The organism is Richelia sinica FACHB-800 (assembly GCF_014698825.1).
Classification (GTDB): domain Bacteria; phylum Cyanobacteriota; class Cyanobacteriia; order Cyanobacteriales; family Nostocaceae; genus FACHB-800.
The window spans coordinates 1-53,017 of the sequence record NZ_JACJTT010000038.1 but is presented as its reverse complement, the minus strand read 5'-3'; the positions used below and the strand labels follow the sequence as shown (position 1 = coordinate 53,017).

The window sequence follows — 53,017 nt, the reverse complement described above, 5'->3', positions numbered from 1 at the left end:
TGTTTTAAGCTTTCACTGTCTAGTTTTGGTGGCAGGTCTTTTTCCATAATTGCTATATTCTGCTTCCCATACCACACTTGTCAATACCCCACCACCTGAATCCTTACGTTTATCTGTGACAATCTGATAGCTAATAGAAAGTCCCAAACCTGTACCTTTACCAACTACTTTAGTGGTAAAAAATGGATCGAATAGTCGAGAAAGAACTGTTTCATCCATGCCAAGTCCGTTGTCAGCAATGCGAATAGCAATCCATTCTTGATTGAGTTGGTGAGTAGAAATATGGATGTCACTGGGGTTAGCCGCAATCACTTCGGGGGATAGATGATTATTTCGCTCTTCTATTGCATCAATGGCATTGGAGAGCAAATTCATAAATACCTGATTCAACTGACCGGGATAGCATTCGATTAAAGGTAATGCTTCATAATTTTTGTTGACAACAATAGTGGGACTGTCTGCTGAAGGCTTCAAGCGGTGTTGCAAAATCATTAATGTGCTATCTATGCCTTCGTGAATATTTGCAGCTTTAAATTCTGCTTCATCTAAACGTGAGAAGTTACGCAAAGATGTAACTATTTCCCGAATGCGCTCAGTGCCAACTTTCATGGACTGAAATAATTTAGGCAAGTCATCAAATAAAAACTCTATATCGGCTTTTTGCCAAAACTCTTGTACCTCTTGTACTACATAGGGATGGTGTTGGCGACATAGCTCTATGTAACACATCAATTCTTGGGTGTATTGCTGGGCATGTTCTAAGTTGCCGTAAATAAAATTAATTGGGTTATTAATTTCGTGGGCTACTCCTGCGACCAATTGCCCCAAACTGGCCATTTTTTCCGCCTGGATAATTTGCATTTGGGCAGTTCGCAGTTCATTGAGTGTTTGGGCCAGTTGGTTTGCTTCTGCACGGGTTTGACCCAATAAGCTGGATTGTTGGAATAAATTTGCTTGAAGTAAAGCTACACTGAGTTGAGCCGCTACTTGGGTGACAAATGTTAATTCTTCTTCTTCCCAATGACGGGGATGGGTGCATTGATGGATGCACATTAACCCCCACAATTTATCTCCTTCCATCAGTGGTACAACTATCTGGGCTTTGACTTGAAACCGCTCAATTATGTCCAGATGTGGAACTTTGGAGCCTAAGCAGTTCAAATCAGATACAACTTGCACTTCCCCTTGCTGATATTTTGGTGCGTAATGCTCGCTCAAGTAATAGTCTTGAACTTTGACTCCTAGGGCAGAATCAAATTTGGGTACTACATCTTCAGCGATAAATTCGCCACTGCAAAGACCAATGTCAGGGTCGAAGCGGAAGATACCGACTCGATCAGCCTTGAGCGATCGCCTGACTTCCTGTACTGTTGTATTAAAAATTATCTCTAAATCTAAGGATTCACGAATTTTCACCACCAAATCAAATAAAATCCGTCTTTGTTCAGCTGCTTGCTGCATGTCATCAGCACGGGTTTGGATTTGGGTCATCATGTGTGAACTTTGCAGGGCTACTCCCAGTTGGCTGGCTACCTGTCCTAAAAATTCTACTTCTACCTCTTCCCATTGACGAGGTGCTGAATGCTGATAGGCTGCTAATAATCCCCACAGATTCCGTCCTACAAAAATGGGAGTCAAGGCATAGGCACGAATTCTAAATTGCTCCAAAATATCTAGGTGACAGCGTGTATGTCCGGCTTGGTGAATATCGTTGACTGCAAAACTTTCATTGTTGCGGTAGCGTCCACCTTTGGTTTCTTGCAGGTAGGTATCTTCCCAAACGAGATGTTTGCCAAAGGGGTGGATGCTGTCCCACTGTGGTTCTACTATGCCAAAATGATTGACAAATTCGCCACTCCAATCTTGATTGAAGCGATAAACCGCAACTCGCTCAACTCGCAGGAGTTTACATACTTCCTGACAAGTGGTTTTCAGAATCAAGTCAATATCTAGGGAGGAGCGAATTTTTCCTACTACTTCAGTGAGCGCTCTTTGTCTGGCGATCGCATCTTGGAGAGCAGTAGCCTGTTGTTTGCTTTGGGCCAAGTTCTCGGCTTGCTGAAGTGCTACACCTAATTGCGCTCCTACTTGTCCAAGAAATTCTACTTCATAATCTATCCATTGGCGTGACCCGGAATGTTGATAGGCTGCTATTAGCCCCCAAAGTTTTGTACCGATGAAAATGGGTGCTAAGGCATAAGCTCGAATCTTGAATTGCTCTAAAATATCTAGATGACAGCGTGAGTGTCCAGCTTGGTAAATATCGTTGACTGCAAAACTTTCATTGTTGCGGTATCTTCCACCTTTAGTTTCTTGCAGGTAACTATCTTCCCAAACTAAATTTCTCCCAAAAGGATTAATTCTGTCCCACTGAGCTTCCACCATACCAAATTGGCTGACAAATTCACCACTCCAGTCTTCATTGAAGCGATAAACTGCACTCCGTTCTAGCTTCAAGAGTTTGCACAGTTCCTGACAAGCGGTGTCTAAAATTAATTTTGGCTCTAGAGATGAGCGAATATTCCCCACCACTTCAGCTAAAGCTCGTTGGCGTATAATCGCATCTTGCAGTTCCTCAGTCCGTTTTTTAGTTTGTTCGAGGATTTCTGCTTGCTGCATTGCTATGCCAATATGGCTGGCAGCTTGGGCTAAAAATTCAACTTCGCTAGGATGCCATTGTCGGGGTGCGGAGTGTTGATAACCTGCTAGTAAACCCCAAAGTTTTGGGCCGATGAAGATAGGAGCAATCGCATAGGCATGAATTTGAAACTGTTCTAATACCTCAATATGGCAACGTGCATGTCCGGCATTATAAATATCAGCCACAGCAAAAGGTTCATTTTTGCGATACCGTCCTCCTTGGGTTTCTTGCAAATGAGAATCTCCCCACACCAAATCCTGTCCAAAGGCACTCAGTCCATTCCAAGGAGGTTCTGCAAAACCCAAATTATTGATAAAACTACCACTCCAGTCCTCATTAAAACGATAAATAGCAACTCGCTCAATTTTTAGCTGCCGACAAATATCTTGACAAGAACTAGAACACAAAGATTCTAACTTTACAAAGGAGCGAACTTTAGCCAAAATTCTAGCTAATATTTTTTGATATTGTAATGTCAAATTTAACTCTTTTTGACATTCCTGTACAGGAACGAGATTAGACGTTTCATAGCCTGTTGTTGTCATAAAATCTAGGGAAAACAGAAATACTTAAGTTTTAGTCTTCCCTTTTTTGTCTGATGATGATCATAAATCTAAATAAATTCTAAAAATTTGTATTTTCTTATCCATAACTTTAGAAATACATCATTGACAATCAAGAATAAATATGCGTTTATTCAGCAATAAAATCAATGACTGTGTTAGAAAGGGCACTATATATTTCCTAAATTGCTACTGTTTATGTAAATATTTATAACTTATTTTTCGCTTTGAGTTGTAAATAGCTTTCAACTAACTGGTCAGAAATTTGATTAGCTGGTGCATCAAGAACTAATACACCTTTTTGTTTTAGTTGAGCAAAAGCCACTTGTCTTTGTGCTAGTAAATCCAAGGCAACAGCACGGGTATAAGCTTGGGAAATATCTTCAGTGAAACTGTTAGCTAATTGGTCTACCAACGGGTCGCGAAGAGTCACGCAAAAAGGTAAATAACGAGGTGCTAATCGGGAAAGAGCAGCCAGCAATTCTGAAGAGGCAGTTATATCTACAATATCGGTAATGACGACAACCAATGCTCTGCGGGTTTGCTGTTGAACTAAATAAGTAACAGCACCTAAATAATCGGATTCTAGTAATTCTGGTTCTATGGGGGTGAGGTAGTCAATGAGTTTATGTAAATGCTTTTGTCCACGTTCTGGTGGTATCCAAGTATGAATTTGTCGGTCAAATACACCTACACCCACGCGATCGCCTCTGTGTAATGCGGCTAATGCTAAGGATAACGTAGTATTTAAGCCCCAGTCAAATCGCTGCAAACCCTGGACTCTCGCTGTCATCAACCGACCCCGGTCTAACAGAATCAATAAAGTTTGTTCCTGTTCCGGTTCCAGAACCCGCACTAAGGGTCCGGTGTTACCATAAGTACCTAATCTTTTCGCTGTGGCTTTCCAGTCAATAAACCGCAAATCATCACCAGTACGATAGTTTCGCAGTTCTGCAAATTCTGTTCCCATTCCCATTTGCTTGACCTTGCGGATGGAACCAGAGGACTGGAGGGTGAGACGGACGGAGAGCGATCGCAACCCTACTAAATCAGGATAAACTTTCACTGTATGATTATGGGGAATTTGCCAATCATCCCATGCTAAACCCCAACTTCCCAATTGACGCACTTGAATTTTTCCCCAGTTATATTCTCCTCTTTGTTTGGGGTAAACCATGTATGTTAAATCTTCCCTACTTTGAGCAGGAATTACCGTTTCTAATATAGTTTGAGATGGGACAAATTCTGAAGGATAGTAATCCCGAATTTTTAATACAGCATCGCTATTTCTTGATTCCACCTTCAGCACCACTGGATTATCACGACTAATGGATAAACGTGTCGGTAATTCACGAATAATTTGTACTCGATTGGCTTTAACTCGGATTCCATCAACCGCCATTAAGACTAAAATTAAAATATCAAGTAATAAAGTAATAGTGATAGCAGCATAAATATTAATCAATATTGCCAGAATAACAGCTATTAATATTCCTAAAGTCAGTAAAATATAGACTCTTTTCGCTGGAACCATATATTTGTGAGCAAATTACATCAAAAATTTTTACAATAAACTGGCATTTGTCTGTAAGTGAGGTTGGAGTAATGTCCGCCAAGACTTAACTTTTTTATTGTAATCTACCTGGCAAGAATTTTGTCTTTCTTTGGGAATACCAATCTTTGCCACTAAATCAGCATATTTCTCTGGGTTTTTCCCATATACCAAACAAATAATGCTATAAAATCGCTGATAATTTAAAGAATGTTCTGCCCAAAATGGTAGATTTTGGGGATGCTGATTGATTTCTCCTTTGCCTGATAAACCAAATTGTACAGCCGCAGCTAATGCTGCCTGTTCTTCTCCTAATTCCGATAAGAAAATAGTGGAAAATTCGTCCACAGTGTCTTCTTCTTTGCCAGTGACAGGTAAATCTAACTCTTCAATCAAAGTATGTCCCAATTCATGAAACAAGGTGAATATAACTGTACCAGCGACCCTTTGTGCAACTTTTGTCTCTATTGGCAGAGCATTGTTATCTAATTGATGATTTTGCTCATCTTTTCTAAATACATTCGTAAACCTATCTATCAACTCATGGCAAATGAAGATACTATGTTCTGAGGGTTTGTAATAAGCATTAACAGTGCCACATTCATCCAGCACAATCTTAATATCCTCAGGCATCACCAAAGTTTGGTTGAGTTTTTGTGCTAATTTATCAAAGGATTGTAATTGTTGAAATTTACGCTGTCTTTCCCTATAAACTTCTTGTCTAATATCAGCATATTCTATTGTGAATTTACCCGCACTTTCTAATTGGTGCGCCTGGTTTGTAGGTGTTTGTGTAATATAAATTAACCCAATAAATAAAGTTAAAGTACAGAGTAACAATAAATTTTTCAGATTGAAGCTAGCAAACTGCATTATTGAACTAGGATTATTGTTAAATAGCATGAATTAATGGAAAAGCTGAAATGTGTCAGATTAAGATTTAACTTTGATTATTTGTGACTTGGCGTGAGACATATTCATATTTCCATCAGCAACGCCGAAAATTAGCATGAACTACGAATATTAATGTGTAAAAATAAGCTCTGTATGATGACGACAACAGCACTCTTCATTGCATATATTTTCAATAATGTTTAGCCAAGCATAATTTACATATTTTATAAATAGTAAACATAAGGTGGTAACAGGAATTGTTCCACTCATGACTATGAGAAAGATATTAAGTGAATATTATTTTGGGAAAACTATCAAGATGAAACCAAAGTAAACGTAATTAACTATTTTGTCAACTTTGAATCTGAAAAAATTATTCTTCGTCTTGTGTCTATAGCAAGAGAGAAAAACAGGGGATAAATAATTCCTGGTTATCACCTGGGATTGACTAATGTATAAACTCAATAGTTGAGTAGAGCGATCGCCCTCCCAAATAACCATGTAAAATGGGAGACTCCGCTGCTTGTAGCTTTTCTTAACTTCGTTGTAATTTTGATTACCAATGACCAATGACTATCGCTATATCATTTTCCACAAACCCTATGGAGTTTTAAGCCAATTTACCCAGGAAAGTCCTAAACATAGAACACTCAAAGAATTTATTGACATTCCCGATATCTATCCTGTGGGTAGATTGGACTGGGATAGTGAAGGGTTACTGTTATTAACAAACGATGGTAGATTACAACATCGTCTTTCCCATCCCAAATTTGGCCATGAACGCACTTATTGGATACAGGTAGAACGTATACCTGATGACCAAGCTATTAATAAATTATGTACAGGAGTAGACATTCAAGATTACCGGACACGTCCAGCCCAAGTTAAACTGTTACCAGAGGGGCTAGAGGTGAGCGATCGCATTCCCCCAATCAGATTTCGTAAAAACGTGCCCACAGCTTGGTTAGAAATGACCTTGAGGGAAGGTAAAAATCGCCAAGTACGAAGAATGACTGCGGCTGTAGGTTTCCCTACTTTGCGATTAATCCGGGTCAGTATTACCCAGATTAAACTAGATGGACTACAAACTGGTCAATGGCGTGACCTGACCCCCTTAGAAATCAAAAATCTGAAAAAAACAGCAATATCCTCTTAGCTAGCCCACAACTTTTTCATTCCCATTGCCAAAATTATGGTATCAGATAGCATTTCAACATCCTTTGACAGATTGAAATTATCAATTTCCCAGAGTAGAACTTGTAGTTACCTAGAGGTATAGTTGATTTACTGACACTGAATATTTACTAAAAAGCCTTTGTAAACAAAATCTACATCTCAAATTAGCTATTCCTATAAATCGAATAGTATAAGATGCAAAATGATTTAATCCTCTTGGCTAAATCATTACATAGGGTCAGCGATACCCTGGACGAAACTTAATGTATTTCGCTAAGATGCGTCACAATTAATACTGCTATCCAGAAACTTCTGGTAAATGCACAATGTCTTGTAGATATACTCTAGGCAGAGTCAGCTAATTGTGGCACTTTTGATCTTAGTGGCTAGAAGCACCTTAGAAAACAATCAAGGAACTTCCACTATGCTGATTTGCCCTCAGTGTAAATTTGAAAACCCTAATCAAAATAAATTTTGTCAAAGTTGTGGGACATCTCTGGTTCACAAAATTTGTCCTGACTGTGGCACTCCAGTAGAGCTAAATTTGCTCAACTGCCATAACTGCGGTGCAGAATGTGGGCCGATTTGGTGGGCAATCATTACTCAGGAAAAGCCTGTAAAAGTTGCTTCAGCATCAACAACACAATTATTACCAGCCTCAAAAGCCAAAAGTAGTGACACAATTGTTTCTACTTTACCCCCACAATTTTTCATCGGTTCCTATTTAGACCCTGAAGAACGCTATCAATTATTAGAGCAGTTACCAACCCCAGAAGTTATCGCTGCCAATACGGAAGTGAAAGTTAGAGTTTTAGACTGCCAACCCTATCAAATATCCCCCATTGAAGCCATACTAGAGCATGAACCAAAGGGGCTGCCCATTCCATCATTAGGTGAAAATAAAATTCCACCTTTAGCCAAAGCCTATATTGAATTACAGTCAAAAACTCAAGCGGAAATACCCCAAATACATGATGCTTGGGAACATAATAATATGCAGGTTATCCTCATTGAAGACCGTTCTCAATGGGATTTATTACTTGATGTTTGGCAGGAAGACACCACCAGTCCACTGCAAATTTTACACTGGTTTTATCAGATGACTCAATTGTGGTCGGTGTTGGAATCAGTTGGTTGTCGCCAAAGTTTACTCGATTTATCGAATCTGCGACTAGATGAAGACCAAACAATTGCGCTGCAAAGGTTATATCTAGATACACAAAATTATCAAAATGATGCCGACCCAGAATCTCAGGAATTAACTATCAAGACTTTGGGGAGAGTTTGGCAGACCTTATTTAGACAGTCCCAACGGACTCAAATTGGGGCAGTTGTGCAGATGTTAGAGCATTTAGAAAATGGTACTATTCAAACACTAGGGGAATTGCGATCGCGCCTCGAAGAAATAGCCGCAGACCTAGAAACCATAGCCGCAAGGCATGTCAGCCCTCCCACGCCACAATATAATTCACCACCCACAGTTTTACAATTAGACGAAGAAACCACAGACAGTATTGCCAAAAACGATGATGTCCCCACCGTCGTCCTTTCCATGCAGTTAAACAGTTTAGAAGATGTGGGTATGACTGATGTAGGTCGTCAACGTCGTCATAACGAAGATTATTTTGGCATAGAAACCAAAATTGAAAAATTGGAATTTCCCAAAAGCCGCTTAGTCCAAGCCAAATGCTTATATGTTCTCTGTGATGGGATGGGAGGACATGCCGGTGGAGAAATAGCTAGCCAATTAGCAGTTAATGCTATGCGTCAATATTTTCAAGAAAATTGGCTAGACCATGAACTACCATCGGAACAAACCATTCGTGAAGCAGTCTATTTAGCTAATCAGACCATTTACAACCTCAATCAACAGGATGCTCGGTCTGGTGTTGCCAGAATGGGTACGACCCTGGTCATGTTATTAATCCAGGACACAGAAGCAGCAGTTGCCCATGTTGGAGATAGTCGTCTCTACCGCATCACTCGCAAGCGAGGACTAGAATTACTAACTGTAGATCACGAAGTTGGTCAACAAGAAATAGCCAAAGGCATAGACCCCAGCATTGCTTATTCCCGTCCAGATGCCTATCAACTAACCCAAGCTTTAGGCCCACGTCATGAAAAATCAATCCATCCAGATGTGGAGTTTTTTAGTATAAATGAAGATACTCTGCTACTGTTAGCATCGGATGGTTTATCAGATAATGACTTATTAGAAATCAATTGGCAAACTCATCTAGCCCCTTTGCTTAGTAGTAACACTAATCTAGAAACAGGCATTTTCAATTTAATTGAGTTGGCAAACCAACATAACGGTCATGACAACATTACTGCCGTTTTGGTACGGGTAAAAGTTCGTCCCAGCCAAGAAACTATTCATTAAAACGCCTATGTTCATCTAGCAATAGGAATTTTGCTCTACCTGCCCAAGTTTGCCAGCTACTCTACATCTATATTGCATCTACAGACCAACCTGAAGGTCAATCAGAAGTTAGTAAATACTAAATGGGAATGAGCGGTTGAGCTAGAAATTTTAGATATGAGGTGGGATTAGAACACATCTCATCCCCAATCTCAAATGAAAATCTAAAATTCTGTCACCTGTTTAACAATTTCTCAATTTAAATTTTTTCCACTTATTTTTTAGGTTTTATTGTGGTTATTTTGACGCTGTTAGAAGCGCAACGCAAAACACTACTAAAGCAGTGGTGCTTTGATGACTCCACCCTCATTCGCATTGGTCGAGCGGTGGATAATGACGTTGTTTTAAATGATAGTTTAGTTTCTCGTTATCATCTAGAGATTAGAAAAATTTTTGGTGAAAATAAAGGTGATTATTGGCAAGTCGTTAGTCAAGGTACGAATGGGACTTTTCTCAATGGAACTTTGATTAATAAGAGTCAATTACCAGATAATGCCATCTTACAATTGGCTCAGGGTGGGCCTTTACTCAAATTCCAACTTCAAGAGTTACCGATAGCAAATAGTTGGTTAAACCAACCCACCTACAAAGTATCACTGACCTCTCCTCCAACTGGGTTGTCAAATTTTCACTGTACTCATGAAGGTAATTCCCCTGGCAATCTTTTTTGTGTCCATTGTGGACAACCCATAGTTGTTAAACAAACTATTCGTCATTACCAAGTACTACGAACTTTAGGACAAGGAGGAATGGGTACTACTTTCCTTGCATGGGATGCTACTGGGGTGACAACGGGAGTACCGCAATTGCTAGTGCTAAAGCAAATGAATGCGGACATGGCCAGAATTGCCAAAGCCCAAGAGTTATTTCAAAGGGAAGCTAATATTTTAAAGTACCTAAATCATCCAGGAGTGCCTAAGTATTTTGACTTTTTTGTCGAAGGGGGCAAGAAATACTTAGCGATGGAATTAATTCATGGCCAGGATTTAGAGAAACGTATCTGCACTACTGGACCTGTAACATCAAATCAAGCGATCGCTTGGATGATCCAAACTTGTGATATTCTTACCTATCTCCATAACCAAAGCCCACCACTAATTCACCGTGATATTAAACCGGCTAACCTAATGGTGCGAAATGCCAATAATTGCATAGTGGTACTAGATTTTGGCGCTGTCAAGGAAACGGGTACAGCACCAGGTACAAGGATTGGTGCAGAAGGTTATTGTGCTCCTGAACAGGAACGGGGACAACCTTTGACTCAATCAGACTTGTATGCTATTGGGCCGACTTTAATTTTCCTGTTGACAGGCGAAAATCCCTTTAAGTTCTATCGTCAGCAGGGCAGATTTTTTCGCTTTGATGTCAAAAGTATTCCTACTATTAATCACCAAATTCGAGATGTGATCGAGCGCGTCACAGAACCTCTGCCACGCGATCGCTATCAAAGTGCACAAGAATTGGCACAGGCATTAGCTGCCTGCCAATACTAGTACCTCATCCTTGCGGTGAGCAACTACAAATGTCAAAAATCCTGGATTAGTAGGTTGTGTATAGCCCTGCGGGCATGGCTGCGTTTTGGCGCTAGCGTAACACACCATTGAAAATTAGCCGTTCACGATGTGTTAATACCGCATCCTACAAAATTGGCTGTTTTTTGACCTGGAGTTCCGTCATTAATTTGTTATTCTTCATCCCAAGCTTCTACTGCTAGCAGTTCGCTGATTGGATCTTGCATACTAAATCCAAAATCCAGCAGTTCCTGCTTCCAGTGCTGCCAGTCATTGCCATAGAGCAAGGCAATTTTCCAAATGCTATCAGTAGGCTTGATAATTTTTGATTCTACGAGTGATTGCACGTTACGCTGCAATTTCACCATAGGGTGAATTACTTGCTGAGTCATAACCTCGATTGAGTTCAGATTTCCTTTGGTAAATGCTTAATCAAAACTGCTTTCCGTTTTGCAATTGTTATCAGTGCGTAGAGCGTTGTGGTTGGGCAAAGCTAGTCTTAGCTTTATAACTATACCATAACTTACTCTAGTCTATTACTGGAAGATTCAGTTTTGTACGGTAATCACCACCACAATACTTTGATTCTGCCTAGAGGCAATGGTCAAGGCTGAGTCTAAGAATGAGTCATGTTATTGCAATAATAACGCTGGTGAAGATGATTTGTAAAAGCTTATTCATTTTGTTCATAAAAAAATGTGTCATTTTTGACAATTCTTGATGCCAAAATAGAATTTTAGCTGTTTTGCTCACGTAACCCTATGCTTGACAAGCAATTGCAAATCTCTGCCACTTATTCAATTTTATACTCTAATTTTTTGATTCTGGCTATAGGAGCATAAGAACAATAAGGCAAGCAGGGGACATAGAGAGGCAGGAGGAGAAAAGATAGTTTTGCCATCTGAATCTCAAATCTAAAATTGCACTGGGTTGTTAAAATCTACTTCAGAGAGTGCCTCAGATTCTGAATGGATGGTACAAAATATAAACTGGTAAAATCAAACACTTGGATAACCAAAAACGATGAAAGCGTCTGCTAAGTTTGACTTTGAGGACGAAAAATTTAATGCTCCACCATCTCAAATCCTACCCTGGTGCCAGATGATTAATCCTCGGTATGGAGCAGATGGAATGCAAAGCTATGGTTTGGCGATTAAGCGAGACAATGCTCAGGCAGTTGGGTTCCAACCAGATGACAATTGGCAACAGGTAGAGCACGAATTTAGCTCTGGTGTAGAACAAGTTTTTATCACCACTACCCCCAGATTGGTAATTGTCCGTCGGGGGCCATTGTCAGTAAAGGACAGAGAAACAGGAATTAAATTAGGCACACTCAAGGAAAATTATGATGCCTTTTTGGCAGATAAACTGAAGTTTAAAACTTTTACACGCTATTTAATTTTTATAGTTGGAGAAAATAAAACTTTTTTACATCAATATCCGTTGCAATTAACATTAAATGGTGCAGCAGGGGCAAGTTTTAGCAAAACCTATTGTGAATATCAGCAAGGTCGCATTAGTGGCGGTTTTGTGGCTGAATTAGAAAAGGCTTACGCAGGTTTTCGTAAGCAACCTGTATCGCCAAAAGGCCCGCTATTTCACGCTCATGGAATTTTCTGCCCAATCATTGATTGTGAAGAAAGAGGGATTGAACCTAATGTGGTATTGGTAGCTTCGACTGTAGATTACAAGCATCCGACGGCAGCAACTTTAACAGAATATATGATTGCTTCTGATGCTCCCGAATCAACGGTCATTTGTAAAACCTTTGAGGAATACAAAGATTTTGGTCGGGAAACTTTGAAAGTGGAACCAGCTAAAGAGGTGGCTGGTGTCACTGGTTCCTATATTTATGCTGATGAAGATGATTTCGGTTATCCGCCATATTAGGTGACAGGTGACAGGGAACAGGGAACAGGGAACAGGGAACAGGGAACAGTATTTATTTTTGTCTCCTGCTTCCCTATATCTCCTGTTTTTGTAACTATTCCTTGAGTAATAGATAGTATAGTGCTCCGTTACCACCAGTTACGCCGGCGCGATCGCCTGCCAGTTGACCAGTACCCATAAAGTAATCTACTCGGCCTGGCCCTTTAATCGCACTGCCAGTGTCTTGATCCATAACAAAGCGATTGACTCGACGGTATTCTAACCTGCCACGACCTGCGGGGTAAGGAATAGAGGCATTAATTAGGGCTAATGCACCGGGAGGCATCAAAGATTTGTCGGTGGCAATAGAACGTTCTGGTGTAATGGGAACGTTAATACTCCCGGTGGCAGGTCTATCACCAGTTTCTTTAAAGAAGACAAACCTTTCCCAACGGGGCAAATAGTTATTTAACTCCTTGGGATTTTGGCGGAAGAAGCTAAGTATCCGGGGCATAGTTAAGCCTTGAGGTGGCAGTTTTCCATCTTTTGCTAGTTCCCTACCAATGCTTGTCCAAGGATAATCTGTGCCACCAGCAAAACCGATGGCAGTTCTTTTGCCATTTGTTAACTGGATTTGGGCAGAACCTTGAATATGGATCATGTAAGCATCGAGGCGATCGCGGAACCACAGCAATTCTAAACCTCGTAATCGGCTTTTATCCCCAAGTAAACCATCTTTTCCTTCTAACTCCACTCGTTTGGGATGAGGTTTAGCCCAGGTGGGAAAATCTTGTGGTAGTTGATAAACAGGATATCTATAAACTGAAGTTCTGACCCGACTGGCTGTATATACAGGTTCGTAATAGGATGTAAACTTCACTGTACCCTTGCCATCGTTGCCTGTGGACTGGTAAAAGGTAAACTCCCGTCGCACGGCTGCTTGTAACTCTGTTGCTGATCTAGATGTTACTATTAGTTGCCGAAACCGCTGTAAACTACGGCGTACACGATCTAGGGTAATTCCCTGGATGGGGTAATTTTCGTAGGCTTTAGCTGCTGCGTTGGTGGAAAGATAACGCAAACTGTTATCTATAGATACTAGCAGCGCCGAGCGATCGCCCCTTCTACCTCTACTACCCCAAATTTGTTCATCCCAACCCAAGCAATTACTGGGTGAAGGACAAGCCGTTTCTAACGGTACTGGCACCAAAGCTGGCAATGCTTCAGGAGTGGTAATTGCTGGTGATGGTTCTGGACTGGGAGATTGAGCAACCACTGACCAAATTGGATGAACAAGGGTCATTCCCAGACTTAAGGACAGCAAAGCAAGGGTTTTTTTCATCATTTAGTTGAATCTTTCCACACTAGAACTAAAAACTGGTTCCACTCTGATAGCCACGATGCGAGAAGGGCGTACCACCATATATTCCCCTTGAATATTTTTAATCGGCACGCTAATAAAATCATTGGAACTAGATTTTGGTACAAGTTCCCCGCTATACCACTTTTGAAAATCCTGAATAGTGGGAAAACGTACTTCTTCTCTGTGACCACTTTCCAGGAGTATGAAGACTGCGTATTCGTTCGGCGTTCTAGGCATAAATTCACGTCATTAGAAACACATCCAACTCATTGTTAACCACGTCACGCCACAATGAAAAGAGTAAGCATACGGTCAATCTGATTGTGGAATGGGAGACATAGAATAGTCGTAGGTTCTGCTATCTATGGGCAGCAATGATGTCTTCATGGGGGTAAGCAGGAAGATGTAACCAAATCAAGGGATAGTTCATCAACTTTGTTTCCACCTATGACGGTAGTTCACAGGAAAACAGTTCCCATTTTGTGATTTATGCTTTAACGCTTACTCATAGTTATATGAGTAACTTGATTTTGTCAAACTTCACAGGAGTTGATTTTCTGATATCAACTATTGAAAATTAGAAAAATAATTTGAATCTTGCTAATTGGTTCATTAATGATGGGGTGAGGACTTGACTTAGTTCTGAACTATCGTGAAACTGTAAAATTTGTTGAATAGGTAAATCGAAGGGCAATTGTCCTGATATTTCTGGACGTTGCATTTGCGCTAACAAAATCTGTTCGGAGCGTTTACTTTGAAGAGCATAGCCAATTTCTAGACAAACATGAGGGCTAGGAATTAGTAGGGGTGTTTCTTGACTAGTAATGCTAGTCAGGGCGGTAGTGTCCGCAATAAACAACAAACTTCTACGGATTTTTCGCAGCATAGTACGACTCAGCCGTAGTGGTGCAGAACTAGGACGGGATGATTCTACCAATGTCAGAGGTAGACGCGATCGCTTGTTTAAAGTTACCACACTTTTTTGTAATTCTTCTCTGAGCAATTCACTAGCTGTGGAAAATTCGGTTTGATATGAGAAAAAAATAGTTGGTTCTAACTGGGCTAATAAAGACTGCTTCGTAAAATAAATTTCATGACTAATTAAGTCAATATTCGCGACACAATAACCACCACTACCTTCAATATAAAATTCTATATTTTCTCCCTCCAGATACAACCCAAACCAAGCAGCAGCTTTGACTTGATCAATATCTTCAAGGAAGTCAGCCCTTAAACCTGATTTTAGTAAGCTTTTTTTACTAAGCCGAATATCTGGAGGACGTTTTTCCAATTCGGAAATTGGCTCATAATCTTGTATGTACCATGCTCTCAGCGCAATAATGGACATAAGGCGCTATATCAAATGTCTTTAGTTCAAATATCTTTTGCTATTTTACTGTGGGATTGCCAATTTCTAAATTTGACTAGTCTGCTGCTGGTCAAGAGCAAGGATCTCAAAAACAACAACACCCAATCATCTACTAGCTTGGTTCTTCCCTACCCTTGTTTATTCTATCCAGGGATGTACTTAGCCAAACTACCTTGCTTAACAAGGACTCAACCAAGTAATATAGCCCCCGATTTCACTTCATCTTAGGGAATATAAGCGTTCGCGTTGGGTGTTGCGTTTTGTTGACGAGACAGATTTGAATCTAACAGCGCTTTTACCTCTTACTACACTTCAACTCTAGCTGTTTTATCTGCCAGGGAAGCTTTCTCTATCAGCTTCAATTATTAGAATAACAGGTTTATCAGCCAGTGATTAGCCTTGACATTAAACTTTACTTCTAGGTAAACAAAGGTTTAGTAATTACTGGTAATTTGCGGGCGAATTGTTTAATTTAACTGGAATATTTATTGAAGCAATACGTGAGTAAATACTTGCTAATATTTTAAGTTATGAAAACAATCAACCCACTATTAACTGGTCAATTCCTCAATTCTGGCTTTATTGATTGGTATTACCTTGATATTTCAGAGGAATTTCAATCCAAAACTCTGTTCCCTGTCCAGGTTCGGAAATACATTCCATTAGTCCACCGTGTTTTTCTACCACAATCTGATAACTAATGGCTAAACCTAACCCTGTACCCTTACCCACAGGCTTGGTGGTGAAAAATGGTTCAAAAATTCGATTTTTTAATTCCTTGCTCATACCTGGGCCATTGTCGGCAATATTTACCAGGACTTGGGAATTATCAGCGGAAATTCTCGTGGAAATGCGAATTATTGGTGAAAAGTTGTTAGTATGTGTGGCGTTAGGCTCTTCAAACTGATCACTCAACACATCAATGGCATTATTGATGACATTCATAAACACCTGATTGATTTGCCCAGCGTAGCATTCTACTTTTGGTAAATCACAATAGTCTTTAATCACCTCAATGCCAGGAAAGATCCCATGGGGTTTCAGTCGATGCTGCAAAATCATTAAGGTATTATCTATTCCTTCATGGAGGTTAACGGCTTTATATTCCGCTTCATCCAAACGAGAAAAATTACGTAATGATAGAACAATTGAGCGAATGCGGTCAGCACCCACTTGCATGGAAGACATAATTCTTGGTAAATCCTCAACCACAAATTCAAAATCTATGGCTTCCAAGGCAGAATTAATCATTGTGTTAGGTTGGGGATACTGGGATTGATAGAGTTGTAAAATTTCTAAGAGCCTTTCTGTATAGTCTTTGGCATGGCACAGGTTGCCATAGATAAAATTGACAGGGTTGTTGATTTCATGGGCAATACCAGCCACTAACTGCCCTAAACCAGACATTTTTTCTGTGTGAATTAATTTAGTCTGGGTTTCTCGGAGTTGCAGGAGTGTATTTTCTAGTTGTTCAGCTTTTGCAGTGGCTTTAGCTTGAGCTAAACAGCTTTGTTCATAAAGTTGGCCCTGCTGAATGGCAATGGATGCTTGGTCAGCTAGCTGTTGGAGTAACTCGATTTCTGTATCTTGCCAATTTCTAGGAGCCTTACACTGGTGAGCAATTAGTAATCCCCATAGTTGTGACCCCATTTTAATGGGGACAATTAAGTTGGCTTTGACTTGTATGCTGTCTAAAAATTCTTGATGGCAAGGTGTCAATTGGGCTGTGGCTACATTATTAATAGCTCTGGTTTTGCCTTCTAGGTAAACGTTTGCCAAATCTTGAGGAAAACATCCTGGTGGGGTTTTGATCCCTAATACTGATGGCCAGTCCCCTTTGACTTCTTCTACAGTGACTTCTCCATCACACTCAGAATGGATTTGATAAATCAACAGTCGGTCAGAGTTGAGAAGAATCCGCACTTCTCTAACTATGGTCTGTAAAATGGTGCTTAAATCTAATGTGCTCCGAATCTGATCTGTGACGTGTTTAATGACTTGTGTGAGGAGTAAGGATCTTTCTAATTCGTAGGTTTTTGCTTGAACTCTGGTTTCTAGGTTGGTATTCAGGGTTTGTAGCTGTTGATAAGTTTGCTGTTGCTGAATGGCCATGGAGAAGTTGTGGCACAAAGCTTGTGCAAGTAATATGTCTCCTGATGTCCATTCTGGTGCTTGGCCTTTACGTTCTTCTCGCCAAACATCAAAGGAAAGGCTGGGTAAATATTGGCGGCGATTTTGTTCACATCTTCCGGCCCAGAGGATTTCTGTATTGACTTGGGGGCGAAAAATGCTGATAACTCCTAGAAAGGTTTCACGGTAATGGAGGGGAATTACCATCAGCCCAAAAATGGGCGTTGATTTAAAGGCTAGGGCTAAAACTCTTAAGTTGGTTTGGGTGTAGAGGTTTGGGGTGGTGAAAATTTCCCCTGGTTTATACTCAGCCATCCATCTTTGCCAAACAGGATGCTGTTCAATGTTGGTATTTTCTAGTTCATAGGGTAATTTTGGCTGTTCTCCCCAGGTGTATATTTCTCCATTTTTTTCTATATAAAGTCTGCCACCTATGCCGTCGAAAGCTGTAATTGTTTCTTCTAGGGCTTGGGGGATTTGAATGGTGGGGAGTTGGTGGAGGAGGTTGGTGACTTTATTGATGATGAATTCACGGTGCTGTTGGGCGCGAGTTTCTGCAAACAGGTTACTTTGGGAAATAGCGATCGCTACTTGATCTGCTATTTGTTGCACTACTTTGAGATCCCGTTTGACAATGGTTTTTTGTTGGCTGTGATGGGATACCAACAAACCCCATAGGTTGGGTTTTTTTGTGGCTTCGTGTGGTTCGTAATTTAAGATGGGCACTACGAGGGAGGATTCTACACCCATTGCCTGTAAATACTGAATATGGCAGGGATCTACTGCTCGATAGTAGATATTATCTGCTAGTAAACTTTTCCCAGTATCTTTTGACCGTAACGGTGATAAACCAATAGTACCTTGTTTAACATTAACTATTGAGCGTTGCCGTGACAATAAAAACATTTCCTTAGCTTCTGGAGGAATATCTCCTGCCGGAAAATGCAATCCTAATAAGGATGGTAGGCTGTGTTGGTCTCTAGATTCGGCAATGACTTCGCCACTACCATCAGTATCAAATCGATATATTTTCACTCGATCTGTACCTAGAAATTTTCGCACTTCGTTGACAGTAGTTGTTAATATTTCGTTGAGATCCAGCGATCGCCTGATCTGTTTGATCATCCGATGCAATAAATTCTCTTGCGCTAAGTCATCCTGCCAGCGATTTGCGTTATCTACTAATGTCATTGCCTCTAACTACCTACACAATGGGATTGTTTTTACTCTACGGTTAGTATTTATGTCATCAAATTTTGATTCTGTGTATTTTCGTGAAGAACTCTAAAATTAAATCAGATGATGTAATCAGATTTTATATCTATATATAGAAGAATGTTTCCGTTTGATTACTTAAATTCTTTTTATCGCCCTAATTTATCAGGAAAAACCCTAAGGTTATAAATTTTTGTATCGCTTTCCGGTCAATATTAATTAATATTTATGAAGACAAGTATAAGTATTTATAACTAAACTAATTATAGTCAGTCAGAATATAAATCATCAGATTTTCTTACTCTCACCTTCCATCATCCTGAATTAATCGCTGAAAATTTTGATAGAGAGGGGAAGCAACAAAGTGATCACAACTAAAACCTCTCTATCTGTACATTAAGTACAAATGCTAAGGCGATAATTCTTTACGAGAAATCACTGAGTAAGATATCATCTGACGAATTTCCGTTCTTACACTCATGAGGATTTTACCTAAGTTATTTTCACCAGACTTATCCAAACCACAACCCCAGAAATAATCTCTGGGTGAATCCTCAACTAACATTTCATCACCTGTCACCAATAGGATCTGCCTAATTTCTGGATGAGTCATAAATTTTTTGAACACAGCAGCCCGCATCACAGTAATTTTGACTAAATCCCAATCAGGACGGATCTGATAATTGCTACATCGCCCTAAAGCAGCAGCTTCCTCTGGTGTAGAGGCTGCATGGATGAAGGGAATAATTACTGCATCTGGACTGCCTACAAATTTTTGAGCTTGATAATAATGCTCAACGGTTGGCCAGTGAGTACCATCAATTTCGATACAGTGGGGCGAAAAATTTGAAAAACAGCCATAGGGCTGCCAAACCTTGTAAAAGTAAATGGTCATCTGAAAAATTGCTCTTTTTTATATATCAAAATTTTATGATGTCTGTGCATACTAACAGGAAACAATAGTTCAGTGATGGTGAACTAGCACTTACCTCTAGATAGAAGCTGTTAGTCAAACGACCATTTTATTGTGGTAGAAAAGAAGGTGTTTGAGGCTGATAATGAAAGATCAGAGCGCAGCAAATCCAGCAATAGGGCCAATCATTGTGGCTGGAGTTTTTCTAGGGCTAGGTTTAGGAGGTTTTGTTGATGGTATCCTCCTCCATCAGATTCTCCAATGGCATCACATGATTAGTAATCTTCAACCACTCACTACGATTTCTAATATAGATTTAAACATGTTGTGAGATGGCTTATTTCACGCTTTTGATTGGTTACTGACATTGATAGGAGTGATTTTACTCTGGTGCGCTGGTGGACGTGAAGATGTTTATTGGTCATCACAGACATTCATCGGTTCTATATTGGTTGGTGCTGGTTTATTTAACGTATTAGAAGGTCTGATAGATCATCAACTTTTGGGAATACATCATGTTAAACCAGGGCAGGATCAATGGCTATGGGATTGGGGATTTTTGGCTTTGGGTGCTTTACTTGCGTTGGTGGGGTGGATAATGATTCAAAGAAGTATATTAGTTCTTAATACCACAAAAAAGAATTAAAAATTAAAAATTAAAGCTTAAAAAAGCGATTGCTAAAGTTTAGATGAGTTGGTTGCAGATTAATCTACTGCCTCCAATGATAAAAATTCATGTCAGAGAAGTTTTGCATCTAGATGGACTGTACTTTTTCTGATAGAGACGTTTCAAAAGGCTGCTCAAAAATTTATTCCCAGCCACCTCACATAGAATGGGAATGAGAATTTAAAATGCAAGAGATATTGATTATGGCTAATGACTGAATATGTCTACAGAAAGTTTTGAAAAGAGTAGTTGGGGTTGGCAGCTTTCTTTAGTCCAGCAACAAGTGAGCGAATGGCTGGAATATCAATCTTCTCGATGGCAAAGGAATCTACCACAATTACCTGATGGCTGGTCTATGAGTCCTTGGTTACAGGACTTACTGACAATTACTTTTTGGCTGTTATTGGGCTTATTCTTAGCTTGGATAGTTTGGCGATTATGGCAAGAGTTTAGCCCATACATCTATCCTTGGTTAGCTGCTGTGGGTAATTCTGGGATGATTACGCCAAAAGCGGCTGAAACCAAGATATCTACTGATGATTTATTGCTTCGAGCACAGGAGTTGGCACAATTAGGCAATTATGGTGAAGCTTGCAGATGTTTGTATTTAGCGATGTTGCAGCAGTTGGATCAGGGAAAAGTCATTTTAGCACAAGCAAGTCGGACTGACGGAGAATATCTGCAATTGCTACGTTCAACAGTGACGACGATGCAGGCTTATGAAACTATAATTATCACTCACGAACAATTATGTTTTGGTCAAACAAAGATTGGTGCAGAGAATTATCAACAATGTCGTCAAGCTTATGGGGAAATTTTTCCTTAAACTAGACTAGACTTGTAAAAAGTCTATAGTATTATTAATATCTTAATTCATAAGTATTAATCCTGAGGAAAATGAAACCCCTAAACCGCTTTGCTTGGTGGGGAGCGATCGCCATTGCTGCAATCATATTATTGACTCTCTTAGCTGCTCCTCAAACGCTGATTAATCATGGATCTACTTATAATCGCTCTCCCAGTGGCTATGGTGCTTGGTACACTTTTATGCAAGCAAAGGGTGTGAATATCCAGCGTTGGCAAAAGCCCTTTGATGATATAGTTAGCCAAAAAACTCCTGTGACTCTCATCCAGGTAAATAGTGCTCTCAAAGCACCGTTTATCTCCAGTGAGAAGAAAGAATGGCTAGAAAAAGGCAATACTCTGGTGGAACTAGGTATTAAGGAACCAGTGAGCGGGGCTGAATTTAGTAGTAACCTAGCAACATCTGTGGGAGATGTTAAGATTGATACTACTCGTCGCCATATTATAATGAATCAGCAACAAGAAAATCTGGTTTTAGGCGATCGCTTTGGTGCTATTCTCTGGCAAGAAAACCATGGTAAAGGTAAAGTAATTTTTGCCACTACATCCAATTTAGCTGCCAATGCCTATCAAGATAACGCCAACTTTGAATATTTAGCTAATTTAGTCACCAAAAATCACCAGCAAATATTCGTAGATGAATATATTCATGGTTACAAAGACCAAAGCACAAGAGCCAAAGAAGGCAAAGATAGTCTATTAAGTTATTTTACAAAAACTCCTTTATTTCCAGCACTCATACAGGTTGGTGTATTGTTGTTGGTGTTAATTTGGGCAGAAAATCAGCGATTTGGTCAGCCCGTAACTTTACAAACACCAGTTATAGACAACAGTCAAGCATATATCCAAGCATTAGCAGGAGTCTTACAAAAAGCCGAAGCTAGCGACTTTGTAATTGAAATGTTAGGAAAACAAGAACAAATTCAACTGCAAAAAGCCTTGGGCTTAGGTAACACACCTGTAGAACCTTCTATATTACTTACAGTTTGGGCAGAAAAAACTGGTTTAAGTGCAGACGAACTCAATTCTTTACTTGCATCTCAAAACAAAAAACATCGTATCAATGAACAACAACTTTTAACATGGTTACAAAAATGGCAAAACATCCGGAAAGTTAATCATTAAAAACAATTGCCGATAATTTAACAAACTGGATATTTTGACTAAACATATCCCATATGATATTTAAATAGTAGAAATTTTGTATTTTTAACATTACAGTAATTAATTTATTATCTCATGAGTGAAGCACATTCTATATTAATTGACTTAGAACAAGAAATTGGTCAAACAGTAGTTGGACAATCGCAAGTCATCAAACAATTGTTAGTTGCCTTATTAGCTGGCGGACACATTATTCTAGAAGGAGTACCTGGCACAGGTAAAACACTTTTAGTTAAAGTTTTAGCTCAATTAATTCAATCAGATTTTCGCCGCATCCAACTGACACCAGATGTTTTACCATCAGATATTATTGGCACAAATATTTTTGACTTAAATAGTCGTGACTTTATTCTAAAAAAAGGCCCTGTTTTTACAGAAGTCCTACTAGCAGATGAAATTAACCGCACTCCTCCCAAAACTCAAGCAGCATTATTAGAAGCTATGGAGGAAATGCAAATTACTTTAGATGGTGAAAGTTTACCATTACCAGACTTATTCTGGGTTATTGCTACCCAAAACCCCCTAGAATTTGAAGGAACTTACCCCTTACCGGAAGCACAATTAGACCGATTTTTATTCAAGCTGTTAGTTGATTACCCCGACCAAGCAGCCGAAAAACAAATGTTACTAAATCGTCAAGCAGGTTTTGCTGCTAAACGTCTCGATATTAGCAAATTAAAACCTATCGCTACAGTTGCAGATATTTTGCAAGCCAGACGAGCAGTACATAACATTCAAGTATCAGATGCCATCATTGATTATCTATTAGCACTAGCCCAGAAATCTCGCTCACATCCTGATTTAGCTTTAGGTGTTTCTCCCCGTGCCACAGGTGCTTGGTTACAAACATCTCAAGCTACAGCATGGTTAGCTGGTCGTGATTTTGTCACCCCAGATGATGTCAAAACCGTAGCCGCACCTTTGCTACGTCATCGTTTACTTTTGAAGCCAGAAGCAACATTAGATGGGTTAAAAATTGATGCAGTAATTACATCCATACTTAATCAAGTACCTGTACCTAGATAAGGCTTGTAATGAATAACTGATCAACCTCTGACCAGTCAATAAATAAAGTTTTTGGACAAATAAAAAGATAACTAAAATCTAGTATTTGGTAGAAAAACTAACTAAACTCAAACTATTAGTTTTTCAGCCGATCCCCCTATTTTTAAAAAAGTGCTACAATCGACGTTAGACTTCAAGAAAAGCCGTTGATTTTGGCGCTTTTCTTTGCGTATGGAAGTGAAGCAAAAACTATCAATGCAAGAAGTCAATTGACGCTAGGGGTGTCTGTTAATCAGGCTGAGATCAAACCCTTAACACCTGACTCTGGGTAATACCAGCGAAGGGAAGCTGTATATTGAGGAATTAAATATGCGAACAGAATGGGTAGCCAAGCGGCGTGGACAAGCTAATGTGACTCAAATGCACTATGCTCGTCAAGGTGTGATTACGGAAGAAATGCACTACGTCGCCCAGCGAGAAAGCCTGCCACCGGAACTTATCCGTGAAGAAGTGGCACGGGGAAGGATGATTATTCCTGCTAATATTAATCACACAAATTTAGAGCCGATGGCTATTGGTATCGCCTCTAAATGTAAAGTCAATGCCAATATTGGCGCATCTCCTAACTCTTCCAACGTAGAAGAAGAATTAGCCAAACTCAGATTATCTATTAAATATGGTGCTGATACCGTCATGGACTTGTCCACAGGTGGCGGTAACTTAGACGAAATTCGCACCGCTATTATTAACGCTTCACCAGTTCCCATCGGCACAGTACCAGTTTATCAAGCCCTAGAAAGCGTTCACGGCAGAATGGAAAATCTGACGGCTGATGACTTTCTCCATGTCATTGAGAAGCACGCCCAACAAGGTGTAGACTATCAAACCATCCACGCAGGAATATTAATTGAGCATTTACCTTTAGTCAGAAGCCGCATTACAGGTATTGTATCCCGTGGTGGCGGTATTTTAGCTAAGTGGATGCTGCATCACCATAAACAAAACCCCCTGTACACCCATTTCAACGACATCATTGAGATTTTCAAAAAATATGATGTTTCCTTCAGTTTGGGGGACTCACTCCGTCCTGGCTGTACCCATGATGCGACCGATGCAGCCCAGTTAGCAGAACTTAAAACCTTGGGACAACTCACTCGTAGGGCTTGGGAACATAATGTTCAGGTCATGGTAGAAGGGCCTGGTCACGTTCCCATGGATCAAATTGAGTTTAACGTCCGCAAGCAAATGGAAGAATGCTCAGAAGCACCTTTCTATGTTCTCGGGCCTTTGGTGACAGATATTGCTCCTGGTTACGACCATATTACCTCAGCCATTGGAGCAGCTATGGCAGGATGGTATGGGACAGCAATGTTGTGTTATGTGACTCCTAAAGAACATTTAGGTTTACCTAATGCTGAAGATGTCCGTAATGGCTTAATTGCTTATAAAATAGCTGCCCATGCGGCAGATATTGCTAGACATCGCCCTGGTGCAAGAGACAGAGACGATGAACTGTCGAAAGCCAGATACAATTTCGACTGGAACCGTCAATTTGAGTTATCTTTAGACCCAGACCGGGCAAAAGAATATCACGATGAAACTTTACCAGCAGATATTTATAAAACTGCTGAGTTTTGTTCTATGTGTGGGCCTAAATTCTGTCCAATGCAGACTAAGGTTGATGCTGATGCATTGACTGAATTGGAGAAGTTTTTGGCTAAAGAAAAAATCGTTCAGGTTTAAACGATAAATAGATGCTAATAGATCCCTGACTTCTTAAGGAAGTCGGGGATTTTAAATATTTATTGTAACAATTGTTTATTTGCCAAAAAATACTGAGATTGTGTATATTTAATTAATCACATCTAAATGCAAGAATGTGAGTTTTTAAAAGTATGCAATTGCTCAAATATGTAATCCCAATCTCTTGTTTATCTATAATTACAACACCTGTTTTAGCTCAATCTCAACAAAAAAAGTGGGTAGATTTTGGTCAAACTAATAGCGGTGAAATCATAAAACTAAATGAGAATAGCGTTAAATTTGAAATCATGTTAGCTGATGATACGCTTAACAATGAAGATGGATTTTATAGCGATAATGATAAATATCCAAAAGTAAAAGTTGTTGTCTTTGAATACAATATTGGTGGCAGAAAAAGAAATGCGTATACCAAATCATGTGATTATGGTAAATTAACTACTAATCCTAGCTGGAAAACCTACACTACTTTTATAGATTATTGGCCTCAATATTTTCTAATTTCTGCTGATAGTGTTGCTAGTCAGAATATGTTGCAACGGGTTTGCACTTTAAGTCTATCTAGTCAATAATCTTTTTTAATCACTTTGAATACAAGTGAAATTTATAATTTATATTTAACCATTTTTGCGATTTATAATATTGGTTGTTAAATATTATTTGATAATTTTCTTCATATTTATTGAGTGTATTTTTTTCTATAATCACATGAATAGATAATATAACGATCCCTTAACTAAAGAATATTTAGATCAATTATTAAATCCTCCAATAACAATAAACAAAGAGAAAAAGAGAAATTAGAGTTGAGAGATAATTTAAGTAGGTAAGGAAAGCAGGTAATTATGAACTTATCACCATCTTATTTACAAAAACGTTAAGAGTAGAAGCAAGAAGGATAACTTTCTTAGATAGCTTCTCGCCAGGAAGAGTGTTTTGGTACTTTGGATGCTCAGTTATCTGGTGTGACTGAAAAAATTGCTAACATTCCTATTTTTGAACCCACTCAATTACTTCTTTCTTTTTGGGTAATTTATGGTATAAGAAATTGTTACAAAAATTGTGGAATAAAAAAGTTTAGTGTAGTATATTTTTGGGCAGTTTGAGGAGATTTATCAAACTACTAATTTTTGTTTGATAATAACCAAGGTTAGCACTACGGAGATAAGGTTATGAGCTATCAGAAGATGACAATTAAGGAAGTGCTTGATAAAATTGGCAATAATGAAATGTATCTACCGGCAATACAAAGAAAATTTGTTTGGAAGCAAGACCAAATAGAGAAGTTATTTGATTCTATTCAACAGGGTTATCCTATTGGAACATTTCTTTTTTGGTTTTTAAATAAACCTCATATTAATGAATATGTCTTTTATAAATTTCTTCAAAACTACCACGAAAGAGATAAGTATCTTAATGATAAAGCACCCTATCCTGAATTAAAAGATCAAATTATTGGAGTGCTAGATGGTCAACAGCGATTAAGTTCAATTTATCTAGCTTTACAAGGCACATATTCTGTTAGAAAAAGACGAGCTAAATGGAGTAGTGACAGTAGTTTTCCCGAAAAGACACTGTTTTTAAATCTTTTAAGTGATGTACATACTGATGAAGATAATGAATTGAATTATTCTTTTCAGTTTATTACCAAAGATGAAGCAAGCAACAGTGGTCAAGATAAACTTTGGTTTCCTGTTAGAGAGGTTCTCACATGGGAAAAAGATAGTCCTCCAATTGATGAAAAATATGATGAACTTCTTACTCATAATATGGAAAACGTAGATGTTACATCTGCACTAAAAGAAAGTTCTGTTAGAAATAGAATTAAAAGGACACTCAGAGACCTTCATTCAAGAATTGTTAGGGATGAATTAATAAATTATTTCAAGATAGAAGAGCAGGATTTAGACAATATTTTAAAAATATTTGTTAGAGTTAATAGTGGTGGAACTACTTTGTCAAAAACTGATCTTTTATTCTCTACCATTGTTGCAAATTGGGAAGATGGAAGAGATGAAATTGAAAAATTTATTACTAGTATAAATAAAAAGGGTGATGACTTTAGTTTCAATAATGACTTTGTAATGAGAAGTTGTTTAATGTTAACAGATTGCTCTGTAATTTTTAAAGTCGGTAGTTTTAAAACTGAGAATGTTACAAAAATAAAAACTGAGTGGCAAAAAATAAAAAATGCGATATCTACAACAATTGATTTGCTTGTTGAATATGGATTAAGTGGTTCTAATCTTACATCTCAAAATGCAATAATACCAATTGCTTATTACATAATAAAGGGTGGTGTTCTAAATCCGCAAACGAAGAATGATATCAAAAAATTCCTATTCCATTCTTTACTTAAAAATGTCTTTGGTGGTCAAGGAGATACTGTATTGACAAATTTTAGAAATTCATTAGCACAAAAAGATGAGTCAACAAATGATTATATTCTGAAAAGTCATGAGTTTTCATTTGCAGAAATTTCAGAAACAAAACTACCATCAAATAGGTCGTTAAAAGTGACTGATGAAGATATAGACGAATTTCTTGATTATAAAAAAGGTAATTATGCGTTTCTTATTTTATCTTTTTTATATCCAAATTTAAAATATGGTCATGTAAAGTTTCATCAAGACCATATACACCCGGTATCGCAATTTACCGATGCTCAATTAAATGCAAATAATATTAATGTTGATAAACATAGAGTGTTTCAAGAGCTTAAAGATAAATTACCTAATTTGCAGCTTATGGAAGGTTTAGAAAATATTACAAAAAACGATACACCTTTTCAAGATTGGCTTTCAGATCAACCAGATAAAGATAAATTTTTGACAGATAACTATATTGACATAAATCAAAGTCTTGAATTTAAAGACTTTGAAGACTTTTTTGAAAAAAGAAGGAATAAATTAAAAACTGCATTGCAAAATCTACTGAAATAGCAATTTGAAGATTTTACAGTGCGATCGCTTGTGGCTTGATTTGGGATATGAGGGGAGGGCTGAATGCTCTCCCTGGTTCTCTAAATTTTTAAGTACTTAATCAGATTTTTTCATTTTGTCAATTTCTTTTTGCAATTCTTCAATTTGTCGCCGGAGTTTTTCCGCTTCAGATTCTGGTGTTTCTGGTTTAACATTAACAGCACCAGTGGCAGGCGATCGCTGATAATTACCATTCTTGATTTGCTGATACTCCTCAGACACCACCCAAGTCTGTAAATAGTGCACACGTTCTACAGGAAAGGGATGAGTCAGCATCATTCCTTGTGCGCCACTATACATCAAGAATTTGTATACTTGATTCAATCCATTTTCATCTAATGCTTGATAATTCTCTGATTGTTTGATGAATTCCTGTAAACTACATTCGTGGGCATATTTGTTACTGCCACCCGATATTTTCATCATCGTTGACATAACTGTATTTAAGTCATCAAGCACCAACATAGCTGCACGATCTGCCGATAACTCTGCTTTGCGCCGCCATTCAAAAAAGGCGTAAATTAAAGCTTGACCAACAAAATTACCTATACCAAAGGTTAATTCACTGATGATGGAAGCAGCATTCATAGCCCACATCGCCATTTGAATTAAAATAGTATGACCACACTTAATATGCCCCAGTTCATGGGCTAACACTGCCCGAATTTCGGCTTCGTCCAGTAAGTCGAGTATTCCTGAATTAATAACTATGTAAGGATGGTCTTGCCCCATTGCATAGCTATTTGCTTGGGGATTTTGTGAGACAAACAGTGCAGGTTCTGGGTAAATATCCAAATCCCGCACACATTCCCGAAACATCTGGTAAATCGTGGAATATTGGCGTGGCCCAACTTGGATGGAGTTACCCATGAGATAGACTAACTGAGGGCGTTCGTAGACAAATTCCACAAATTTACGAGCGATTAAATCAAATCCCGGTAAACTGCGTAAAGCTTGCTCGGCTTGGCGATCCAGTGGATGCCTAAAGGCTTCGCTGGAAATTCCTGTGTAAGTTGGCATAATGCGGGGAAATTTGTGAATAATCAGTGGTTGGGGAAGAATTCAGGAGTTGCAGAAGTTGCAGGAGTTACAGAATGATCAAGTTCTACTCTTCTTTATCTCTAAATGTCTATGCTGCTAGTTTTCTCCTAAATAGCGTAGCGTAAGGCATACTCCTAAACTCAGTTAACTAATGACAACATAATAGAAGTGGGGCAATTCGGAAAAAGTCACTGTTATGGGATTAAAAGCGCGTGATTGAAGCAGAAGTTCATTTGTCATTACATAACTTCCTCCGATCGCAGGCGGGTTTCCCTTCCTGGCCCCATCATTTAACGATGGCACGGTTGGTAGCACGCGCTCTGCGGTTGGGACGTAGTGCCTTAATTCAAGTTGGGGCCGTTTGTGGCTATCAAGGACTGTATCGCACTAGTTTTGTGGCCTCGGCACTGATGTGGCCTGGTGCTGTGACTATAGTGGCTCCAGAGACAGTACAACAGCGATTGTTGAAAGTAGAAATTCCCCGGTTGCAACAATGGCTGCCTGCGAATAAGCCAATTAGAACAGGTGACTCCTGGCCTAGTTCTGATTTTCAAGGTTTGCTATTAACTTCCCCAGAAGCTTGGTTTAAAGCTCAATTGACGGGCAGTAATCAGTTTCCTGCCAATATTCCCACTATTATCGATGGTGTGGATGACTTAGAAGCTTGGGTCAGTTCTCAGTTGACGGAGGTGATTCAACCCCATGATTGGGATCAACTGATGCTGGCTTGTCCTGGCCAAGCGGATGTCATTCGGGAAGCACGGGTACAACTGACCCATGAATTATTTCAGCATCCTGCTAATCCCTATGATTGTTATGTGATTTCCCAGCCAGAGACGGAAATTTTACAAAGTTTGTATGAATCTCTACAACTAGAGGAAATGCCAGAAATTTGGGCTAGTTTTTGGCATAAGTTCCAAAATTGGCAAACTTCCTCTTTATCTCCCCATCTGTTTTGGGCGACTATTGCCCGTCGTCAAGGTTTATTTTCGCTCCACAATACACCTTTGGAATTAAGCGATATCCTCTCACCTATTTGGCAGCGTCAGCCTGTGGTGTTGGTGGGTAGTGCTTTGGAACCAGAGACGGAAGCGCCTTTGTTCCGCAAACACTTTGGTTTAGGCGATTTAACTTGTTTAAAGTTTTCGACGGAGAATCAAGGGGAAGCAATTCAGTTGTATGTCCCCTACCAATTGCCTTTACCCAATACTCCAGAATTCCAAGGGGCATTGATTCACAAAGTGAGGACTTTGGTGTGTTTGAGTGCTACTGCACCAGGTCTGACGGTGGTATTGGTGGGAGATGTCCCCCTTAAGTCCAGGGTTGGGGCAATTTTGGCTTCGGAGTTTGGTTCGCGGGTGCAGGTGGAGAAAACCTGTCTTGATGAAAATGGGATTTTGGTGACTGGTTGGGAATTTTGGCGAGAACATCAAACTGTGTTACCTGCACCTCAATTGTTAATTATTGCAACATTGCCTTTGCCATCCTTGGAAAATCCTTTGGTAGCGGGGAGGGTGGCTTATTACAAGCGATCGCACCAGGATTGGTTTCGGTTATACTTATTGCCCACTGCATTGAATGAATTGCAACGAGCGATCGCACCTGTGCGCGAAAATCAAGGTATTGTTGCCCTACTTGATAGTCGTGTCGTCAACCGTAGCTATGGAGCGCAAATCCTTTCTGCCCTCAGCCCCCTAGCACGTCTGAACTATCTTGATCCCAATATGTTTTCTGCCTCTAATGAAGAGAATTCAGCTTAGTTTCTAGGCTAAGGACTAATTAAAATCTAAAATTGTACTTTGAATTTGGGAAGCACTAACTATGGGTGAAGCAAAACGCCGTCAATCTACCTTAGGTGACAAATACGGCCAAGACACAACTCGCATCTTGCCTTGGGTTCCTATCACCAAAACTCAAGCCGAACTTTTTGTGACTTGGACTACTCGCGGTGCTTGGGCAGGAATTATCCTCATGGTAGTTGCATGGGTGACAATTCGTTTTATCGGCCCAGCCTTCGGTTGGTGGACTGTAGTTTAATTAGTGACAGGGAACAGGTGAAAGTGAAGTAGGAACAGAACAAGGGCAAAATTACTCTCCCCTATACCTCATCCTCAACTTCTGCTTTCACCTCCCCTGAACCCTGTCGTTAAAAATATTTATCTAAATTTTTGTGATCTAACTTGAGGCAGATTGACAAAATTTTTAATCCCAGTAACATAAATTTTGTTAACTTTACTACTGAAAATGCCATTAACGGTGAGTTAGCTGCCAGGAAAAATTTGCAGCTTTAAGACCCTCAAACCCCTGACAGGCATACAACATACATCTCCTTCCCCTATGCCATTAGCAACGAAAATCAACGGTAGGGGGCAAGAGATTAAGGGTATCATTCCCATCTGTGCTTTAGAACATGTACAGCTTAACTTAAAGCAAGTACCAACAAATTGAAGAAAAAGCAGGTCTGATTGAAATAATAGTATAAATTCAGCCTTATATTACTGAGGAAAATCCAATATCTAACTTTTTGCGATTTGACTAGTGCAGTATTTGAGTTACGCTGAAAGCGGATGACTTAGAGAAATTACCAGTTGAGATTGACCTAGTTGGAGATGGTGTTAACTTTAGTAACTCTGTCGGATCTTGGTAACTAGCAAATTGAATAGTTTGATACTGTATCCAGAGTCGTTATCTACTACCCTTAGCAAGGTAATCAATTAACGAATCAACTACTAGCTGGAAATTGTAATGAATAGTTTACAATGCTAGTTAATGAGAAAATCTAAAGAAAATATAAAAGAAATTCAAATGACTGTGGTGTCTGGAGGACAAAAGTGTTTTTGAGATTGGCATATCAACACAGACAATTTGTACAAGACTTGGTGATGAACCTGCAAGCCTTGGCAATTGTACTAGAAAGACGTGGTTATCCTGCTTCCTGCTATACTTGCGGCGACCAAATGAATAGTGCATCATTTATGGTGAGTCTAGGAGATAACCACCTAATTCGGTTTTTAGTATCCGATTATGGTATTACCTGGACAGAAATGCGTGATGACCGCGAACTGATGAAGCTAGAAGGTGCAGAGGCAATTAACCAGCTACAAGAACTAGCTAATCTTGCCAAGCATTCTATCCAGGCTTCTTCGGGTGGTAATAAAACCCTGGTTAAGAAGTGCTAATTTATCAAAATCAATGTTCATGAGGGAATTACTCTCGGTAATTGGTAATTGGTGATTGTAGTCTGATTCTTTCAGTCTGATTGCCTCTTCACCATTACCGTGTCGGAATGGTATATCCCCTAGTTGATATATAATGTGTTGACCACCTCAAAATCCTGAGCAGAAACTCTGTCAATCAAACAGATTGACTGGTAAGATCAAGGGTGACTGCAAAATGCAGAAGTTTTACAAACAGTTACATTGTCAGAACTACTGCCACACATCTACTAAAAATGCCAGATCAACAAGTAAACCAACCCCAATTACCACCAATCACTGCCATTGATAAGGCTACGAGGACTGTATTTGAGAATTGGTTTCAATATCCGGTTAGAGTCCAACCCCACCACACAGATTATGGTGGTATCGCTTGGCATGGTAGTTATATCACCTGGATGGAAGAAGCGCGGGTAGAGTGTTTGCGATCTATAGGTATTGACTTTGCTGAGTTAGTTGCCTTGGGTTGCGATTTACCAGTAGTAGAATTATCAATCCGCTATCATCGCTCATTGCAACTTGGTATGAGTGCGATCGTCAGAACTAGAATGACGGAAGTGAGCGGAGTTCGCATCAATTGGGATTACACTATTGTCTCCAATGATGGGCAGGAGTTGTATGTTACTGCCCAAGTTACCCTAGTAGCTTTAGACCGTGAACGGGGTAAAATTATGCGTCAGCTACCCCCGACTGTGAAAGATGCCTTAGCTAGAATTGCCTCAGCGAAGAAGTAAAGTGATCAGAGCGAACAGGAGTATGGCTACGGCACGCTGCGCGAACAATAGCAAATTGCTTTTATCGGCTTGGTGATGATTGTAAATAGGTTTGGGCCACTTTAGTAATTTGATTCCATATATCTTGTGGAGTCACACCAAACCCGAAATACAATAAGACGACGATAGTTGCAAAGGTTAAGGCAGTTTTGATGGTTGTTTTAACTAATTTCCAAAGGATGATAAATATAATCCAAGCTACCATCAAAGTAACAATCATGCTATAAAAATCCTTGAGAGTCAGTCTTGTTTTTAAATAAACAATTAATTGTACCTCACAACGGGAATATAGCTAATTTTATTAATTTTTCTTAAATATGCTTAGCCCGAATAGGCTTCCCGTAGGATATTTCCAGGTTCTAAAATTAAGAAATATTTCCAATTGAGGTGGTTATGGCTGCTAAGGTAGAAATTTACACTTGGGCTACTTGCCCATTTTGTATCCGTGCAAAAACTCTACTCAAGAATAAAGGTGTAGATTTTATCGAATACGGTATTGATGGAGATGAAATTGCCAGAAGTCAGATGCAAGAAAGGGCTAATGGCAGACGGTCTTTACCACAAATTTTTATCAACGATGAGCATATTGGCGGTTGTGATGATATCCATGCTTTAGATCGTCAAGGAAAGTTAGATAATTTACTAGCTGTGGAAAGTGCTAATTAGATTAATTTTTGATCAAAATAGCTGTAGATAAGGCAGTGAGGAAATTAACTCACACTAAAGCCTAGATATCCAAAGGCTTTTAGCACTGGTGACGTTGGGCTGACGCGGTAGTTAAGTTTCGACTATGCTCAACTACCGTGTAGTCGAAACTGACAGCGAAGCCTGTTTCCTGTTTTCCGTCACTTGGTATAACAGCATACTCCAATTATTTTATCGTGCTATCTCTCCTATTTAGTAAGGGATTTATGCACGTTTTATTTTCCGATGCTCAGTCATTACATTCTCTGGTAATTGAGGTAAAAAGGGTGAAACTGGCTTTTATCATTGATCCTATCCATCAGCTTGACCCTGGTCATGATACCAGCGTTGCCCTTATGGAAGCAGCACAATTGTTAGGTCACGAGGTGTACGCTACTCAAACTAACTGGTTGAGTGTGGTAGATAATCAAGCATGGGCAATCTTACAAGGGGTAAAACTGGTGCCAGTAGAATTAGGTGAGGGCCGATGGTTGGCTGCGAATCCTTGGTATCAGTTAAGCGATCGCTCTTTTGCACCTCTGGAAACCATGGATGCTGTATTTATGCGAACAGATCCACCAGTGAACGATGCCTATCTATTTGCGACTTATGTTCTAGATTACATTGACCAAAGCAAAACATTGGTGATTAATAATCCCAATGGCATCCGGGCGGCTAATGAAAAAATGTATGCACTACAATTTGTGCAATGTATTCCTGAAACTATTGTCAGTGCTGATAAGCAGGTAATTCGACAATTTGTGGAAGCCAAGGGAGAAACGGTACTCAAACCCTTAGGAAATAAAGCTGGAGAGGGGATTTTATTTTTGCAAGCAGGCGATCGCAATTTTAACTCTATTGTGGAACTCAGCACCCAGCAAGGCAAAATTCCCGTCATGGTGCAAACTTATCTCCCAGCAGCAAAAGCGGGGGACAAGCGGATTATTCTCTTGAATGGTGAACCTATAGGTGCTTTGAATCGTTTGTCTAGTGGTAGCGACTTCCGTAATAATATGGCGACAGGTGGGACTGTTGCTCAAACTAGCATCACTGCCAGAGAACAGGAAATTTGTACTCACCTAGCTGATAAATTACGTCAGGACGGTTTAATTTTTGTGGGTATTGATGTGATTGGTGGGTTTTTAACAGAAGTTAATGTCACCAGTCCAACGGGAGTTCGGGAAATAGACCGTTTAGATGGCACTCGTCTAGGCAAACAGGTAATTGAATGGGTGGAAAAAGCTGTCACCCCAAAGTGATTTGATATCCTGTTCATAGCCACCCCACACCGTCACCATTAGGGATAGTGTGGGGAGTTTAATATCAAGTTTTAACTGTTTAATGCCTTGATAAACCGTTGCAAACTCTTAAACACACTGGGTTTTTTCCCTGGAACAGCTTCTGTGTTAGTGGTAGTTGGTGCTTGTCCTCTGGCGATAATTAAGTCTAAGTCATCACCACTAGGTTTATTAGGTAGTTCAGCAATTTTTTGATATTCTTCGTTGGTTTCTACCCAAACTTCCCACAGTCCAGGATAACAGCGAAAAACTGCGGTTTGGTCGTCAACGGGACGGAGGTAATAACAAGATTCAATGGTGCTGATGAACCGCTTGCGGGTTTGTCTAGCAGCGTAACCAATGCCAACAACACCAGAATCTTCTAAACGTGGGTTTAATAAAACGAGGGGGCGATCGCCTATTGTTTCACAGAGTTTTTCTAATTGGGGTACTTCCACAGAAGTGGGGGCAATAAATAGGAAAATTTCGTCCTCTGGCTGAATTTTAGTTTGCAGAGAAGCAGCCCTACCTGTACCTATATCAAAAATTTGGAAGGGAACATCTGTCCAATCACGACGGGCTAAAGCGGCAGAACCAGCATCAGCAAAGAACACCTTCAGACGGGATTCATATTCAGCGAACAAGGGCAGAAATTGTTCGGCCACAGGCATCGGTTTGAGTTCTGGAAAGAGTAACTCTACTTGAACACGAGTACAACCATCGGCTAAAGCGGCTTTGGCAGCTTCACGAGATTGGGCGATCGCATCTTCTAGGGTTGTGGGCAGTTCGGCCATAATGGAAATCATTCAACGCTCAGGGTCAATATTCAATTCTCGCAGCTTGGCCGCTAACTGAGCATTACCAAAATCCCGATTTCTAGTTTCGGTTGGTGTTGGCACCAGAAGTTAAGCACAGTGCACAAATTTCTCTTTGAATGTTCAACCTAGCTAACTCTTCAGCAGATTCCCTCATCACAGATGTATAGTAAATAAAGGGACGCTGTAAAAATCCTTCTAATACCAGTTTTCTCCCTGTAATATATTCCGTCTCCCCAACCCAAGCGTATTCTTCACGAATGGCGTGGGCATACTCTTGATATGTGGTGGAATTAGTCCCTAATATTGCTAAATCTGCATCAAGTAATATTTGACTATCTATATCTTCTCCTTGGTGATATTTAGTATTGAGAATTAAATTGGTAATTTTGATAATATGAACAGCAGGAACACCTAAATCTGAAGGAACACCTAAATCTGATAGGACATCCTGGGCATATCTAGCACTTTTCTCTTCATTATCTTTTAGCTGAGTATGATATACAGAATCATGAAACCAAGCTGCTAATTGAATAGCTGGTAAGTCTTGGGTATAACTTTTTAAAATATCAATTGTGCTGAGGACTTGAGAAATATGTTGGATGTTGTGATAGTGACGACTGGACTCAGAATAAATCTCAACTAAATTCCAAAATACTCTATTTGCAGCACCAGGGTCAACCTGAAAATTTTGAAGAGTTGTTTGCCAAGACGATAACAAAATATCTATCATTGTTGGCGAATTTATGATCTAGTAACATCAATTTACATCAAAATTTATCATTTTATAGATATCTATTAGTAAAGACTCTAGAAACTTGGCATGTAAAGTTTCTACAAGGGTGATGGGAAACGCATATTTATTTTTACCAGATGTCTAATGAGCGAATCATAAATCTTGGTGATTCATTCAATTACACAATTTTATTGCTGATATTTTATTGATTATTGACAATAAAATATCCAGATGGGAAAGTGCCAATTTTAACCAGTCCATATTTCCCTATCCCAAACCTAAAATTTCATATGGGCAGAATCTATCAGTAAAAATTCTGATTCATTCTGATGCAGTTACTTCAGTAATTATGCTTTTTTATTGCGGAAAATTAAATATAAATTTAGATGAATGTCAACAGTAGATATACTCTAATAAATTGGGAATTAAAAAAGTTATACTAAATTTTAGGCGAGAAAACGCAAGATACCTAACCGAATTTATTAAGGGAATTAGCTGTTGGTATAGTAGGTAATGTGAGGAATAAATTTTTTGTTAAACCTTAAACACAGTTTAACCCTGGGAATGCTAGGGGTATTTAATGTCTGTTTTTGAACTGAAAAAAATTTTATCTTAGTTGAATGATATGAAGGTAGAACCAAAATTGCCTAGTATTGATAACTATACATTATCTTTTGCCGGAGAAGTGACTATTCCTCAAGCTCCTCCTGGGTTTAAATCAGGTTTTATTGGTCTGATTGGTCGCCCTAATGTTGGTAAATCTACTTTGATGAATCAATTGGTGGGGCAGAAAATTGCTATTACTTCACCAGTAGCCCAAACTACTCGTAATCGCCTACGTGGGATTCTGACTACAGATGCGGCCCAGCTAATTTTTGTAGATACACCGGGAATTCATAAACCCCATCATCAATTGGGAGAAGTGTTGGTAGAAAATGCCAAAATTGCGATTGAGTCGGTAGATGTAGTGTTATTTGTAGTTGATGGTACCGTACCTTGTGGCACGGGCGATCGCTATATTGCCGATTTACTCACTCGTAGCCACACACCAGTCATTGTCGGTATTAACAAAATCGACCAACAAACAGCAGATTCTCAACGGATAGATGAGAGTTATCTGGATTTGGCAAATGCTCACCAATGGCCATCCGTCAAGTTTTCTGCCAAGGATGGTACAGGGCTGTTGCAACTGCAAGATTTATTAATTAATAACTTAGAAACTGGCCCCCTATATTATCCCGCTGATTTGGTCACAGACCAACCGGAACGGTTCATCATGGGTGAATTGATTCGGGAGCAGATTTTGTTGTTGACTAGGGAAGAAGTACCCCACTCAGTAGCGATCGCTATTGATAAAGTGGAAGAAACCCCAACAATTACCCGTGTCATGGCTACCATTCACGTTGAGCGAGATTCCCAAAAAGGCATCTTAATTGGTAAAGGTGGATCTATGCTCAAATCTGTGGGTAGTGCTGCTCGTGAACAAATTCAAAAATTGATTTCCGGTAAAGTCTATCTAGAACTATTTGTCAAAGTTCAACCCAAATGGCGACATTCACGGCTGCACTTGGCAGAACTAGGCTATCGTATTGAAGAATAATGTTTCCTAGCTCCCCTCTCCATCTTTCCCCTGATGCTTCCCGATTGCGTGTGTTAATTGTCGAAGATGATCCGATGATGCAATTGGGTCTAGAACAATCATTAATGGCACATCCCCAATTAGAGATTGTCGGACAAGCAGAAGATGGATATTTAGGTGTGCAATTAGCACTGGAGTTAAAACCCCAATTGGTGGTGATGGATATTGGCTTACCGCGACTAGATGGTATTGCTGCTACACAACAAATTAAAACAGCAATGCCAGATATTCGGGTAGTCATGCTGACATCTCACCAAACAGAGACGGAAATTATCGCCGCTTTATCTAGTGGTGCAGATGCCTATTGTATCAAAGGTGCGAGTATTGAACGGTTATTAAATGCGATCGCTGCGGCTGTTGATGGTGCCACTTACCTCGACCCGCAAATTGCTCGTCGTGTGGTGGATAATCTCAAACCACCTAGCCATAGCAACAACAGTGCTAACCTCTCAAATCGTGAATTAGAAGTTTTAAAACTGATGGTGGAAGGTTTAAGTAATCCAGAAATTGCTGCTAGACTTTATCTGAGTCCTAACACGGTAAAAACCCATGTGCGGGGAATTATGAATAAATTGGCAGTAGATGACAGAGTACAAGCGGTGGTAGTAGCTTTACGTTCTGGTTTAGTTTAATGCGGAATGTCATCAAACTGCCCGCAAAAGTCCAAATTCTTGACTTCTTCCTTGCTCCTTTGCGCCTTTGCGACTTTGCGCGAAACAACAAATATTTATCCCATAAGTCTACTTTTTCTTCCTGCCAACACATCTCATAAATTAAGTTTTGTCTACAATTGATTTGGCTTACTCTCCAGCCATTAAAGTATTGCAAACATAGGTGTCAAAAAATTTCGTAACTTCTCAATATATTGAAAAAATGAGCGATCGCATCAGATGAGTATTACATTATAGACATGGCAGTAAAAGCCAATCAAAAAGGAGTCAAAGATATGACTGTTTCCAAGATAATTGCTAGTATAACTCAGTATATTTCTGAAGCTGCTATGCGGATTTTCGCTCCTAGCGATGATGCCTATCCTGTGATTGGTGTCCAACCCTTTACAGGCGTTCCCTATAAGAAAAGTCGAGCGATATCGTGGTAGATGATAATTCAGTAATACTTCACAACTGGAGAAGTGAAGTAGTAATAATAAAGGCGTGGGTTTAGTCTCACGCCTTTTTATGTGTAATGGTCAATTATCGATTGACATTACCTTCCAGTAGGCTCTTATGTTGCCACCAATCTCTACCTAGCTGAATACTAATATCAGAAGCAATATTCCCAGTGCTTTCTACACGCACTTCTCCAAAACCTAAAGTGCTACGAATCAATTCTGCACTATCTCCATCTCCTTGTTGAGCGACAATATGAGTCACTTCTAAAGGCTCACCCCAAGGCTTGGAAATAAAGATATTGCGGTATCCTGCGGCTTCCAAATAGCGAATTAACGGACGGATTTGAGAGCGATCGCTGCCTGTACTATCTTGAATAGCTATCCGGACATTGCTAGGGTCATTAACCTGTAACTCTTGAGAAGTTGATTCTAAGCCAAAATGTTGGCTCATTAATTTAGCAATGCCATCTTTATTTGGTAACCAATAGCTAGCATCAAACTCTCCGGTTTCACTAAAGCGACCAGGAAGCATCAACATTTGCATATTCGAGCGATTAGTACGTACTCCAAAACCTAATAGAGCAACGAGTTCCTCAATACTTAAATTAGTGTCTATATGCTCCTTAACTGTCTCCAGAATTTGCGGTAGTTGAGTAACAGTAGTAGGGTTGATAGTTTGATCAATCAATGCTCTAATGACCATTTGCTGTCGCTGAATACGTCCAATATCGCCTAATTCATCATGACGATAACGTAGTAATTGTAACGCTTGGTCTCCGTTCAGATGTTGCTTGCCAGCTTTTAAATTAATATATAAATGTTGAGAGTCATCTCGATATTTCATATCCTTAGGCACATAAACATTCACCCCACCCAAGGCATCTATCAGTTTAGCGACTCCTAACACGTTAATGCGAATATAGCGGTCAATTCCCACTCCATTGAGGAGATTACTGACAGTTTTTGCTGTTAAAGCTGGCCCACCTTCCACATTTGCAGCATTAATTTTTCTCATTCCATACCCTTCAATCTCCGCACGGGTATCTCTAGGAATAGAGAGCATAGTAATTTTCTTCTGATCAGGGTCAAACTTAAGCAACAGCATGACATCGGAAAGTCCGTCAAAAGAATTCAGCTGTGGTAAATAACCTAAGTTTTTAGTGTGATCTGGTGGTTGTTTGACATCAGGAGGCAAAACACTCATACCCATCAATAAAATATTGACAGGACGGTTTAATTGAGAAAATTGCAGTCCACTCCCAGCAATACTTTCAGCGTCAAATACCTGTGCCTCCTGGGGACTAAGTTCTGCCTGTTGTAAAGGTTTGCTGTCCCAGGATACTGCTAGCAATGCCCCTGCCATTCCTGATACTAAAGCAATCCCACCCATACCAACCCCAAACCATAGCAAGCGTCCTGATTTTGACTTGCGCGGCACTCTACCTCGGTACTGGGACTTTGCTGATGGATTTCCTTCTGCTGATGTTCTTTGACCGGTCACAGACTTCCTCACACTTACTGTTCAAATAGCTTAAGTTGGCCGAATAACTCAATATAAGTAGACAAATCAGACTATGATAGCGAACTCTTAATTAACATTGCTAACTATAGACCCCAGGAAAAATAAATACTGATTTATTGTCTTTCTCCTTTGTGATTACCCTACCGCGATATGTTTATTGAAGTATGGCAGTAATAATCCAGATTTGACCATATCCGGTGGACGATGAAATGTAAAGTCTTTGTGTGGCAGTAAAAATACTCCTGACCTCAGAGCCGACAAAAATACTTTAATCACTGCTGACGTAACCATCTCTCAGCCAAGTTGCTAAAACCAGGCAACCGATGTGATTTACCTTGAATGATGCGAAATATTAACCAAATATTAACTAAAAAATAACCCGATGTGAAAAGGCTATTTAAAATTAACAGCCGTAATGCTAAAAATTCTGAAGTTGCTGCTCCAGTAGCTAATAAACTATATCCTAACATCCAAGTTAAAGCCAAAGTGATTGATAATCGACTCACGATCATTTGTGACCGATTACCTTGACGACGATAGAGAGTCCATAAAGAGGGGAAAAAACCCAGGACGGGAATGAGATATAAAATTAGCTGCGCTCTAGAGCCGGAAATATCTTCATGGTTAGGAAATTGGTCAAAAGGGGGTAGATTATCCATGGTCTTGACTCTGATCAGAAACGAGAAGGATGAATGACAGTCCTGTAGTTAGAGATAATAGTATGTGAAGAAAAATTCCATTTAGTTCTATCCCACAATCAGCTAAAATGCAGACACGCAAGCTACTAGACTGGTGGCAGAACCTGACACCAATAGCGCAGATCGGGGCGATCGCGCTAGTTGCTCCGATATTAGTTCTCAACGGTTGGGCAATCTCGGCAATTTTCGATTATTTCCATTCTTTGATTGTGATTTTAGTCGGAGCCTCAGTGCTAGCATTTCTGCTCAACTACCCCATTGGCTGGATGGAACGCCATGGAGCCAGACGGGAACAAGTAGCTATTTTAGTCTTTTTAATGGCTTTGTCCATTTTATTGGCACTGGGGGTGACACTCTTTCCTTTAGCCCTCACACAAGCACAACAATTGGTGGCACGTCTACCGGAGTTGATTGACTCTGGACGCTCCCAATTAATGATGTTAAACGAGAAAGCAGAAAATCTGGGCTTACCAATTAATTTGGATGCCTTGGTAGTCCAAATTAACGATCGCGTCAAGGGTCAATTACAGGCAATTGCTGGACAGGTTTTGAACCTAGCGGTAGTTACCTTTACTAGTCTATTAGATTTCCTGCTGACCATGGTTTTGACCTTCTATTTGTTGCAGCATGGGGATGAACTGTGGCAAAGCCTAGTGGAATGGCTGCCAACCCGATTTCGCGATCCTTTTTCCCGAACAGTCCGTCTGAGCTTTCAAAATTTCTTCATTACCCAACTCATTTTATCTACCTGCATGGCATCTGCCTTGATTCCCACCTTTCTGTGGTTGAAAGTGCCATTTGGGCTGTTGTTTGGGTTAACTATTGGAATTATGGCCCTGATTCCTTTTGGCGGTTCTGTGGGTATTGCTTTAACAACCCTATTGGTATCATTACAAGATTTTTGGATGGGAGCCAGAGTTTTATTAGCAGCTGTAATCGTCCAGCAAATTTTGGAAAACTTAATTGCCCCCCGCATTTTAGGCAGTTTTACAGGGTTAAATCCTGTATGGATTTTAATATCTGTGCTAACTGGTGCCCGAATTGGTGGATTGTTGGGAGTGATTGTAGCGGTTCCCTGTGCAGTTGTGATTAAGACCATCATTAACGCCGTTCGTCCTATTTCCCAGAGTAGTGATACTGAGGAGACTACACCAGGAGAGATAGCTGCACCCATGACAGCCGAATCATCTACAACCGTAGAAACAAACAATCCTTTAAGCGTGTCTGAAGCTACCTTACCTTAAAGCGATCGCTTTTCACCCTGTCTTGACAACTATCCTCAATCTCAATCCAATCTTTGACCAGTCTTGGCCCTGACAACTATCAATCATCATCAAAGTTCATTTAAAATTGGCTATTTTCCTTGGGAAATCCTAACTCTGAACTAGGTAAATTTGACTTACCAACCATATTTGTATTGTTATCCAGTGGAGAATAGCCCATGACACCCAACAACACAACGCTGGCAGCCGCTAAAACATAGCGTCTACCCAAGCTCACCCCATAACGTCGTTGTAAAAAACTCTCTCGCACAGCACTTAACTTTTGTCGATACATGCTTTTGCCTCACTTGCTCAAGATTTTGTCTAATACCATCAAGTTAGACTGTAATGATGTGTTAAGTGTTCAATATCTCATTTAAAAACACAGAATCTGCGACGGTTACAGTTTTGGTAACAGGGAGGAGGCTATTTTGGATGTTGGTTTGGGCAATTTCCAGAAAATATATTCTCTAGAAACAGTTCCTCTTGCGTCTGTTGTCCTGGCCAACAGGTATCAATTTTCAGGTACAGTCCACCAAGCCAAAGCATAAGGTTGAGTAGGTGTATTGACCTGTTGACGAAACTGAACACGGATTTTGTAATTTCCTGTTTTGGGAACAGGACAAAAAATATGTTCTATATTATCGATGTCGCTGATAGATGAGCAAAGTTGACCAGAATCACTCGACTGGGTATTAGCTGGGACTAAATATAAATCAAGATTGTTGACACCGCGATCGCGAAAATTTTCGCCCACATCATATTGTTGATTCTTATTCTTATCTTCTAACTCCACCAATCTGTCCCAAGATAAAGTGAGAGCTACAAAGCTATTCTGTTTTAAGGGATGGGCTAGAGCATATTCCACAGATTCACCAGCATTGACTGTGCCATAATCCCATCCAATAGCTGACACAGCTTCAGCAGGTCGCCATTGTCCAGCACTAAATTGTGTATAGGCACGGAAAGCATTTAAATGTCCACTGCCCATTTGTGCATCTAAAGGAATTTTTGGGTCATGATAAGCATCAGAATTTAACCAGTCTCGGTTTTGTTTATCAATGACAATTCTGGTCATGCCTAAACGCAAACCATCACCACCATCTTTAATTTTATCGGCAGAGTTGAGTAGTACCGCTTTCATCACTTGATGATTGCGAGCATCAGTTGTCCAACGGGATTGTTTGCTGTGTAACTGTCTGTCAGCAAATTCTTGTAACAGAGCCACAGTCGCAGTCAAGTGCGGTGTAGCAAAACTAGTACCTGTACCTTTATTCACCTTGCCATCAGGAGCAAGCAGAGGAATATTACTACCAGGTGCAACTATGCCAATGGCTCGTCTACCGCCAATATTAAACTCTTTACCAACTAATCGCCCCTCCACACCTTGATTACTTCCTGCCAGATTAGAAACATCCACTTTTCTAAAAATCCCATCTCGCCGGGATGAAAAAGCCACGTTAACTCCGTTAAAATTATCTGTAGGAATGGGAATACCACCTCTACCTTGATTGCCAGCGATCGCATACACGACATCATGAAACCGACTTGACCAGTCAATACATAATGTCAGCAAAGCATTACCATCTAACACAGCATCGGAGCGAGGATCGCGGCTCAAAGGTTCACCAAAACTAAAGTTAATTGCCCGAATATCACCACCATTTTGCAAAGCAATGTGTTGCGCTGATAAACACTCTTCCGGTTGACCCATATTTTTCGTGGAACCAACCGCCGAAGAATATAGTCGCGCCTCAGGAGCAACCCCTGGCAAAGCTTTATCCTTACTCACCATCACCGCAGCCACATTATAAGCATGGGTGTCAACACCGCTATTTGACTTTGCTGGACTATTGCGTAAAAACACCGCCACAGGAGAAAGCGCCGAATTCTTCGATACCGCCTTATCCCAACCAAACATACCAGGGCGACCAATTTCTACCTGACCAATAGCAATTTTTCGCCCAGTCAAATTGTAAGGAGCCTGCTGAAGTTTCAGTGCATCAATACCATTACTTCCTAAAGAAGTTCCCAATTTAACCGCAGCCACAACAGGCACAGTCATCAAAGAAACAGTCAAACCACTAAGCCAAATTAGTTTTTTGCTCATAACTGAGAAGGGAGTAGAGGGGTAAGGGTGTTAAGAAAGGCAGAAAAATTCACCGGACAGATAAATCAAGCATCCACATCTCTGTGTTCACAATTCCTCTGCGTCATAGGCCATTAGAAAAATTATGAGCAAAAACTCCATGTTTTGTTACAATGCTTACAGACGAGGACGCTTAAAAACCCACTAGCCATGACCCAAAACCTATCTGAAAAACCTATTGTTATTGCCCCCTCTATCCTATCAGCCGATTTTAGTCGTCTGGGTGACGAAGTTCGTGCTGTGGATAAAGCTGGAGCAGATTGGATTCACGTTGATGTAATGGACGGTCGATTTGTACCTAATATTACGATAGGCCCTCTGGTTGTGGAGGCGATTCGTCCCGTTACCACCAAACCACTGGATGTCCACTTAATGATTGTGGAACCAGAAAAGTATGTGGAAGGTTTCGCGAAGGCGGGTGCTGATATTATTTCTGTACACGCTGAACATAACGCTTCACCCCACCTCCACCGCACTCTTGGTCAAATTAAAGAACTGGGTAAACAGGCTGGAGTGGTACTCAACCCTGGTACACCTTTAGAATTGATTGAGTATGTGCTAGAGCTTTGTGATTTAGTTTTGATTATGAGCGTGAACCCCGGTTTTGGTGGTCAAAGCTTTATTCCTGCTGTATTACCAAAAATCCGCAAGTTGCGCCAGATTTGTAACGAACGTGGTTTAAACCCCTGGATTGAAGTAGACGGGGGACTCAAAGCCAATAACACCTGGCAAGTTTTAGAAGCTGGTGCAAATGCAGTAGTGGCAGGTTCTGCTGTATTCAATGCTCCTGATTATGCCCAGGCCATTCACAATATTCGTAACAGCAAGCGCCCAACCCCAGAATTAGCTACTGTTTAATTCAATACTGATATTAAGTTAAACCTAAATCCCCAAATTCTGTGAAAAATTTGGGGATTTATTTTGGCAACAATTTTGATTTCTCGGTATGGTGGTTTATCTAGAGTGAGCGACTTGGCTTTTGACACACTAATAAAGAAGTTAAAAAAATAGATTTGTGGAAAATGCTATTTAACTATTAAATTCTGATGCTATTTCGCTTCATTAAAGAACTTGCTCCAAAAACTCCAAATGCTAGTAGACCCACAACTGAAGTTGCTTCAGGAACAGCTTGAACTATAGTATCAGTATCAGCCAGAAATTTTAGCTCACCAGTAAAACCCCTATCCCAAGTTAATGTTAGTTTGCCAAATAAGTCTCCAGCAGAAATTTCAATAGGATGGGAATATGGAAATGAAGTCGGCAAATTTCCTAATAAAACATCAAAAGACCAGCCTCTTTCAGAACCTTCTGTACTAGGGTGAGAGCCATCGTCAAAAACTGTATTTCCTGGAATGGCATTAATAATTAAAGAAGAAAGAGATTGGCTAGCATTCAAAATCCATGGGGAATTAAAGGTATCACCTGATTGATTTAAAGACCAACCATTACCATTGACACCACCTGATTGCGTGTCACTAGAAGCCCAAGTTAGGTTTTGTGAACCACCATTTTGAAAATGAGCTGTAACTTGCATACCAGTCATTTGACTGCCCAGGGTTTGAAAACCTGCTATTTTTGCTGCTTGGGCAGGAGCGATAAAGTGAGTAGTAGCAATACCAACAGCCGCTGCTGATGCTAGTGAAAAAAAGCTCTTTTTCATAAACTTGAGGTATTTTGCGAAACTAGTAAAAGGCTCATATGTTTAATTATTTACTTAGCTATATTATTAAATCCATAAATACAGTCATTTCAAGTAGTGGTTTGTTTTTTTACTAAAACTTTAAATGGTAATTTATCTGCAAAATATTTTTTTAGATATGCTGTGTCATGGTTACAGATGAAAGTAAGAACTTTTTGATTCCCTTCCTGGATAAAGATTTTATAAATACTTCAAGGAAGCAATAAAAAAGATGGGTCGTTCCCATCTTGGTGTTTTTTCTCTAGAAACTTGCTTTAATTCTTACTTCCGACTGCCTAACCATTTAGCTGCTGCAATGCCGATAATTCCTGCTACAATAGGATTACTGAGAAATTTGATGATACCTGGTTGTTCTGCCAACACTTCACGGAAAATATCAGGATGGCTGTGATAAGCGAAGGATGCTAGTTTGCTGACATCATCAGCACTCATACGGTTAGGGTGATGAGTAGAAAGATTTAGTTGCTGTTCTAAACGTCTGTCGTCCAGTCCCCGCTCCTTCAACTGCTTGAAAAAGGCCCGTGCTACATCATCTCGTTCATTTGGTTTAATTTGAGAAATGGCCTTTTGTAATTCTGGCTCCATTTGACTCGGTGGAATGCGTTCTGGATGCAGGGACTCATTAAATAATTGTCGCCTTTGGTCTGTGGTTGTTCTTTGAGCAAAATCATCAAATGTTTGATATTCTTGGCCTGTAGTTTGTGGAGTGTCAGCCAAAGATTCCACATCACCTTGAGCCAAATCTTTCATGATTTCGCGTCTATATTGTTCACTGCTGGTCACAGGACTATGCTCCTATATGTAATATCTCTCACCAGATTTTGATGATTCCATGGACAAAATTTGATTTCCACTGTTTAGGTTGGAATTTTTATCCTCGTCTTAGCTATATTTAATTTGATTGCTTTGATTATCATAATTAGCAGTCAAAATTAATTTTTTGTCTGGGCCATACATTAAAACTTGCACATCTTGATTAGGGAAATTCTTTTTGAATCCTTGGACTAAAGATTTGGCTAATGGTTTTACTTCATTCGGACGAACTTGTGGAGAAATCACCACACCCAGCTTATTATTATCTCGAACATAAGCGTCTTGAATTAAGCCTTGGGATGTTTGAACGACCCAATTACCAAAACTTTGACCACTGGGGCTATTGCCCCGCTCTAATTCTGAATAAGTGACATCTCTACCAACTACTGAAGGGTTAGTTGTCCTGTCAACTTGTGAAACATTACCGCCGCCGCAAGCAGTAGTTATTGTCAAGACTAAAATCAAGACAATAGTTGTCAGGATTTTGCGACTCTGCTGAAGCAGAATCATTTTTACCTCCTCATCAATTATTGATATGCAGACTAATTTAGGAATGGTGTGATGATTTTTTAATTCCCAGCTATCAATCAAGTAAAAATTTACTTCAGTGCATCTTTAGCTTTATCTTTCACATCTTCTACGGCATGACGTAGCTCACTTTCTGATTGTTTGGCTTTACCTTCACCTTTATCTTCTGGATCTCCTGTGACGTTTCCCACCGCTTCTTGAGCCTTACCTTCAATATTTTTAGCTGTAGCTTTTGCTCTTTCTTCTAAACTCATATCAAGAACCTCAATTTAAAAAATTAATCTGGTTTATATAGGTGGTTTTTGTAATTACCACATCCTTAAACTAGCTAATTTTTTCTGTTTTCAACTTCCACCACAGGATACATTATCTATCTGTGCAATAAGATAGATTTAACACTTGTCAAGTTATATAAATTCACATTTAAGTGAGGTACACGAAGTTTAAGAAATGCAAAGTATATTAGTTACTACTTTCAATAAACTTAAGGGTTGAAATTATTACTTTTGCCTTCAGCCGCCTGCTTTTTGCCTTTCCCCAACCAAGACACCCAAAGTTCCCAAGAACCACCTTATCCTTTAATTCCGTCCGCATTATCCCTTAAGTTACACTACTTATTGACATCATCCTTTTTCTTATTTCTTAAAACTAAAAACCAGTGAATACAACTATCGCCACATCAACATCTACACCTTCGTTAGAAATCAATGCCTCCCGCCAGTTTACATCTTGGCTCTACGAACAGAACCTTAGCCTCACCTGCACGACTTATCAAGCTGGGAAGGTGTTTTTTATTGGCTTACAGCCGGATGGACATCTGTCAGTATTCGAGCGGACATTAGATCGATGTATGGGCTTGTATACAACAGGTTCAAGCCTTTACATGAGTTCGCTATATCAACTATGGCGATTTGAAAATGCCTTAGAACCAGGGCAAATTCATCAAGGTTATGACGCGCTTTATGTACCCCAAGTAGGCTACATCACTGGAGATTTAGACATCCACGATCTTGTTCTCCAGCGAGAGTTAAATAATACACAAAAATTAGTATTTGTCAATACCCTGTTTAGCTGTCTGGCAACCGTCAGCGAAACCCATAGTTTCATTCCCCTGTGGCAGCCGCCTTTTATCTCCAAGTTAGCAGCTGAAGACAGATGCCATCTCAATGGGTTGGCATTGCAAGATGGAAAATCTAAATATGTGACTGTGATCAGCCAAAGTGATGTGGCAGAAGGATGGAGAGATAAACGGGTAGACGGTGGATGCGTCATTGATGTGGAAAATAACGAAGTCATACTAACCGGACTTTCCATGCCCCACTCACCTCGTTGGTATAGAGACAAACTGTGGTTACTAAACTCCGGTAGAGGAGAATTTGGTTACGCAGATTTGGAACGGGGAGTGTTTGAACCTGTGACCTTTTGCCCAGGTTATCAGCGTGGTTTAGCCTTTCACGGAGACTTTACAGTAGTAGGCATATCTCGACCCAGGCACAATAAAACCTTTAGCGGATTGCCCCTAGATGAACAATTACAAGCGAAAAATGCCGAACCACGCTGCGGATTACTGGTTATTGACCTGAGAAGCGGGGATGTAGTTCACTCACTGCGTTTAGAAGGGGTAGTCGAAGAACTTTATGACGTGGCAGTTTTACCGGGAATCAGGCGACCAATGGCAATAGGTTTTCGTACTGATGAAATTCGGCGCGTCATCACCATAGGTGCATCTGAGATTTGAGATGAGATAAAACCACAAGCCAATTTTTAGATAGAGAAACTCAATTCCAATCTTGATTTATTTCCAAAACTAAAATCAGTCACAAAAATTATGGCTAATTCAGTTTTAAATCTATCAGACCTCAACGGCAGCAACGGCTTCAAAATTAATGGTATTACGGCAAATGACTACTCTGGTTTCTCCGTCAGCAGTGCGGGGGATATGAACGGTGATGGCTTCGATGAGCTGATTATCGGTGCATTCCGGGCAAACCCCAATGGTTACTTCTCCGGGCAAAGCTATGTGGTGTTTGGTAAAAGTGGGGGCTTTACTTTCACTCTCAACCTCTCAGACCTCAACGGCAGCAACGGCTTTGTCATTAACGGCATTACAACAAGGGACTACTCTGGTTTTTCCGTCAGCAATGCAGGGGATGTCAACGGTGATGGCTTCGACGACCTGATTATCGGGGCATACCGGGCAAACCCCAACGGTAGCATCTCCGGGCAAAGCTATGTGGTGTTTGGTAAAAGTGGAGGCTTTACTTCTGCTCTCAACCTATCAGGCCTCAACGGCAGCAACGGCTTTGTCATTAACGGCATTACAGCAGGTGACCGCTCTGGTATATCCGTCAGCAGTGCAGGGGATGTCAACGGTGATGGCTTCGACGACCTGATTATCGGGGCATACGGGGCAGACCCCAACGGTAACTCCTCCGGGCAAAGCTATGTGGTGTTTGGGAAAAGTGGGGGCTTTACTTCCGCCCTCAACCTATCAGGCCTCAACGGCAGCAACGGCTTCAAAATTAATGGTATTACCGCGTATGACTACTCTGGTATATCCGTCAGCAGTGCAGGGGATGTGAACGGTGATGGCTTCGACGACCTGATTATCGGCGCAGTCTCGGCAGACCCCAACGGTAACGCTTCAGGGCAAAGCTATGTGGTGTTTGGTAAAAGTGGGGGCTTTACTTCCGCCCTCAACCTATCAGACCTCAACGGCAGCAACGGCTTCAAAATTACTGGTATTACAGCAGGTGACTACTCTGGTCGCACCGTCAGCAGTGCGGGGGATGTGAACGGTGATGGCTTTGACGACCTGATTATCGGGGCATACAGGGCAGACCCCAACGGTAACGCTTCAGGGCAAAGCTATGTGGTGTTTGGTAAAAGTGGGAGTTTCAACTCCGCCCTCAACCTATCAGACCTCAACGGCAGCAACGGCTTTGTCATTAACGGCATTACAGCAGGTGACCGCTCAGGTTTTTCCGTCAGCAGTGCGGGGGATGTGAACGGTGATGGCTTCGACGACCTGATTATCGGTGCATTCGGGGCAGACCCCAACGGTAGCTACTCCGGGCAAAGCTATGTGGTGTTTGGTAATGCTGCCCCAGAACTTGACCTCAATAGTGGCAATCGTCTTGTCAACGGCTTCAAAATTAATGGCATTACCGCGTATGACTTCTCTGGTCGCACCGTCAGCAGTGCGGGGGATGTGAACGGTGATGGCTTCGACGACCTGATTATCGGTGCATTCGGGGCAGACCCCAACGGTAGCTACTCCGGGCAAAGCTATGTGGTGTTTGGTAATGCTGCCCCAGAACTTGACCTCAATAGTGGCAATCGTCTTGTCAACGGCTTCAAAATTAATGGCATTACCGCGTATGACTTCTCTGGTCGCACCGTCAGCAGTGCGGGGGATGTGAACGGTGATGGCTTCGACGACCTGATTATCGGTGCATTCGGGGCAGACCCCAACGGTAGCTACTCCGGGCAAAGCTATGTGGTGTTTGGTAAAAGTGAGGGCTTTACTTCTACCCTCAACCTCTCAGCCCTCAACGGCAGCAACGGCTTCAAAATTAATGGTATTACCGCATTTAACTTCTCTGGTCGCTCCGTCAGCAGTGCAGGGGATGTGAACGGCGATGGCTTCGACGACCTGATCATCGGCGCAAGTGGGGCAGATCCCAACGGTAGCAGATCTGGACAAAGCTATGTGATGTTTGGTAAAAGTGGAGGCTTTACTTCCACCTTCAACCTCTTTGACCTCAACGGCAGCAACGGCTTCGTCATTAACGGCATTACAGCAGATGACTCATCTGGTGTCTCCGTTAGCAGTGCGGGGGATGTGAACGGTGATGGCTTCGACGACCTGATTATCGGCGCATATAGGGCAGAACCCAACGGTAGCTTATCGGGGCAAAGCTATGTGGTGTTTGGTAAAAGTGGGGGCTTTACTTCTGCTCTCAACTTATCAGACCTCAACGGCAGCAACGGCTTCAAAATTAACGGCATTACAGCGTATAACTTCTCTGGTCGCTCCGTTAGCAGTGCGGGGGATGTGAACGGTGATGGCTTCGACGACCTGATTATCGGCGCAAGTGGGGCAGACCCCAACGGTAGCTCTTCCGGGCAAAGCTATGTGGTGTTTGGTAAAAGTGGGGGCTTTACTTCTGCTCTCAACTTATCAGACCTCAACGGCAGCAACGGCTTCAAAATTAACGGCATTACAGCGTATAACTTCTCTGGTCGCTCCGTTAGCAGTGCGGGGGATGTGAACGGTGATGGCTTCGACGACCTGATTATCGGCGCAAGTGGGGCAGACCCCAACGGTAGCTCTTCCGGGCAAAGCTATGTGGTGTTTGGTAAAAGTGGGGGCTTTACTTCCACCCTCAACCTCTCAGCCCTCAACGGCAGCAACGGGTTCAAAATTAACGGTATTACCGCATTGGACTCATCTGGTTCGTCCGTCAGCAATGCGGGGGATGTGAACGGTGATGGCTTCGACGACCTGATTATAGGGGCAGACGGGGCAAAACCCAACGGTAGCTTATCGGGGCAAAGCTATGTGGTGTTTGGTAGTGCGGGGATAGGTGCTGGCGGTAGCCTAGAACTATCTCGACTTGGTGGTAGTGCTGTTGCAGGTATTGATTTTAATACCAACTTTACTGGCAGTCCCATCTCGATTGTGAGTAGTAACCTGAGTCTTGTAGACCGTAATTCATCAACTCTCACTAAAGCTACAATCACGATCGCTAATCCCCTCAATGGCTTCCAGGAATTTGTCTTTGCTGATACCACAGGCACTGCAATTACACCAGGCTACAACTTTGCCACAGGTACTCTGACTCTTAGTGGTATTGATACAGTAGCGAACTACCAAAAAGTTTTACTTATATCTTGCACCTAACGGGATACCCTGAGAAAAAGCAAACAAATGCAACCACAAAAGGAAGGATAAGACAGAGGAATAAGATGAAATAAAAAGAACAAACAAAT

44 protein-coding genes, 2 pseudogenes and 1 riboswitch are annotated in these 53,017 nt (G+C 40.5%); of the genes and pseudogenes, 25 read left to right on the top strand and 21 right to left on the bottom strand.

What is annotated here, in order from left to right; translation table 11 throughout:
• Positions 1–12 precede the first annotated feature (12 nt).
• The 3 genes from H6G73_RS20190 to H6G73_RS20180 all read right to left on the bottom strand — a co-directional run bounded on the left by H6G73_RS20190 (position 13) and on the right by H6G73_RS20180 (position 5,629).
• Positions 13–3,186, bottom strand: coding sequence for a GAF domain-containing sensor histidine kinase (locus H6G73_RS20190; protein WP_190607721.1), 3,174 nt, complete (start codon positions 3,184–3,186; stop codon positions 13–15).
• Positions 3,187–3,412: 226 nt separating this feature from the next.
• A complete protein-coding gene (locus tag H6G73_RS20185; protein WP_190607719.1) occupies positions 3,413–4,738 on the bottom strand; it encodes a DUF58 domain-containing protein in 1,326 nt (441 codons plus the stop codon).
• Positions 4,739–4,768: 30 nt separating this feature from the next.
• Positions 4,769–5,629, bottom strand: coding sequence for a DUF4344 domain-containing metallopeptidase (locus tag H6G73_RS20180; protein ID WP_190607717.1), 861 nt, complete (start codon positions 5,627–5,629; stop codon positions 4,769–4,771).
• Between the two features lie 583 nt (positions 5,630–6,212).
• On the opposite strand from H6G73_RS20180, the gene H6G73_RS20175 reads away from it, so the two are divergent.
• The 3 genes from H6G73_RS20175 to H6G73_RS20165 all read left to right on the top strand — a co-directional run bounded on the left by H6G73_RS20175 (position 6,213) and on the right by H6G73_RS20165 (position 10,741).
• Positions 6,213–6,806, top strand: coding sequence for an rRNA large subunit pseudouridine synthase E (locus H6G73_RS20175; RefSeq protein WP_190607716.1), 594 nt, complete (start codon positions 6,213–6,215; stop codon positions 6,804–6,806).
• A 444-nt stretch (positions 6,807–7,250) separates the two neighbouring features.
• On the top strand, positions 7,251–9,209 hold the full coding sequence (locus H6G73_RS20170; RefSeq protein WP_190607732.1) for a serine/threonine phosphatase: 1,959 nt from the start codon (positions 7,251–7,253) through the stop codon (positions 9,207–9,209).
• Positions 9,210–9,481: 272 nt separating this feature from the next.
• On the top strand, positions 9,482–10,741 hold the full coding sequence (locus H6G73_RS20165; protein ID WP_190607714.1) for an FHA domain-containing serine/threonine-protein kinase: 1,260 nt from the start codon (positions 9,482–9,484) through the stop codon (positions 10,739–10,741).
• Between the two features lie 191 nt (positions 10,742–10,932).
• Here H6G73_RS20165 and H6G73_RS20160 read toward each other — a convergent pair whose 3' ends face one another.
• The gene (locus tag H6G73_RS20160) at positions 10,933–11,151 is read right to left on the bottom strand and encodes a DUF4327 family protein (protein WP_190607712.1); all 219 of its coding nucleotides are present in this window, start codon (positions 11,149–11,151) and stop codon (positions 10,933–10,935) included.
• Between the two features lie 631 nt (positions 11,152–11,782).
• On the opposite strand from H6G73_RS20160, the gene H6G73_RS20155 reads away from it, so the two are divergent.
• Positions 11,783–12,649: a DUF5895 domain-containing protein gene (locus tag H6G73_RS20155; protein WP_190607710.1), complete on the top strand. Its 867-nt coding sequence runs from the start codon at positions 11,783–11,785 to the stop codon at positions 12,647–12,649.
• 94 nt (positions 12,650–12,743) lie between these two features.
• On the opposite strand, the gene mltA is transcribed toward H6G73_RS20155, so the two are convergent.
• The 5 genes from mltA to H6G73_RS20130 all read right to left on the bottom strand — a co-directional run bounded on the left by mltA (position 12,744) and on the right by H6G73_RS20130 (position 19,600).
• Positions 12,744–13,970 (bottom strand): murein transglycosylase A, encoded by a 1,227-nt coding sequence (mltA, locus tag H6G73_RS20150; RefSeq protein WP_190607730.1) that lies wholly within the window; start codon positions 13,968–13,970, stop codon positions 12,744–12,746.
• 3 nt (positions 13,971–13,973) lie between these two features.
• A complete protein-coding gene (locus H6G73_RS20145) occupies positions 13,974–14,228 on the bottom strand; it encodes a hypothetical protein (RefSeq protein WP_190607709.1) in 255 nt (84 codons plus the stop codon).
• Between the two features lie 340 nt (positions 14,229–14,568).
• A complete protein-coding gene (locus tag H6G73_RS20140; protein WP_190607707.1) occupies positions 14,569–15,339 on the bottom strand; it encodes a hypothetical protein in 771 nt (256 codons plus the stop codon).
• A 600-nt stretch (positions 15,340–15,939) separates the two neighbouring features.
• Complete coding sequence (locus H6G73_RS20135) at positions 15,940–18,681, bottom strand: GAF domain-containing sensor histidine kinase (protein ID WP_242034254.1); 2,742 nt, start codon at positions 18,679–18,681, stop codon at positions 15,940–15,942.
• A gap of 433 nt (positions 18,682–19,114) precedes the next feature.
• A complete protein-coding gene (locus H6G73_RS20130) occupies positions 19,115–19,600 on the bottom strand; it encodes an NADAR family protein (RefSeq protein WP_190607705.1) in 486 nt (161 codons plus the stop codon).
• Between the two features lie 163 nt (positions 19,601–19,763).
• On the opposite strand from H6G73_RS20130, the pseudogene H6G73_RS20125 reads away from it, so the two are divergent.
• The 7 genes and pseudogenes from H6G73_RS20125 (at position 19,764) to H6G73_RS20095 (ending at position 28,021) form a co-directional block, all read left to right on the top strand.
• Positions 19,764–20,264: pseudogene (locus tag H6G73_RS20125) on the top strand (DUF2243 domain-containing protein).
• 241 nt (positions 20,265–20,505) lie between these two features.
• Entirely contained in the window at positions 20,506–21,111 is a 606-nt protein-coding gene (locus H6G73_RS20120; protein ID WP_190607704.1) for a DUF4129 domain-containing protein, read from the top strand.
• Between the two features lie 71 nt (positions 21,112–21,182).
• A complete protein-coding gene (locus tag H6G73_RS20115; protein ID WP_190607702.1) occupies positions 21,183–22,274 on the top strand; it encodes a DUF4350 domain-containing protein in 1,092 nt (363 codons plus the stop codon).
• A 114-nt stretch (positions 22,275–22,388) separates the two neighbouring features.
• Positions 22,389–23,339 carry an AAA family ATPase gene (locus H6G73_RS20110; protein ID WP_190607700.1) on the top strand — a complete coding sequence of 317 codons (951 nt, stop codon included), beginning with the start codon at positions 22,389–22,391 and terminating at the stop codon, positions 23,337–23,339.
• A 246-nt stretch (positions 23,340–23,585) separates the two neighbouring features.
• Positions 23,586–23,681: riboswitch (TPP riboswitch) on the top strand.
• Between the two features lie 6 nt (positions 23,682–23,687).
• The gene (gene thiC / locus H6G73_RS20105) at positions 23,688–25,061 is read left to right on the top strand and encodes a phosphomethylpyrimidine synthase (protein WP_190607698.1); all 1,374 of its coding nucleotides are present in this window, start codon (positions 23,688–23,690) and stop codon (positions 25,059–25,061) included.
• Between the two features lie 152 nt (positions 25,062–25,213).
• Positions 25,214–25,651 (top strand): hypothetical protein, encoded by a 438-nt coding sequence (locus H6G73_RS20100; RefSeq protein WP_190607697.1) that lies wholly within the window; start codon positions 25,214–25,216, stop codon positions 25,649–25,651.
• A 600-nt stretch (positions 25,652–26,251) separates the two neighbouring features.
• Positions 26,252–28,021, top strand: coding sequence for a DUF262 domain-containing protein (locus tag H6G73_RS20095; RefSeq protein ID WP_190607695.1), 1,770 nt, complete (start codon positions 26,252–26,254; stop codon positions 28,019–28,021).
• 96 nt (positions 28,022–28,117) lie between these two features.
• On the opposite strand, the gene H6G73_RS20090 is transcribed toward H6G73_RS20095, so the two are convergent.
• On the bottom strand, positions 28,118–29,080 hold the full coding sequence (locus H6G73_RS20090) for a M48 family metallopeptidase (protein WP_190607693.1): 963 nt from the start codon (positions 29,078–29,080) through the stop codon (positions 28,118–28,120).
• A 233-nt stretch (positions 29,081–29,313) separates the two neighbouring features.
• Between H6G73_RS20090 and H6G73_RS20085 the strand changes: the two genes are divergently transcribed.
• From H6G73_RS20085 to H6G73_RS20070, 4 genes are all read left to right on the top strand, one after another.
• Positions 29,314–30,861, top strand: coding sequence for a helicase C-terminal domain-containing protein (locus tag H6G73_RS20085; RefSeq protein WP_190607692.1), 1,548 nt, complete (start codon positions 29,314–29,316; stop codon positions 30,859–30,861).
• A gap of 61 nt (positions 30,862–30,922) precedes the next feature.
• The gene (locus H6G73_RS20080) at positions 30,923–31,138 is read left to right on the top strand and encodes a DUF2839 domain-containing protein (RefSeq protein ID WP_190607690.1); all 216 of its coding nucleotides are present in this window, start codon (positions 30,923–30,925) and stop codon (positions 31,136–31,138) included.
• 794 nt (positions 31,139–31,932) lie between these two features.
• Positions 31,933–32,280 (top strand): DUF1815 family protein, encoded by a 348-nt coding sequence (locus H6G73_RS20075; RefSeq protein ID WP_190607688.1) that lies wholly within the window; start codon positions 31,933–31,935, stop codon positions 32,278–32,280.
• A gap of 272 nt (positions 32,281–32,552) precedes the next feature.
• Positions 32,553–33,050: an acyl-CoA thioesterase gene (locus H6G73_RS20070; protein ID WP_190607687.1), complete on the top strand. Its 498-nt coding sequence runs from the start codon at positions 32,553–32,555 to the stop codon at positions 33,048–33,050.
• Positions 33,051–33,111: 61 nt separating this feature from the next.
• Here H6G73_RS20070 and H6G73_RS20065 read toward each other — a convergent pair whose 3' ends face one another.
• Complete coding sequence (locus tag H6G73_RS20065) at positions 33,112–33,309, bottom strand: hypothetical protein (RefSeq protein ID WP_190607685.1); 198 nt, start codon at positions 33,307–33,309, stop codon at positions 33,112–33,114.
• A 173-nt stretch (positions 33,310–33,482) separates the two neighbouring features.
• Between H6G73_RS20065 and grxC the strand changes: the two genes are divergently transcribed.
• The gene (gene grxC / locus H6G73_RS20060) at positions 33,483–33,755 is read left to right on the top strand and encodes a glutaredoxin 3 (protein ID WP_190607684.1); all 273 of its coding nucleotides are present in this window, start codon (positions 33,483–33,485) and stop codon (positions 33,753–33,755) included.
• Positions 33,756–34,060: 305 nt separating this feature from the next.
• Entirely contained in the window at positions 34,061–35,032 is a 972-nt protein-coding gene (gene gshB / locus H6G73_RS20055; protein ID WP_190607725.1) for a glutathione synthase, read from the top strand.
• A gap of 71 nt (positions 35,033–35,103) precedes the next feature.
• Here gshB and H6G73_RS20050 read toward each other — a convergent pair whose 3' ends face one another.
• Positions 35,104–35,844: a DUF1995 family protein gene (locus H6G73_RS20050; RefSeq protein WP_190607723.1), complete on the bottom strand. Its 741-nt coding sequence runs from the start codon at positions 35,842–35,844 to the stop codon at positions 35,104–35,106.
• A gap of 82 nt (positions 35,845–35,926) precedes the next feature.
• On the bottom strand, positions 35,927–36,598 hold the full coding sequence (locus tag H6G73_RS20045; protein ID WP_190607682.1) for an HD domain-containing protein: 672 nt from the start codon (positions 36,596–36,598) through the stop codon (positions 35,927–35,929).
• Positions 36,599–37,226: 628 nt separating this feature from the next.
• Between H6G73_RS20045 and era the strand changes: the two genes are divergently transcribed.
• From era to H6G73_RS20030, 3 genes are all read left to right on the top strand, one after another.
• Complete coding sequence (era, locus tag H6G73_RS20040) at positions 37,227–38,201, top strand: GTPase Era (protein ID WP_190607680.1); 975 nt, start codon at positions 37,227–37,229, stop codon at positions 38,199–38,201.
• Positions 38,201–38,872, top strand: coding sequence for a response regulator (locus H6G73_RS20035; protein ID WP_190607678.1), 672 nt, complete (start codon positions 38,201–38,203; stop codon positions 38,870–38,872). Before era ends, H6G73_RS20035 begins: the two co-directional genes overlap by 1 nt.
• A 314-nt stretch (positions 38,873–39,186) precedes the next feature.
• The gene (locus tag H6G73_RS20030) at positions 39,187–39,339 is read left to right on the top strand and encodes a nicotinate phosphoribosyltransferase (RefSeq protein ID WP_190607677.1); all 153 of its coding nucleotides are present in this window, start codon (positions 39,187–39,189) and stop codon (positions 39,337–39,339) included.
• Between the two features lie 94 nt (positions 39,340–39,433).
• Here H6G73_RS20030 and H6G73_RS20025 read toward each other — a convergent pair whose 3' ends face one another.
• Complete coding sequence (locus tag H6G73_RS20025; RefSeq protein WP_190607675.1) at positions 39,434–40,852, bottom strand: LCP family protein; 1,419 nt, start codon at positions 40,850–40,852, stop codon at positions 39,434–39,436.
• A gap of 293 nt (positions 40,853–41,145) precedes the next feature.
• The gene (locus H6G73_RS20020; protein WP_190607673.1) at positions 41,146–41,532 is read right to left on the bottom strand and encodes a hypothetical protein; all 387 of its coding nucleotides are present in this window, start codon (positions 41,530–41,532) and stop codon (positions 41,146–41,148) included.
• Positions 41,533–41,639: 107 nt separating this feature from the next.
• Here H6G73_RS20020 and H6G73_RS20015 point away from each other — a divergent pair, with 107 nt between their 5' ends.
• Positions 41,640–42,815, top strand: coding sequence for an AI-2E family transporter (locus H6G73_RS20015; RefSeq protein WP_190607671.1), 1,176 nt, complete (start codon positions 41,640–41,642; stop codon positions 42,813–42,815).
• A 100-nt stretch (positions 42,816–42,915) separates the two neighbouring features.
• Here H6G73_RS20015 and H6G73_RS20010 read toward each other — a convergent pair whose 3' ends face one another.
• Together H6G73_RS20010 and H6G73_RS20005 are read right to left on the bottom strand one after the other, a co-directional pair.
• Positions 42,916–43,128 (bottom strand): proteinase inhibitor I4 serpin, encoded by a 213-nt coding sequence (locus H6G73_RS20010; protein WP_190607670.1) that lies wholly within the window; start codon positions 43,126–43,128, stop codon positions 42,916–42,918.
• Positions 43,129–43,347: 219 nt separating this feature from the next.
• A complete protein-coding gene (locus tag H6G73_RS20005) occupies positions 43,348–44,943 on the bottom strand; it encodes a S8 family serine peptidase (RefSeq protein WP_190607668.1) in 1,596 nt (531 codons plus the stop codon).
• A 189-nt stretch (positions 44,944–45,132) separates the two neighbouring features.
• Between H6G73_RS20005 and rpe the strand changes: the two genes are divergently transcribed.
• Positions 45,133–45,840, top strand: a complete 708-nt coding sequence (gene rpe, locus H6G73_RS20000; RefSeq protein ID WP_190607667.1) for a ribulose-phosphate 3-epimerase — start codon at positions 45,133–45,135, stop codon at positions 45,838–45,840.
• Between the two features lie 178 nt (positions 45,841–46,018).
• Here rpe and H6G73_RS19995 read toward each other — a convergent pair whose 3' ends face one another.
• The 4 genes from H6G73_RS19995 to H6G73_RS19980 all read right to left on the bottom strand — a co-directional run bounded on the left by H6G73_RS19995 (position 46,019) and on the right by H6G73_RS19980 (position 48,276).
• Positions 46,019–46,642, bottom strand: a complete 624-nt coding sequence (locus H6G73_RS19995) for a hypothetical protein (RefSeq protein ID WP_190607665.1) — start codon at positions 46,640–46,642, stop codon at positions 46,019–46,021.
• A 300-nt stretch (positions 46,643–46,942) separates the two neighbouring features.
• Entirely contained in the window at positions 46,943–47,464 is a 522-nt protein-coding gene (locus tag H6G73_RS19990; protein WP_190607663.1) for a hypothetical protein, read from the bottom strand.
• 99 nt (positions 47,465–47,563) lie between these two features.
• Positions 47,564–48,004, bottom strand: coding sequence for a hypothetical protein (locus H6G73_RS19985; protein WP_190607661.1), 441 nt, complete (start codon positions 48,002–48,004; stop codon positions 47,564–47,566).
• A gap of 89 nt (positions 48,005–48,093) precedes the next feature.
• The gene (locus H6G73_RS19980) at positions 48,094–48,276 is read right to left on the bottom strand and encodes a CsbD family protein (protein ID WP_190607659.1); all 183 of its coding nucleotides are present in this window, start codon (positions 48,274–48,276) and stop codon (positions 48,094–48,096) included.
• Between the two features lie 404 nt (positions 48,277–48,680).
• Here H6G73_RS19980 and H6G73_RS19975 point away from each other — a divergent pair, with 404 nt between their 5' ends.
• The 3 genes and pseudogenes from H6G73_RS19975 (at position 48,681) to H6G73_RS19970 (ending at position 52,928) form a co-directional block, all read left to right on the top strand.
• The gene (locus H6G73_RS19975; RefSeq protein WP_190607657.1) at positions 48,681–49,760 is read left to right on the top strand and encodes a TIGR03032 family protein; all 1,080 of its coding nucleotides are present in this window, start codon (positions 48,681–48,683) and stop codon (positions 49,758–49,760) included.
• A gap of 90 nt (positions 49,761–49,850) precedes the next feature.
• Positions 49,851–50,462 (top strand): annotated as a pseudogene (locus H6G73_RS25020) (hypothetical protein); the annotation flags it as partial.
• A gap of 6 nt (positions 50,463–50,468) precedes the next feature.
• On the top strand, positions 50,469–52,928 hold the full coding sequence (locus H6G73_RS19970; protein WP_313948720.1) for a beta strand repeat-containing protein: 2,460 nt from the start codon (positions 50,469–50,471) through the stop codon (positions 52,926–52,928).
• Positions 52,929–53,017 lie beyond the last annotated feature (89 nt).

Bases quoted from the DNA above. Each gene is read 5' to 3' on its own strand.
- H6G73_RS20045 (WP_190607682.1), bottom strand. From the start codon at position 36,598: ATGATAGATATTTTGTTATCGTCTTGGCAAACAACTCTTCAAAATTTT.
- H6G73_RS20095 (WP_190607695.1), top strand. From the start codon at position 26,252: ATGAGCTATCAGAAGATGACAATTAAGGAAGTGCTTGATAAAATTGGC.
- H6G73_RS20035 (WP_190607678.1), top strand. From the start codon at position 38,201: ATGTTTCCTAGCTCCCCTCTCCATCTTTCCCCTGATGCTTCCCGATTG.
- H6G73_RS19985 (WP_190607661.1), bottom strand. From the start codon at position 48,004: ATGATTCTGCTTCAGCAGAGTCGCAAAATCCTGACAACTATTGTCTTG.
- H6G73_RS20180 (WP_190607717.1), bottom strand. From the start codon at position 5,629: ATGCAGTTTGCTAGCTTCAATCTGAAAAATTTATTGTTACTCTGTACT.
- H6G73_RS20115 (WP_190607702.1), top strand. From the start codon at position 21,183: ATGAAACCCCTAAACCGCTTTGCTTGGTGGGGAGCGATCGCCATTGCT.
- H6G73_RS20185 (WP_190607719.1), bottom strand. From the start codon at position 4,738: ATGGTTCCAGCGAAAAGAGTCTATATTTTACTGACTTTAGGAATATTA.
- H6G73_RS20015 (WP_190607671.1), top strand. From the start codon at position 41,640: ATGCAGACACGCAAGCTACTAGACTGGTGGCAGAACCTGACACCAATA.
- H6G73_RS20070 (WP_190607687.1), top strand. From the start codon at position 32,553: ATGCCAGATCAACAAGTAAACCAACCCCAATTACCACCAATCACTGCC.
- H6G73_RS19995 (WP_190607665.1), bottom strand. From the start codon at position 46,642: ATGAAAAAGAGCTTTTTTTCACTAGCATCAGCAGCGGCTGTTGGTATT.
- H6G73_RS20190 (WP_190607721.1), bottom strand. From the start codon at position 3,186: ATGACAACAACAGGCTATGAAACGTCTAATCTCGTTCCTGTACAGGAA.
- H6G73_RS20010 (WP_190607670.1), bottom strand. From the start codon at position 43,128: ATGTATCGACAAAAGTTAAGTGCTGTGCGAGAGAGTTTTTTACAACGA.
- mltA (WP_190607730.1), bottom strand. From the start codon at position 13,970: ATGAAAAAAACCCTTGCTTTGCTGTCCTTAAGTCTGGGAATGACCCTT.
- H6G73_RS20155 (WP_190607710.1), top strand. From the start codon at position 11,783: ATGAAAGCGTCTGCTAAGTTTGACTTTGAGGACGAAAAATTTAATGCT.
- H6G73_RS20090 (WP_190607693.1), bottom strand. From the start codon at position 29,080: ATGCCAACTTACACAGGAATTTCCAGCGAAGCCTTTAGGCATCCACTG.
- H6G73_RS20145 (WP_190607709.1), bottom strand. From the start codon at position 14,228: ATGCCTAGAACGCCGAACGAATACGCAGTCTTCATACTCCTGGAAAGT.
- H6G73_RS20100 (WP_190607697.1), top strand. From the start codon at position 25,214: ATGCAATTGCTCAAATATGTAATCCCAATCTCTTGTTTATCTATAATT.
- H6G73_RS20135 (WP_242034254.1), bottom strand. From the start codon at position 18,681: ATGACATTAGTAGATAACGCAAATCGCTGGCAGGATGACTTAGCGCAA.
- H6G73_RS20160 (WP_190607712.1), bottom strand. From the start codon at position 11,151: ATGACTCAGCAAGTAATTCACCCTATGGTGAAATTGCAGCGTAACGTG.
- H6G73_RS20030 (WP_190607677.1), top strand. From the start codon at position 39,187: ATGACTGTTTCCAAGATAATTGCTAGTATAACTCAGTATATTTCTGAA.
- rpe (WP_190607667.1), top strand. From the start codon at position 45,133: ATGACCCAAAACCTATCTGAAAAACCTATTGTTATTGCCCCCTCTATC.
- era (WP_190607680.1), top strand. From the start codon at position 37,227: ATGAAGGTAGAACCAAAATTGCCTAGTATTGATAACTATACATTATCT.
- H6G73_RS20170 (WP_190607732.1), top strand. From the start codon at position 7,251: ATGCTGATTTGCCCTCAGTGTAAATTTGAAAACCCTAATCAAAATAAA.
- H6G73_RS20050 (WP_190607723.1), bottom strand. From the start codon at position 35,844: ATGGCCGAACTGCCCACAACCCTAGAAGATGCGATCGCCCAATCTCGT.
- H6G73_RS20020 (WP_190607673.1), bottom strand. From the start codon at position 41,532: ATGGATAATCTACCCCCTTTTGACCAATTTCCTAACCATGAAGATATT.
- thiC (WP_190607698.1), top strand. From the start codon at position 23,688: ATGCGAACAGAATGGGTAGCCAAGCGGCGTGGACAAGCTAATGTGACT.
- H6G73_RS20140 (WP_190607707.1), bottom strand. From the start codon at position 15,339: ATGTCCATTATTGCGCTGAGAGCATGGTACATACAAGATTATGAGCCA.
- H6G73_RS20065 (WP_190607685.1), bottom strand. From the start codon at position 33,309: ATGATTGTTACTTTGATGGTAGCTTGGATTATATTTATCATCCTTTGG.
- H6G73_RS20005 (WP_190607668.1), bottom strand. From the start codon at position 44,943: ATGAGCAAAAAACTAATTTGGCTTAGTGGTTTGACTGTTTCTTTGATG.
- grxC (WP_190607684.1), top strand. From the start codon at position 33,483: ATGGCTGCTAAGGTAGAAATTTACACTTGGGCTACTTGCCCATTTTGT.
- H6G73_RS20175 (WP_190607716.1), top strand. From the start codon at position 6,213: ATGACCAATGACTATCGCTATATCATTTTCCACAAACCCTATGGAGTT.
- H6G73_RS20120 (WP_190607704.1), top strand. From the start codon at position 20,506: ATGTCTACAGAAAGTTTTGAAAAGAGTAGTTGGGGTTGGCAGCTTTCT.
- H6G73_RS20080 (WP_190607690.1), top strand. From the start codon at position 30,923: ATGGGTGAAGCAAAACGCCGTCAATCTACCTTAGGTGACAAATACGGC.
- H6G73_RS20130 (WP_190607705.1), bottom strand. From the start codon at position 19,600: ATGACCATTTACTTTTACAAGGTTTGGCAGCCCTATGGCTGTTTTTCA.
- H6G73_RS20110 (WP_190607700.1), top strand. From the start codon at position 22,389: ATGAGTGAAGCACATTCTATATTAATTGACTTAGAACAAGAAATTGGT.
- H6G73_RS19980 (WP_190607659.1), bottom strand. From the start codon at position 48,276: ATGAGTTTAGAAGAAAGAGCAAAAGCTACAGCTAAAAATATTGAAGGT.